Raw genomic sequence first — 57,671 nt, 5'->3', positions numbered from 1 at the left:
TGCCAAAAGGGAATGGGGTTAAAACCCTAGGTTGCCAGGCACGCGGCCTATAACTGAGTTGGCTGCCAGCCTTTGTGGCGCAACAAGTCCAACAACCCACCTTTGCCGAGAAGATGTCCGGCGCCCACCACCACCATGGCCTGCTGCCGACTTCGCAGCAACTGCTCGATCCGTGGCGCCCAGCGTTTATTTCGGTTCCTGACGGAGCGTCTGAAGAGGGAAGGGGCTTCGATGCGGGAACGATTAAGCAGGGTATCCAATTGCGTGGTATCGCCGCAGTTCCAGGCGCGCCGCATCGCTTTCAGGAAAGCCCCTGTTTCTGCCAAGTCCTCAAGGGTTTCATCGAGCAATTGTTCGCCTTCACGGTTCGAAAACCGGGTCACTAGCCGGATTTGGAAATCGACGGATTCGAGTGTTTCAATTTTTTTATGCTGCTGCTGCGCCTTTTTAAAAAGATAATGGTCCACGCCGTTTTCCGAACTGAACCCAAGCCTCTGCATTTCCAGGGCCTCCAAGGAGATAGCGGCGACCGATGGTTTTACGAAATCGAAGATATCAGGAGGCAAACCGAGTTGCCGCACTTGCTGACGAAAGCGCGAATAGAGGCTGGGAGGAAGCTCCTCGCTTAGGATTTGGTCCTGCGGCAAAGCGCCGCGCTTGAGGAGTTCCTTCTGCGACGCCGGGTCTTCCAATCGAGCCATGTCGGTCTCGAACACCACAATGGCCGCATTGCTGAACGCTGTTTCAATCGCAGCAGGCATGGGATAATCCTCTGGTTTCATCACATGAATGGCCCCTAGCAGAAAAACGGTCGCATTGGCGCTATCAAGTTTCCAAAGCAAATGCCGGCAGGGGCTTCTGGTGCTGGAACGCTGGGCCGGCGGCGCAGGGGATGCTGGAGGAGGCGCAGGATTGGATAATTGTTGAGGGCTGGAAAAGCCTGAAATCGGCTCGCGCGCGGGCATGGATTGGGCAGAGGAGGAGAAGGGCGCCCCTTTCAAAGGAGCGGCAGTGGCCGAAATGGAGAGCCACACTCCCGCCAACCCCGCACAAAGAGCCTGTCTTAAAAGTAGAATTGCCGCTATTCGTCCTCGACCTCTTGGTCGTCCGCGTCCTTGAAAGCCCTGAGAATTCGAGCAGGAAGAATGAGAACGAGGAGGATGGAGCCGGCCAACTTCAAAACAGGCACTAAGAAAAAAACAATTGGTTAGCCGCTTCATCCGGAGTGCGTCATGTCTTCTGGCCGCACCCATTGGTCGAATTGCTCGGCCGTCACAAAGCCCAGTTCCAGGGCAGCCTGACGCAGTGAAATATTCTCCCGGTAAGCCTTGAGGGAGATTTGGGCGGCCTTTTCGTAGCCAATGTGCGGGTTGAGGGCCGTCACCAGCATCAGCGAGTTTTCGAGGTGCTCGTGGATGCGCTTTTCGTTGGGCTCGATCCCTTGGGCGCAATGGTCGTTGAACGAGCGTGCCGCCTGGGCGAGGAGTTCAATTGAATCCAGCACGTTCTGCAGGATGACCGGCTTATAGACATTGAGCTGGAAGTTGCCTTGTGAACCGGCGAAAGCCACCGCGTGATCATTGCCAAACACCTGAACCGACACCATCGTCAGGGCCTCACACTGTGTCGGGTTAATCTTGCCGGGCATGATGGACGAGCCCGGCTCGTTTTCCGGCAATTTCAGCTCGCCAAGACCGGCCCGTGGTCCCGAGGCATACCAGCGCACGTCGTTGGCTATTTTCAGCAGAGCGCCGGCTAGCGTTCGCAATGCCCCACTGAGGGTCATCATCGCGTCGTGGGCCGAGAGGGCGGCAAACTTGTTGGGTGCCGAGACGAAGGGTTTGCCCGTTTCCACGGCGATTTTGCGCGCCGCTGCTTCCCCGAAGCGAGGATCGGCATTCAGGCCCGTGCCGACCGCCGTTCCACCGATGGCGAGGGCGCACACTCCCGGCAAAACGCTGTGGAGAGCGCCGAGCGCCTCGTCGAGTTGCGCTACCCAGCCGGAAATCACCTGTCCAAGCGTTAGAGGCGTGGCGTCCTGGAGGTGTGTCCGGCCTATCATCGTTATCTGCGCGAAGGCTTTGGCTTTCGCATCGAGCGTGTCCCGTAGCAATCGAATAGCAGGCGCCAGGACGTTCTCCGTCTGCTCGACTGTGGCGATGTGCATGACGGTCGGGAAGGTGTCATTGGAAGATTGGCTTCGGTTCACATCTTCGTTTGGATGGATCGGCTTCTTTGAACCCAAAATACCACCGGCAAGCTGAATGGCGCGGTTGGCGATGACCTCATTGGCGTTCATGTTGGTTTGAGTGCCCGACCCCGTTTGGAACACAACGAGCGGAAACTCCGCATCCAGCTTCCCTTCGATTACCTCCTGGGCCGCAGTCACAATCAAATCGGCCTTCTCCCGCGTCAATTGGCCCAGGTCAGCATTGGCCAGGGCGGCGCATTTTTTGAGAATGCCCAAGGCACGGATGACAGGCCGGCCCCAGCGGTAACGCTCGACACCAATCTGGAAGTTGTGGCGTGAGCGTTCCGTCTGGGCGCCCCACAGATGCTTTGCGGGAACTTTGACTTCGCCCAAGGAATCCTCTTCGATACGGAAACCGGCTGCGCTGGCAATTGTCATGGTGGCCTGTATTAGGCGCGCACCGCGGAGCGGCGGTGCGGATAGCCGCGGGCTTCGACCTGAATGAAACCCACGGCTACAAGCGAGTGTCGCTCGGCGACAGCCGTTTTGCCAGCCTATTTGCGCGGAATTACGCTCGCCAAGCCGCCCGCGGGATGCTCGTGTCTTCTCACTTTTTGTTTCCGGCCGATGCCGTGGAAAACATCTCGGCCATCCGTTTCTTCATCTCTTGGGGCGAGACGTCCTCAATGTGCGTCAGGAGCATCCATTTGTGCCCGAACGGATCGGTGAGTGATCCGCTGCGGTCACCCCAGAACTTGTCGGCAACAGGTTCTGTGACAGAAGCTCCCGCGCCTACGGCGCGCTCGAACGCCGCGTCCACGTTCTGCACGTACAACGCAAGTCCCACCGGCGATCCTTCGAGGCTCTCAGGCGACACGTTCCCATGCTCCGGGCATTCTTCACCCAGCATGATAATGGAATCTGCGATCTGCAATTCTGCGTGGGCAACTTTGCCGTCGGGCCCCGGCATGCGCACGCGCTCACGCGCGTCGAAGCCGCGTTTGTAGAACTCAATGGCTTGCGCCGCGTTCTTTACCGTCAGGTACGGTGTCACGGCATGAAAGCCATCAGGAATGTATTTTACGTTTGTTTTCATAACACCAGCAGCATGGCGTAGGGTGGCCTGTTCATTCTATTGGGGTGTGCACCCCACTTGAAAAGGGAGTCCGCTGCTTACGGCTTATATCCCGCAGGCAACGTGGCGTCGCGGGCTCTTTGATTATTCATGAGGCTGAGATAAAAGTTCTCGAGCGTCTCTTCTTCGCGGGCGATTTCATAAACGGGGATGCCGCGCTCGACCAGGAGGCGAACCACGCGGTCGGCCCCGATGTCGTGTCCCAGCGCGACCAGCCTGCCATCGCGCACATCGGTGATGAGCCGGCAATCGCGGAGTTCCTTCACAGCCAGCGGGAAATCGCCGACGTTGAGCCGGACCCACCGGGTGGCCTCGCGCGTGGCCGAGAGTGTGCCCTCGAAAACCATCCGGCCCTGGTTCAGGACGGCGATACGCGAGCAGAGGTGCTCGACCTCATTGAGGAAATGCGACGAGAGCAGGATGGTCAGATTGAGTTCGCGATGCAGCCGGAGGATGGTCTGGCGCATTTCATGGATGCCTTCCGGGTCGAGGCCGTCGCTGGGCTCGTCCAGGATAAGGAGTTCGGGCCGGGGCAATAGGGCTTGGGCGAGGGCCAGCCGTGTGCGCATGCCATGGGAGTAGGTCCGCACTTTGCCACGCTCGCGCCCGGTGAGGCCGACCCAGTCGATGACTTCACGGATGCGCGTCCTGGAGGTCGGCGCGGTGTAGGAGCTGAAAATCTCGAGGTTGCGCCAACCGCTCAAGTAATCGTAAAAGGCCGGCGTCTCGAAAATGGCGCCTACCTTGAGCAATGCCTGGCGACGGTGGGCGGTCACGTCGAAGCCGCAAATGGTAATCTGCCCCTTGGTAGGCCAGACCTGGCCGAGCATCATCCCGATGGCGGTGCTTTTGCCGGCCCCATTATGGCCGAGCAGACCGTAAATCTCACCCGCCGGCACCCTTAGGGTGAGGTCCTGGACGGCAAAGCGGTTCCCAAACCTTTTGGTGACATTCTCGAGATGGATCATGGGCTTTGTTGAATCGTGCCGGAGAGTTCGAGCAGGTTTTTGATATGGCCATCCGCATAGAGGAAATTGACCTCCTTTTTCGGGCCGCGCGCGGCATGGAACCGGTCTTTATCGAACATGAGCGGGATTTGGTGCGGATTAAAGCTGATGCCCAGGGCGGAGAGGTGATCGGCGTCTTCGCCATTGAGAAGGCTGTTCCAGGAATAGCTGCTGCCGGTTGTTTCAAAAACTCGTTGCCGGTCGGAAGGGCAATCCAGCACCTTGAGATTGCCCAAGTTATTGCTCAGCACACGGTCCGGGCTTGGGAGATCGTTGGAAGTGGTCAGCGAGTAATCGCGCATGATGGGGAGACGATTATTGTTGTCCTGGACGTAAAGCTGAAGGGCGATGCCGATCTGGTGCAGGTTGCTCAGGCAGGCGGTGGCGCGGCCAGACTCCTTGGCCCGGCTCACAGTCGTAAGTAGCAGGCCGCTTAAAATGGCTATAATGGCAATGACGACCAGCAATTCGATGAGGGTGAAGGAACTACACAGAAGAGTTTTAACAGAAGCAAACGAAGAGGATTGGGATATGGTTTGCAGCAGGGTCCCTTCGAGGGGGTCATTGAAAGTTGCATAGGGGTTTCGATGCAGGCCACTGCGCCAAATACACTGTGCAGGCGGTCTATTCATGCGACCTGGGTTTGCCTCAGCACGGTGGAGAACTGCATTGCCGCTCATTCCCTTCGTTCTCTTCGTTTGCTTCTGTTCAAAATCTTTTGTCATGGACCTCCGCGGAAGGGGCGGCCACTTTCCATCACGCGCTGAAGTTCCTCCAGGACCGGGGCTAGTTCGGCTTTGGTCTGCGGTGAGCTCTGGCTATAAAAGGTTTTCAGGCCAATGGTGCGTATTTTACCCTGGAGTTCCTCACTGAGAATGGGGGGGCCGTTGGTGCCCGGAGCAATGCCCTCAGCGCCGCCGGCTTGGAGTCTGGCCTCGGCCTCTCGAAGCCGGCGCAGGGCGTCATCGACCGCTTTGCGCCGTTTCTCTTCAGGCAACTGCTCGAAGGAGGAGAGCATTTGCTTGAAGCCAGTCGGCATAGTGGCATCAATGAAGCGGCCCTTTTCCTCGTCAGTCATTTGCTTGAGCCAACTCCAGGTGACGCGTTCCAGGCGCGCTTTGCGCCGCTCCTCGACCGACAGGGAGTTCAACATCCGGGCCAGCTTGTCAATGGCCCTGGCACGGGCGTTGGCTGAGAGCTTGCTTAAATCAATGGACTCGGCGTATGCCTTCACTTTATCAGCGGTGACGCGGGAGTTCTTGGCAACGGAATAACCGACGATAGCGAGGACCCAAATTACGACGACGACGAGTGCCGAGAGGAAGACAGGACGCCACCGTTGAGTCTGCATGGGTCGATTGTATAACAGGGATGAAAAGTTACAAGGCGGCGTGGAAAGCGGGCAGCAATTCTCATTTTGGCGCCGCTGCCGCATTGATGTGGCAGCGGCGCTTCAAAACCTCAAAATGCGAATTGCTGGAAAGCGAGACCTCGCGGACCTCGCGGGTTTCAACCAACAAATTTGATGGCGGTTTGGCGGGGCTCGAACTATGCTTGGCGCCAGGCATTCACGATGGGTCCCGCAAAAACCGCGCTGGTGATCGATGATGACCCGGAGTTTCGCAATCTCCTGGCTGAAATTCTGCGCCAAAATCAGTGGCGCGTCCTGCTGGCCGAGGATGGTGAGCAAGGCATTCAATCGGCCAAAGAGCATCTCCCTGATGTGGTCCTGTGCGACCTTCTGATGGCTCATGGCAATGGATTCCAGGTCTGCCGGGCTTTGCGCGCGCTTGAACCCATCCATCGGCCCAAAATCATTGTTGCCTCGGGAAGTGATTTTCCCGCCGATCGGCAGGCCGCCTTCGAAGCCGGCGCGGATGATTACCTCATAAAACCCATCCGAAGCGCAGACCTGTTATCCGTACTCTCTCGAGTCACACCACAGTCCAATCGCCTTGAACCCCCTCCGGTTTCCCATGCTCCCAACGCCGCACCGCGCGCCGCGTCCTGGACGGAGGGGTTGCGCCTCAAATTCTGGGGGGTGCGCGGTTCGATCCCAACGCCGGGTCCGGCGACAGTCGAGTACGGCGGCAATACCTCCTGTGTCGAGGTACGGGCGGCCGCGCAAATCATTATTTTGGATGCGGGCACGGGCCTGCGCCCGCTCGGGGGCCAGTTGCTTGCCGAATTCGGCGATCAGCCTCTTGAACTGACTCTATTGCTCACCCACACGCACTGGGATCATATCCAGGGCCTGCCGTTTTTCCCCCTGGTTTACAGGCCGCAGAATCAACTGCGCATTCTCGGCTATGAAGGCGCCCGCCCCGGCCTGGACGCGGTCCTGACCAGCCAGATGGAGAGCCCGTTTTTTCCCATTGGTTTGAGCGAAGTGCCGGCCAATATCAAAATCGAAGAACTCAAGAACCTTGAATTCCATTTAGGCCAGGTCCGCGTGCAGGCCTTCTTTGCGTATCACCCCGGGATTTGCGTCGGTTACCGGCTATCTTACGGCGGCCGCTCGCTGGCCTTCTTTCCGGATAACGAATTGCGCTATTCTGAGAATCGCCCCGCCGGGCATGTCACGCCCCAGGCCGGAGCCGCTGAGTTTGCCCGAAACGAACACCGCAAGCTCATAGAATTCCTACGCGGCACGGATGTGCTCATTATGGATACTCAGTATGATCGAGAGGAATACCAAGCCCATATCGGCTGGGGACATGGTTGCCTGGACGAGGTCATCGAACTGGCGCTCGATTCCCAAATCAAACACCTGTTCTTGTTCCATCATGACCCTGACCACGACGACGCTAAAATCTCGCAAATGGTCAGCCACGCCCGCCAATTGGTCGGCCAACGCCACGGCCCACTTCAAGTCGAGGCCGCCCGCGAGGGTTTGGTCCTGGAATTGCCGGTCCTGCAAGTTCAAGGCGCTTGAATGCTCCCTTTGAGCTGTTAACAACCGATTCGTCTTCCAAGGCGCGGTGGGGCCGGTTAAAGACGGCGCATGGAACCGTTGATACCCCAGTCTTCATGTCGGTGGGCACTCAAGGCAGCGTCAAAGCCATTGACCCTCGCGAATTGCGCGAGATGGGCGCTCAAATCATCCTGGGCAACACCTATCACCTCTCTATCCGCCCCGGGCTCGACATCCTCCGCAGCGCGGGCGGCCTGCATCGATTCATCAATTGGCCCGGTCCCATTCTGACCGATAGCGGTGGGTTCCAGGTTTTCAGCCTCGCAACCATTCGCAAAATTCAGGCGCATGGCGTCGAGTTTCGCTCTCATCTGGACGGCTCACTTCTGTTCCTCGGCCCCAAAGAAGCCATGGCCATCCAGAGCCAGCTCGGTTCGGACATTGCAATGGCCTTTGATGATTGTCCTCCTCACACCAGCACCCCGCGTGAATTGCGGGCTGCCGTCGAGCGCACCATCCGCTGGGCCAAAGAATGCCGGGAACAGCCGCGCGCCACCGGGCAACTCGTTTTTGCAATCGTTCAGGGTGGCATCGACTCCTCGCTGCGCGAGGAGTGCAGCCGCGAGTTGGTTGCCCTTGATTTTGACGGCTACGCTATCGGTGGGGTGAGTGTCGGCGAGCCTGAGCCGGAGATGATGCGGGCAATTGAAATGACCGAAAAGCTGCTGCCTGCCAACAAAGCCCGATATGCCATGGGCCTGGGCACCCCGGCGCAGTTGGTCGAATTAGTGGCCCGTGGTGTCGATATGTTTGATTGCGTCCTTCCGACGCGCGTGGCGCGCAACGGCACCGCCTTCACGTGCAAGGGCAGCATCAGCATCAAGGCGGGCGCTTGTAAGGCCGATTTCAGGCCCATTGAAGAGGGTTGCGACTGCTTTGCCTGCCGCCATTTCACCCGCGCCTATTTGCGGCATCTGCTGAATGTGGGAGAAATCCTGGGGCTTCGGATGCTCAGCGTTCACAATACGCGCATGTACTTGAAGGTAATGGAGGATGTGCGCACGGCCATTGCTGCAGGAACGTTCGCCCAATTCCGGCGCGACTTCGCCGCCACGTACGTCCCAACACAGCGCGTCCTGCTCGCCCGCGCCGCCGAAGCAGAGCGCTGAGCTTGCCCTGCAGCGGCGACACGCCCCTCGAAGCAAAGAGCTCTTTTGGGCGTGGAAGAAAGGCCCGCGAGCCGGTGCGCTCGGCGGGCCTTTGGTGCGGGAACAGGTTTCTTAATTAATCCACCGCTATCTTCCTCGGCTTCACGCGCTCGGATTTGGGCAGGGTCAGGGTCAGAACCCCCTGGTCCATTCGCGCCGAAATCCTCGCGGTATCAATAGCCGGGTCGAGCTCAAACACGCGCCGGAAACCGCCGTTTTGCGATTCTCGGAAGAGCGGGTTGCCCGGCAACGCTTCTTCGGTGCGATGGCCGGTGATTGTGATTTCATTGCCTTCCAACGTGATCTCAAGGCCACCCTTGTTGACGCCGGGCATCTCCGCTTCGAGCACATACCCATCTTTGTTCTCGAAGATGTTTACCTCCGGCGAAACGTATTCGGTGGACCGCTCCGCATTGACGGGGCGTTGTTCCTTTTGGACAGTCGTCGTTTTCATCTCATCTTCCTTTCTCGATGCTTTAACAATGTTCTCTAAAGGAAGGCATCAGCTCACGTTCACATCAATATGTTTGGGCTTGGCTTCCTCCGCCTTGGGCAAGGTGATGCTCAGGATGCCGTCCTTGTACTGTGCTTTGACTTTATCCACCGCGACAGGCGAAGGCAAAGTAACCGTCCGCTGGAACCGGCCAAAGAACCGTTCCGCGCGATAGACTTCGGCGTCTTTGTGTTCGTCCTCGCTCTTACGTTCGCCCGAGATACTCAGGCTGCCGTCGTGGAGGGATAGATCGATGTCTTCCTTCCTCATCCCGGGCAGCTCGAGCCGGACGTAGAGGTTGTCGTTATCCTCATACATATCCAAAGCGGGTGTCCAGCCGCTCAAGAGTTGCGAGGTGCGGGCCAACTCGGTAAGGGGGGCCTCGAATAAGCGGTCGATTTCATCGCGCAAATCCGTCAGCCGTCCAAACCCATGCCAGGTTGCCAAATCAGGTCTCTGCCATCTTACAAGATTATTCATATTGTTGTATTCCTTTCTAATCAGGTTGAATCAACAAGAGATATTTAGCTTTGGAGATGCCAACGGAACGATTAAAGCCACAAGATGCTTATAATTAATGTATTACTCATAAAAAAGACGGTCGGATAAATGTTGTTTTTGGGACATAATGGCACAAACCCCACAAATCCCGGCGGAGTATTTGAGACATTTAGTCCCAAGAATGGAACTGAAGAGCAGCTAAACTATTTCACCAAACGGGCTGCGTTGGTCTTGAGATAGCTCTGGAGTGTAGCAATACCGGTCATGTGCGTTCGAACGGCCCTTTGCCCTTGTTGCTTGAGCATTTTGTATTGGATGAGCGTTTTACCAAGTTGCACGATGAGGATATAGGCGTTATTGACCTGCCAGAGTTGGCCTTTGGCCAAGGCACGGGAAGGGGCGTTCCGGGCTGGTTTCATTTTTAATCAGACTGTCCAGGAGGGTGGTTTATTCAAAATAACGTTAAGGAAAGGCTATCCGAGCGCTGCGCGGAGGAGGTCAAATTTCTGTTTGCCTGAGTCTGGCGTTACAGGTTGTTTTGCCTTTTGATCGGCATGCTCGAGCAACTCGGGGGGCAGCTCCTTAAGGAATGGGGAAGGGTGGCATGGCGTAAACTGGCCAAATTTCTTACGGCTCGAACAATGACTGATGGTGAGCGTTTGCATTGCGCGGGTGACGGCCACGTAAAACAAGCGGCGTTCTTCATCCAGGGTTCCTTCTACTTTGGAGCGGGAGTGGGGCAGAAGTCCGTCTTCCAGGCCAACAATATAAACGTGCGGGAATTCGAGGCCCTTGCAGCTATGCATGGTGATGAGAGTGACAGCATTTTCGCCGCCGGAGTCCTCATCCTCGCGCTCGTTGTCCAGGGTAATCTCCTCCAGGAAAGTTTCCAGCCGCGCAGCCGCATTGGGCGGCACCAGGCTGGCCTCCCAGCCTGATGGCGTGGTGTTGCTGCCGTCCAACATGCTTATAAGCTCTTTCACATTTCGAATGCGGCCTTCCGCGGACTCAGGGTTCTTCTCGCTGCGGCGCAATTCATTCAAGTAGCCAATGTCCGTCAGGAACCGTTCAGCCCAGGCCGGCAATTGGGCAGCGGAGGATTGGGTATCCGCCAGCACAGTTCGTGTTTGCTCGATCCAGGCCCCAAATGCTTCGATGGCCTCACGGCTTCTGGCCTGGAACGTGGCCGTTACAGCCGGGTTTTTCATCGCGGTAAAAACGGAGCATTTGCGCTCGTGGCTCGCCCCCAGGAGCCGTTCCATGGTGTCATCGCTCAGACCTCGGGCAGGCACGTTGGCGATGCGCAGCAGGCTGATATCGTCGTGCGGGTTGAGCAAGGTCTTGAGGTAGGCCAGAAAATCGCGCACCTCGCGCCGGTCGAAAAAGCTTTGTCCGCCGATCAAATGATAACGAACCGAGGCCAGGCGCAGGGCAGTCTCCAGCGGTCGCGCCTGGGCGTTGGTGCGAAAAAGGATGGCTTGGTGGGGCCACGGCGCCCGTTGCGTCAGGCGGGCGTATTCGATCTGCTCGACAATGCTGCGCGCCTCTTCTTCCTCATGCTGGAACGTGTGCAGAAGGATTTTGGGGCCCTCGCCTTTTTGAGACCATAATTGCTTGCCGCGGCGGCGCACATTGTGCCGGATAAGGGCGTTGGCCGCGTTGAGGATGGTATTGGTGGAGCGATAATTTTGCTCGAGCTTGATCACTTTGACCTCGGGAAAATGCTTTTCCATCTCCAGCAGGTTGGCAATTTCGGCCCCACGCCACCCATAGATGCTCTGGTCGTCATCTCCCACTACACAGAGGTTGCGATGAACTTGAGTCAGGGCCTGGACCAATTGAAACTGCGCGGCATTGGTATCCTGGTACTCATCGACCATCACAAAACGGTACTTGGCACGGCAGGCCTCGAGGGCATCCAGATGCTCGGTAAACAGCCGCAGGGTGAGCAGAATCAAATCGTCAAAATCAACCGCGTTACACGCTCGCAACGCGGATTCGTACCGGGCGCGGATATGCTCCGCCATCGCATGCGCGTTCGGGTCCGAAAAAACCGCTGCGCGCTCTCCGCCGTTTCGAAAGCGGCTCAGCATCGACAGAATCGCGGCCGGGTCGGTCTTTGGCCCTTGTGTGGAGATGCGGGCCAGGATTTTCTTGATAGCCCCCAGTTGTTCGGATTCGTCGTAAATGACGAAATTGTGTTTATAGCCAAGCTTTTCGATATGCTGGCGCAGGATGCGAACGCAGAGTGAATGAAAGGTGCAGATGGTGGGCCGGCCAGCCCCTTGGCCTTCAGGCGCGGCAGCGCGCTTCGCTTGCGGCGTCAGTTTGCGGACCCGCTCCTGCATTTCGCGCGCGGCTTTGTTTGTAAAGGTAACCCCCAGGATGTGCCCCGGCTCAATGCCGCTCTCAATCAAGTGCGCAACGCGGTAAGTAATGACCCGGGTTTTGCCCGTGCCGGCCCCCGCCAGGATCAGCACCGGGCCGCCGATGGCCTCGACAGCCTGGCGCTGCTGCGGGTTCAATGAACTCAAATGCAACACAGCGCCCAGTTTAGAGGCCGGTGGATAAGAGGCCAAGCGCACATTGGAAGGAAGTCATTGGGCTAATCCTGTTCGCGCCTCTGCCCTACTCGATGCCAGGATGACCTTTTGTGCCTTGCCTCGCCATTCAGGCAAAGCCTAGCTCCCGTTGCCATCATTGGTTTTCTCGGCCAATTCATGCCAGCGCTCGTATAAGCGGGTCACCTCAGCCCGGGCGGCTTCCAAATCCCCAATCAGCCCGTGGGCCTCGCGCGACCGCTTGGCGTGGAATTCAGGATCATTCAAGGTGGTTTCTATTTCCTCGACGCGGCTTTCAGCCGAGAGGATCGATGCCTCCATCGTTTCGAGCTCACGCTTTTCCTTGAAGGAGAGTTTCCGTGGGCGAACCGGTTTGGGCGGGTTGGCCGTTTCGGCCTTTCGGGTTTGGGTTTTGGCGAAGCTCGCGTGGACGGCTTCCCGCAGGACATCGCGCTCCTTCTTTTTCTCGAGATAATAGGAGTAATTGCCTCGTTGGACGAACAAACCGCCCTCCTCGAAGGCGACAATTTGGTCACAGATGCGATCCAGGAAATAGCGATCGTGACTGACCACCAGCACGGTGCCGTCGAAATCAGCGAGGGCCTCCTCCAACATCCGCAGGCTGGGCAAATCCAAATCATTGGTCGGTTCGTCCAGGACCAGCACGTTGCCGCCGCGCCGCAAGACTTTAGCCAGCATCAGCCGGGCCCGTTCCCCGCCGGAAAGCCGGGACACCGGCTCGTTCGCGCGTTCATCCGCGAACAAAAATCTCCGCAGATAAGAGCGCGCGCTTAAATGTTGCTCGCCAAACAGCACCGTTTCGCTCCCCTCGGAAATCTCCTCGAGCACTGTTCCTGTGGCGTTGAGTTGCATGCGCGCCTGATCGATATAATTGAAGACTACCCGTTTGCCGATCTCGACGGTGCCCTGGTCAGGGGAACGTTCGCCCAGGCAGATGCGCAGCAAGGTGGTCTTGCCTGCGCCGTTGTGCCCGACGATGCCCGTGCATTGCGCCGGATCGAGCGAGAGCGTCAAACCGCGAAAAAGCCATCGTTCCCGCTCGCCTTGGCCAACCTTGGCGCCCGCATGGCCCAAATGAATGGCGTGATTCCCCAACGCGGGCGGCGGAGGAATGAGCAAGTCCATCTCGCGCTCGTCCGGGGGCGCTTCGAGACCTTGGACTTGGTAATAGGATTCGAGGCGATGGCGCGGTTTGGAACGTTGCGCCCGGACGCCTGCGCGCACCCAATCCAGTTCTTCGCGCAAGAATCGCTGCCGGCGCCGCTCCGATTGTTCGGCAATCTGCTCACGAATGGCCTTCGATTCCAGGTAGGCCGTGTAATTGCCCCGATGCCAAAAGCAGCGGCCCTCGGCCAACTCGATGACCCGCGTGGCTATCCCATCCAGGAAATAGCGGTCGTGCGTCACGAAAATAGCCGCCCCGGGGAACTCGCGCAGGAAATCCTCCAGCCACAGAATGGATTCGGCGTCCAGGTGGTTGGTAGGCTCGTCAAGCAGCAGCAAATCCGGTTGGGGCGCCAGGGCGCGGCAAAGGGCCACGCGCCGTTTTTCGCCGCCCGAGAGCGGTCCCACCAAGCCATCCAGCGGGGGAGCGGCCAGGGCCGAGGCGGTTGTCCGGATGCGGGCGTGCAGCTTCCACCCCTCTGCGCTGTCGATTTGGTTGAGCAAGAGCGCCAGTTCGGCGTCGGTTCCTTCTCCCGATTCATAGCGCCGCAACCACTCCATCAAATCGGCTGCGCCCGCTTCGATATTTTGTCGCACTGTGAGGTTGTCATTCAACTCGAACTCCTGCGGCAGATACCCGATGCGCAAGCCACGCCGCCGCGACACTTCCCCTGAATCGGCATGTTGCTGGCCGGCCAGGATGCGCAACAAAGTGGTTTTGCCGCAACCGTTCCGGCCCAAGAGCCCCACCTTCTCGCCCGGGGCGACCGAGAGGGTGGCCCCCTGAAGCAGACATTGATGGCCATAAGCCAGGGCCAGGTCGTTGGCCGTCAATAAAGCCGGTCGGGTAACATTCATGCGCGCTAAACAATTGCCGGTTTCGAGTCGGCGACGAGACAAGTTGTGCCATAGCCGCTGCACCCAGGCGAGCGGTTCCAATCCATCCCGCGCCTATAGAGACACAGAAGGTGTGAAACTTGCCGCGAGAGGGGAAACTCCCCAGTGCCAATGCGGTCCGCCCGCTTGATTGTGTCCCATGAATAACATTGTCGGTTTGGCATTGCTGGGGGGCGGAGTTGTATTGCTCATCTTCGGCTTCAACGAGTCCCAATCGTTCGGTTCGGAGGTCTCGCGCTTCTTTACCGGCAATCCTACCGATCGCTCGATGTGGTTCTTGATCGGAGGGGCCGTGGCGGTGTGTGCGGGCCTGATTCTCAGCATTCGCGGCACCCGCAAGGGATAAGGCCTAACAGTCGCTTGCCTGGAGGAAGAATAGAACAAATCCGCCGGGTTCGGCTGGACCTTGCCGCTCGCAAAAGCGGGTGCTCTGCCAGGACCAATGACAAGGTCAGTTCCAAACCTTTGTAGGAGACGACGTAAGGAGTTCTGATCAAGATTGCCAGCGTGGCCGCCTTGGGTTCATCCGGAAGTTGCTGATCAGAGATTCCTTACGTCGTCTCCTACACTCAGGAATTAGCGCCGTGCTCTACCCGTAATAATCCAGTGGCGATTGACTTTTCTTTGGAAACCCTCTATTCCGCCGGTGGATTGCTCACATTGGAATATCTTGCTGAGTTGCTGGACAAAAACCGCGACGCCGCGGGGGCCCGGGTAAAAGAGTTCTCGATAGGCGGCCAGATGTTCGCCTTTAACTCAGGCCCGGCGATCATGGGGGTCATTAATCTGTCGGCTGACTCGTGGTACCGAGAGAGCGTGTGCCTGACGACCCAGAGCGCGCTTCGGCGAGCCATGGTGCTGAAGGCCCAAGGGGCAGACATTATGGATGTAGGGGCTGAATCTACCCTGGACCACGCGGCGCGGACCGGAGATGCCGCCCAGTCGGCGATGCTCATTCCAGTGATTAGGTCTATACGTCAGGCCGGGATCACCGTCTCGGCCGAGACCTATCACTCGAACGTCGGCCAAGCTTGCCTTGAAGCTGGGGCTCAGGTCTTAAATCTGACGGGCACCGACCCCGATGAGGAACTCCTGCGCGCGGCAGCGGCCCATGATGCGGCAATCATTCTTTGTTATGTGCAGGGAAGAAATGCGCGTGAGGTCGGCGATTTCGATTTCAGCGGCGATCCCATCGGCCTGATGCGGGATTATTTTGCGCGTCAAATCGAGCGCGCCATCCGGTGCGATGTGGGAAAAATCATTCTGGACCCGGGTCTTGGGTTTTATTACCGCAATTTGCAGGATAGCGCGGTGCGAATTCGCCACCAAATGTCCGTCTTTTTAAACACCTTCCGCCTGCGCGCGCTGGGCTATCCAATCTGTCACGCACTGCCCCATGCCTTCGAGTATTTCGCCGAGGAAGTCCGTTGCGCCGAACCGTTCTTTGCTGCGCTCGCCGCGCTGGGCAAAACCGATATGTTCCGCACTCACGAAGTGTCCCGGACACGCGCCGTGCTGGAAACGCTAAGCGCCTTCCGAGGGCAGTAGGGGCGAATTGCCGCCATTAGTCCTTGTCCTCCTGGTCGTCCTCGTTCTCGAAAGACCTGAAAAATCGAGGACGAGGAGGAGAGGGAGCCGGCCATTTTCAAAACACGTTCTTAGAGGACTGCCGCAATCCAAGGCCCTTCGTGCGGCTTCGGCCTTGTCGCAAGGAAAACCCCCTCCTCCTGTGACTGGGTGGTCCAGTGCTCGAGCACCTTCAGCCCGTGTCGCGCAAGCCATGAGCGCACCAGCTCGGGGGTGTGGCGCCAGGAGAAAAATAGCCGAATCGATTCGCCCGGCTTGAATTCGAAAGCGTGGGCGTCCACCACGATGCGCCGCTGCCGGTGAAAATCAAAGAAGACCGTAATGCGTTTTGCGCCCCCGCTCTCGGTGCTGTCCTCAATTGCGAACCGTAACTGGCCGTCGTTCCGTTCCACACCGAGATCGAGCAGGAACGTCATGAGCCAATCGCGGGTCAGCGCGTTATCGTACTGCGGCAGGACGCGTTGAACACCGGCCAAGTAATCAGCGCCCGGCGCCAGGTTGGCGCTGAGCAGCAGGCCGTCTCCCGCTCGCAACAGGCCCGAGAGCCGCGGCAGGATAACGCCCGGCTCAAAATTCGGGAGCATGCCGAAAAACGTGAACAGGCGAGCCGGTTCGGTGCGTTGGGCAGCGGTCGAAAAGCGCAGGCCAAACGCTTGCTGAAGCGTTGCGGGCAATTCTTCAGCCGTTGCGAGGTCGCAAACCAAGGGCAAACAGTTGTTCTCAGGGATGATTTGGATGGCGCTTTGGTATGCAGTCAAAACCAAGGCGCTGCTCACATCGCAGGGTGTGTAAAAGAGCTCCTTCATGGACTCTGAGACAAGCTGAAGAAGGCGCGAGTCCTTTTGGCCGCCACCGCAGCCCAGGCCAATCACATGCAGGGGTTTTGCTTCAACCCGATTCGCGGTGGCGATGAAGCTCCGGTCATAAATGGCCGCGCAATCCGGGTCGTTTCGCGCGGGAGAGCAGGCCTGGTACAGGGCCAGCCATTTCTGCCCCTGCTTCACGCTGTCGTAATGGAATTTGTGGTTTATTTCCCGGCGCCCCAGCGACTCGATCAAGTCTCGCCGGACATTCTCGGGAAATTGGCTGCGGTCAAAGACCAGTCGCGCAAGGGACGGCATCAGGCATGGCGCTACTGCGGCCAGAGCGAAAGGTTTTGCTGGGCGAGTTTAAGGATGATAAATCCCGGCATCCAATCCAGGAGCAGGAAGATCAAAATAACGCCCAGCACAGGGGCAAGGTCCAACCGGGCAAAGCGCAAGGGCAGTGGCCGCAGAGGGGCGAGCAGGCGAGTTGCGGTTGCGGAGATGAACTCCCACAGGGGATTGCTGCCCAAATAGACATAACTGGCGACCAGGTGAAGGAGCAGAAAGATCGGCAGGAGATACTTCAGGGATAAAAGCAACGCGGCCCATATCAACAATCCTTGTTCGAGTAAATGGGCCCAGGTATGGACGGGAGTGATAACACCCAAACGGACCAGCACAGGCTGGAAGGAAACCCATAAAAAAAGAACCCAGCCTATCGAAAGAGCAAGTTGGATTGGCCATGGCCAACGCCCCAAGCGGCCTAGTTGCAAACGAACCAGTTTCTGGATGGGGTCGGGCTGCAGAGCGCCGCGGTTGACCAAAACCAAGAGCCAAAAATAAAAAACCGTCGCCACCCGAAGAAAGCTCAGGGCAGAATACGCCAGGCTTGGCAGCAACAGGTCGCTGCGAAAAGCCAGAACGACCGGACCCAAATCCAACTTTGGATTCCACCCCGCCGGCGCGCCGATTTCCCGATAAAGCAAGGCGCGCAAGGCCAGGAGCAAAAGTAATCCCGGCAAAAACAACCACCCCTCCAGCCTGCGGCGCTCGGCCCGTCTGAGGGTGCCCACCAGGGTAACGGGCAAAGGGCGGGCCAGTGGGTCCAAATGGTGCGAGCGCCAGCTCAGCCATAGCGAGAGCGCTGCCAGGTTCAAGATGAAATCAATTAAACCCACGGCCTAACGCCGCTTTGCGGCTTACATCATTTTCAGAAGTGTATCTGCCATTTCCGACGGAGTCGGCGCTACGCCGATCCCCGCGGCCCGAAAAGCTGCAATCTTGGCCGCAGCGGTCCCTTTGCCGCCGCTGACGATGGCTCCGGCGTGGCCCATGCGCCGGCCCGGCGGCGCCGTGGCCCCGGCAATAAAGCCGGCGACCGGCTTCTTGCAGTGCCGCTGAACCCATTCCGCCGCCTCTTCCTCAGCCGACCCGCCAATCTCGCCAATCATGATAACACCCTGCGTTTCGGGATCGGCATTGAACATCTGCAGAACATCCAGGTGCGACGTGCCATTGACCGGGTCGCCGCCGATACCGACGCAAGTGGATTGGCCAACCCCGCGGCAAGTCAACTGCCACACCGCTTCGTACGTGAGGGTGCCGCTGCGCGAGACCACACCGATATGGCCCTTTTTGTGAATGTACCCCGGCGCAATCCCTATCCGGCAGCCCCCAATCGAGTCCTTGCCCTCCCCCGGGGTGACGATGCCCGGACAATTTGGCCCGATTAAACGCGTCCGCTTTCCTTCCATTGCCCGCTTAACTTTGACCATGTCTCGGACAGGAATGCCTTCGGTTATGCAGACCACCAGGTCCAGGCCGGCATCGACCCCCTCGAGTATCGCATCCGCCGCAAAGGCCGGCGGCACAAAAACAGCCGAAGCCGTTGCGCCCGTTTGTTTCATGGCCTCGGCGACTGTGTCGAAGATGGGGACTTTGTTTTCAAAGAGCTGGCCGCCTTTGCCGGGAGTGACCCCTGCCACCACCTGCGTTCCATAGGCCAGGCTTAATTGCGTATGGCGCGCGCCGAAACTGCCGGTGATGCCTTGAACCACCAGCCGCGTTTGAGGAGTTACAAGGATTGACATAAGAATTATTTCCCAGCCACAGCTCGCACCACTTTTTGCGCAGCATCAGCCATCGAATCCCCGCTGATGATCGTCAACCCCGACGCGGCGAGGGTTTGTTTGCCGGCGGCGACGTTATTGCCTTCCAGCCGCACCACAAGCGGCAGTTTCAGACCCGTCTCTTTAATAGCGGCGACGATGCCGGTGGCGATGACGTTGCAATCCATAATCCCGCCGAAAATGTTCACCAGAATCCCCTTCACGTTGGGGTCCTGCAGGATAATGCGGAATGCGGCGCTAACTTGCTCGGGACTGGCGCCGCCGCCGACATCGAGGAAATTGGCCGGCTGCCCGCCAAAGTGCTGGATAATGTCCATGGTGGCCATAGCCAGGCCAGCCCCGTTGACCAGGCAGGCTATATTCCCTTCGAGCTTGATGTAATTCAGGCTGAATTTACTCGCCTCAGTTTCCAGCGGAGCCTCCTCAGCCAAATCGCGCATGGCCTGCAGGTCTGGATGGCGATACAGGGCGCTATCGTCCAGGGAGAGCTTGGCATCGACAGCCATGAGGGCGCATTTGCCTTCCGCAGTCAGGATGATACATAGAGGGTTAATCTCGACCAAGGTGGCATCGGATTCCCACCAGGTGTTAAAAACCCCCATGAGCAGCTTTGAAGCCTGATTGATTAAATCCCCAGTTAACCCGAGGGAAGCGGCCACTTTGCGCCCCTGGTAAGGCATCATGCCGACTGCTGGATCGATGGGTTCCTTTATGATTTTTTCAGGCGTTTTGGCAGCCACTTCTTCGATGTCCATTCCCCCTTCTGTGCTGGACATCAGCACGGGGCGGGCGGTGGCGCGGTCCAGCAGGACGGCCAGGTAGAGTTCTTTCTGGATATTGGGGGCCAGGGCCACCAGCAACTTGCTCACCAGCCGGCCCTCGGGACCGGTCTGCTTGGTCACGAGCACGTTGCCAAGCATCGCTTGGGCGTTCTCAAACACCTCTTGCGCCGTTTTACAGATTTTGACTCCTCCCTTGAACCCGCTTTTGAAGGCGCCTTTGCCGCGGCCGCCCGAATGGATTTGGGATTTGACAGCCACAATGCGCGCACCCTGGACAAAGAGTTGTTCGGCAATGCGTTTGGCAGCTTCCGGGGAATCGCACACGTCGCCCGCGGGCAGGGCGACGCCCTGCCGGGCTAATAATTGCTTGGCTTGAAACTCGTGAATGTTCATGGATGGTAGTTAAGGCCTAGAAGTACTCCGGGCCTGCCCTTTCTGGCAGGTGTGCCGATTCGCTCAAAACCAAACCGCGGTAGCGGTCCGGCGGGTTCATTTCCGCTCTTTGAGTGGGATGTAATGGTTCAGGGTGGGCCCGGTATAAATCTGGCGTGGGCGATAAATGCGGGTGGGGGCTTCCATCACTTCGCGATAATTGGCAATCCAGCCGGGCATGCGCCCGATGGCGAACATGACCGTGAACATCTCGACCGGGATGCCGATAGCCCGCATGATGATTCCGCTGTAGAAATCGACGTTCGGATAGAGCTTGCGCTCGACAAAATAAGGGTCGCTCAGGGCGGCTTCTTCGAGGTGCTTGGCGATATCTAGCAGAGGGTCCTGGATGTGCATCTTGGAGAGCACCTCGTCGCAGGCCTTCTTGATGATCTTGGCGCGCGGATCGTAGTTCTTATAGACCCGATGGCCGAATCCCATGAGGCGTTTGCCGCTGTTCTTGTCTTTGGCTGCGGCAATGAATTTCGAGCCGTTATCGCCGGAGTCGTGGATGGCCTGGAGCATTTCCAGCACAGCCTGGTTGGCCCCGCCATGCAGCGGACCCCACAAAGCGCAGACCCCGGCGGCGGCGCTGGCAAAAAGGTTGGCCCGGCTGGAAGCCACCATCCGCACTGTCGCTGTCGAGCAGTTTTGTTCGTGATCGGCGTGGAGCAAAAAGATCAGGTCCAGGGCTTTGGCTGTTTCGGGCTTGATTTCCGCATCCTGGTAAGGCAGCGAGAACATCATGTGCAGGAAGTTCGCCGTGTACTTCAGGTCGGGTTTTGGATATATAATGGGCAATCCTCGCGATTTGTGGTAGGCGAACGCGGCGATAGTCCGGACCTGGGAGAGGAGCCTGGCTGCGGCGACCTCGAAATGGTTTTGCTTTTGTTCTTCAAGCAGTTCGGGATAAAAGCAGCTTGCGGCGTTGATCATCGACGAGAGAATGGCCATGGGATGGGCATGGGTCGGGAAGCCCTCGAAGTGGTGTTTCATGGCTTCGTTGAGCAGCTCGTTGTCGGTGAGCAGGTCGGAAAAGCGGCGCAGTTCGGCGCTGTTGGGCAGCCGGCCCATGATAATCAGATGAGCCACCTCGATGAAGGTGGAGTTCTCAGCAAGTTCTTCGATGGGAATCCCCCGGTAGCGCAGAATCCCGCGCTCGCCATCGATAAAGGTGATCTGGCTCTGGCAGGAGCCAGTGTTGGCATACCCATCATCCAGTGTGATAAACCCGGTATCGTTGCGCAGGGAAGAAATATCGATGCCCCGCTCGTGCTCGCTCCCCTCGATTACCGGCAATTTACAATTCTTTCCATCCAGTGTCAGTTCGGCTCTATTATTTTCCATAAAGTAACCTGTGCAACTCGCGCGCGGCGCAAAAACCTATGCCATCATCACTTGCCGCGCAATCCCAAATCTAATTTGCTTCAGGCCTTTTCTTCAATCAATTCCCTGCGCGCGCCGCTGAGCAACTGCTCGATGAACGTGGTGGAATAAACTCCCCGGCGGAAATTGGGGTCTTGGAGGATTGCCTGCTGGAAGGAGATGGTGGTTTTAATGCCGGTGATCATGTACTCGCTCAACGCGCGGCTCATTTTGTCCATGGCCTCGCGGCGGTCTTTGCCATAGGTAATCAACTTGCCGATGAGCGAATCATAAGCCGAAGGGATGGTGTAGCCGGCGTAGGCGTGACTATCCACGCGCACTCCGCGTCCGCCCGGTTGGTAGTACATCTCGATGCGCCCGGGGCTTGGGCGGAAATCGTCAAAGGGGTCTTCGGCATTAATGCGGCATTCGATGGCGTGTCCCCGGAACTGAACGTCCCCCTGGGAAAGGCGCAGCGGTTCTCCCATCGCCAGCATGATCTGATAGCGGACCAGGTCGATGCCGGTCACTTCCTCAGTGATGGGGTGCTCGACCTGGATGCGCTTGTTCATCTCGAGAAAATAGAAATTCCCGTTGTTATCCACGATGAACTCGACCGTGCCGGCATTGGTATAATTGGCTTCCTGGGCAATTTTAATGGCGGCCTTTCCCATTTTTTTTCGCAAATCTTTGAACTTCCCGTTCAACAGTGGCGAAGGGGATTCCTCGACCACCTTTTGGTTCCGTCGTTGTATTGAGCAGTCACGCTCCCCCAGGTGGATGATGTGCCCCTTATTGTCCCCGAGGATTTGGAACTCGACGTGATGCGGGTTTTCGATGAATTTTTCGATATAAACACCCGAGTTGCCGAAGGCCTTCTCGGCTTCATTGCGGGCGGTGTGGAACCCTTTTACAAGAGAGATATCGTTGTGAGCAACCCGCATGCCCCGGCCTCCACCCCCAGCGACCGCCTTGATCATCACAGGATAGCCGATGCGCTTGGCTACACCCAGAGCCTCTTGCTCATTCTCGACCACCCCTTCTGAGCCAGGAGGGGTGGGGACATCGGCCTTTTTGGCCAAAGCCCTGCTGACGGCCTTATCTTCCAAAGCGTTCATGGCCCGCGAGTTAGGCCCTATAAAGCGAATGTTGCAGCTCTCGCACACATCCGCAAAATGGGCGTTCTCGGCCAGAAAACCGTATCCGGGGTGGATGGCATCGACATCCGCTATCTCGGCGGCGCTGACGATGCGGTCGATGCGCAAATAACTTTCGTTGGCGGGTGCCTTTCCGATGCAAATGGCTTCGTCTGCCAGTTGCACGTGCATCGAGTTGGCATCTGCCTCCGAATAAATCGCTACCGTCCGGATGTTGAGTTCCTTGCAGGCCCGGATAATGCGGACGGCTATTTCCCCGCGATTTGCGACCAGGACTTTTTCGAACATGCTATTTAGGCGACAGCGGTGGGGGTAGGTGGGATGCTGGCGTCCTCAAGAGGGCCTGATTTTGAATAATGGCTGGCCGAACTCGACCGGCTTGGCATTCTCGACCATGGCCTGGGTAATGACGCCTTTGGCCTCGGCTTTTATCTCGTTCATGACCTTCATCGCTTCGATGATACAAACCACTGTATCAGGATTGACTTCAGAGCCTAACTCGATGTAGGGGGCCGCTTCCGGGGAAGGGGCGCGGTAAAACGTGCCGATCATGGGAGACTTGATATCGACCTCATTGCTGACAGGCGTCGAGGCAACGGCGGCAGGCGGCGGAGGGGCAGTAACTGAGGGTGGAATGTAGGCCATGCCGGAGGAATCATCCTGTGCAATGACGGGATTGGTGCCGTTGGCGCCACGCTTGATCTTGACCTTGAAATCCTGCTTTTCCAACTCGAACTCCGATACGGAGTTCTTCCGCATCAGGTCAATAATGGCCTTAATGTCTTTGAGGTCGTCTTTTAGGTCCACGGCACTAGTTTAATTACAGGGTTTTTGCGGTGAAAGGGCGCATTTCCGGGGGGGCCGGTTATTGCCATGAGCATTCTTACACCACATTCGAGTGCTCTGTCTTGCGGTTCTTTCTTTCAAATAAGCAAAAAAGCAGCAGCCGAAATCGACTCTGCTTGACCCATTAATAATATGCGATGGAAAATAGCTGATCTGGTGCAGGCGCGTCAACTATTAAAAAAGACAGCCGTTCGATAAGGGTAAAAACATGGTTAAAACTGGCGTTTCACGGCTTAATCTTGCGTTCGTTAACGTTAATTGCCGCTTCCACGGCTAAAACGTAAGAGGCAGCGCCGAAGCCCAGAATCTGCCCAGCGCAGACAGGGGCGATCAGGGATTTGTGTCGAAATTCCTCGCGGGCGTGGACGTTGGAGAGGTGGATTTCAATAGTCGGCACGCCGGCGGCGGTAATTGCATCGCGCAAAGCCACACTCGTATGGGTGTAGGCGGCTGCATTGAGAACAATCACATCGAATTCACTCTTGGCCTTTTGAATCCAAGTCACCAACTCCCCCTCGCTGTTGCTTTGGCAGAACTCGATTTCAGCCCCGAGAGCCTTAGCCCGTTGGCGGACCTTTTCCTCGATTTCCTCGAGGCTGGTGTGGCCATAGATACCGGGCTCGCGTTGACCGAGGAGGTTGAGGTTGGGGCCGTTGAGGAAGAGGATTCTCATGCTGGGGGAACTAAACGTATTTTGCCAATTCTCTTTGGCTGGCGTCGAAGACTTCCTTGTGCAAGGAATGGCCTTGGGCGTCCATGGTAACCACCGCCGGAAATCCTGCTGCCTCGAACTCCCAGATAGCTTCGGGGAATCCGAACTGTTCGAGGAAATACACATTGGGCACGCGCTTGATGCATTGGGCGAGCACCTGGGCGGCCCCGCCGACTGCATGCAGGTACACACAGCCGTGCTCCTTGCAGGCGGCCAGAGTTCGGTCCCCCATGCCTCCTTTGCCGATAACCCCCCGCAACCCGAACTGGCGGATGATCTCGCCCTGGTAGGGTTCCTCGCGTATCGAAGTGGTCGGCCCGGCGGCGACACATTTCCAGTCGCCCAGCTCGTCTTTGATAATCACAGGGCCGCAATGGTACAGGATGCCCCCCGCCAGCTTCACATCTGGCGGCAGTTTGCCTCCTTCATGCAAATACTTATGGACCGCATCGCGCCCGGTAAACAGCCGCCCGGTGATGGCCACTTGGTCGCCCACCTTGAGAGAGCGAACCGCCTGTTCTGTTAAAGGAGTTGTGAGCTGAAGCATATTGGCTTTTTGCATCAGTAAAGCCATTCCTCGATGGCGCCGCCGGTCCGCAGGCGCACACCTTGCCGGCGATAGGCCCAACACATGTAACTGACGCTAACAAAGTAGGATGCCGGCAGGCGGTTGAGCACGCCGATTTTGGTGCCCAGAAGCGTGGTGCGCCCGCCAAAGCCCATCGGGCCAATGCCGAGCTTGTTGGCCGTTTCGACAATATCCTCTTCGAGCCGGGCCAACTGCTCGTTCCCATTGCGGTCGTCGAGCCTGCGCAATAACTGTATCTTGGAAAACTCGTAACCCGTTGCCCTGTCTCCCCCGATGCACACCCCGAGGATTCCAGGTCCGCATCCTTTGCCTTGAGCCTGGAGGACCGCATCGAGGATCGCTTTGCGGCAGCCGTCCAGGTCGCGGTTGGCCTTGAGCTTCTCGTTGGGCAACGAGTACTGCGCCCCGACGTTTTCGCAGCCGCCGCCCTTGAGCACCAACCGCACCGAAACCTCCCCATTGCGCTGCTGATGAAAGTGAATGGTCGGCGAGCCTGGCCCGACGTTGGTGCCGTCGTTTTTGCCGGTAATGGAATCGACTGAATTCTGCCGCAGAAAGCCCTTTTTCGTGGCCGTCTTGACCGCGTCGCGAGCGGTTTCTTCAAAGGCGAGCTGGTCGAAGCCCAGCGGGCACTCGACAAAGAAAAGGATGCTGCCGGTATCCTGGCAAATGGGTTGGGATTTGCTTTTTGCCAGGGCAACATTTTGATCGATAATCTGCATGGCGCTCTGGGCAATGGTCCCCTTTTGTTCCCGTTCAAGGGACGCCAGGATGGCGCGATGCACATCATCGGGGATTTCAGCCGAGGTGCGCCGGATGAGTTCAAGGATGGAATCGGCCAGCAGCTTCATCGTTGGGGAGGCTAAGAAGAGGCGGGGGCAAAGTCAACTATTGGACCCTCGATGCCTGTTGCAGGTGCAGAAAGTAGAGCCAGGATTCCGAGACAGGTTTCTTATATACCTGCGCGAGGGCGCGGGCGTAGAGTTTCAACTGGGGCTCATACAACTGGAGCTTTCCGGACAATTGGGCGGGCCTGAGGTCATCGGTTTTGAAATCAAGCAGCCAGATTTCATTGGGAAGAATGACCGCCAAATCCACAACACCCTGCACGATGACGAACTCGTTTTGGAGGTCCGATTGCGCAGGCAACCCGAGTAGGGCGGCTATCTCGTCTGCACGAAAACGAACCGTGAAGGGCAGCTCGCGATGGACAAAGGGGGTTTGCGCGCGGATTCTTGCGCCCAAACCGGAACCCCAGAAGGCGGCCAGGGCCTTGAAATCAAGCAAAGCAACCTCCTCGATGGCCAAGTGCCCGGCGCGTTCAAGCCGTTTGGCCTCCGCTTCCAGTTGCGTCTTCGAGCCCGCCCGGTCCAGCGCGATGCCTTCGAGAAACGCATGATGGGCGTTGCCAATCTCAGCGGCGGAAGGCCGTGTAGAGAGGCGAGGTGAGGCATTTTCCCCCGTAACCCTCGATCGAGGCGACCTGAGCTTTGAAGAGGGAGCGCCAAATAAAAAGGTCGCTTCTTCACCGAGCTTTTCGGCGGCTTGCCTTCGCAACAGCGACACCGAACTCTTGGCGGATTGGCTGGTTGCAGCTTCATGGGGATAGCGCCATGCGAGACGCCGCCGCAGCTTTTCCAGGACAGGCGAATCGAGGGCGGCGTCCCGGCGTGTAACCGGACCGGGTGGAGGCACTTCGCGGTTCGGTCGCCGCAATGCCGCGTCCTCGTCGCAAATGAACCAGCGCAACAACTCGGTCTGCCCCTGTTGTGGCGGCTCCATTTGGGGAACGTGTTGGGAAAACCAAAGCCCCAGCCAATCGGCGTAACTCCTGGCTGAGAGCAAGGCGTCGGTGCCTGTTTCCGATTTGGCTTTCCAGAGCCGCTCGAAGCGGGTGCGAGCGATATTGGCGCTGAGCAGCAGAGTGTCGCGCGCGCGGGTGATGGCGACATAGAGCAGGCGCATCTCTTCAGCCAGCAGCTCGCGGAGTTGGCGGCGCCGAGCCAGCCAATGCGGCAGGCTCGGGTAGGACCTGGCAGAATGGGGCGGTTTGATACGCGGACACAAGCCGTATAACTCGTCCAGAATCAGTCCGGCCCTCAGGTCGGAAAGATTGAAAAGCTTGCCCAGGTCAGCCACGACAACTACGGGGAATTCAAGCCCTTTGCTCTGGTGTATGCTCAGCAAAGAAACGGAGTTCTCTTCGTTCAGGGAAGGTGTCTCGGGCTCCGAATCGACCGATTGTTGCGCTTCAATGAACCGCAAGAAACGGAACAAGCCCTGGCGTTGAAAGCGGTCGAACTGCTGGGCCAGCTTTAACAAGCGCATGACATTGGCCTGGCGCTGTTGGCCCCGGGGCTGGGTCCAGAGCCAATCGGAGTAATGGGTTTCGGCCAAAACCGCTTCGAGGCACTGCGAAAGGGACACTTGCCTGGCCAAACGCCGCCATCGGGCGAAGCGTTCGAGGAATGTGGCGGTTTTGCGGCCAGTCTCCAGCGGGTCAATAACCGACGGGGATTCCCGGTCGTTCGCCTCTTTCGTTGCGTTGCCGGAGGCTGGAATGGGACTTTGGGGCTGCCGATTCCACCGCAGAAGGGCGGTCCAGAAATGGGCTTTGGGCGCGGCCAGCCGAATGAGAGCCAATTCATTGAGCGTTAGGCCGACCAGCGGCGAGCGCAAAACACCCAGGGCCGGCACGTCCTGCAACGGGTTATCGAGTAATTGGAGCAAATTCAACAAATCGGAGACCTCGAGGCTCTCATAAAACCCGGCACGGGCGACCTGCAGAGGGACCTCGAGGGCGGAGAATTCTTTGGCAAAGCTTTCCGCTTTCCCTGCAGGGGCCCGCAGAAGGACGGCCATATCGCGCCACTCGACGGAGCGGAATTGCCGGGATTGCTCGTCCCAAATGGGATGACGGCTGGCGCGCAATTCCAGCAGCCGCAATGCTACCTGGCGGGCCTCTTTGGCCGGCTCTTCCAAGTCGCGCGCCTCGGCCAGGCCCTCTGCCGAATCGGGCTCCGGGTCCGAAGGTTCGGCCCCTCCTTTGAGACACAGGTGCAGCTCGACGCAGGGCGCCGGGTTTTCAGAGGCGCTTAGGAGGCGGCGTTCCAACGGAGCGCCGAAGGCCAGGCGCGCCATTTCATCGTAAGACACGCTCCCGAGTTCGGGCCGCATGAGACGCTCAAAAAGCGAATTAACGAAGAGCAAAATCCCTTCGCGGCTGCGAAAATTGTCCACCAACGGGATAACGCGCCCCTCGCCTTTGGCCCACTGCCGGATGTAGCCCTGGAAGACGTGGGGTGCGGCCAGGCGGAACCGATAAATGCTTTGCTTGACATCACCCACCAGAAAGCGATTGGCTTCCGCCGCCTCGCGGCTAAGGGCCTGGATGATCTTATCCTGCGCGGCATTAATGTCCTGGTACTCATCCACGAACACGTAACGGATTTTTTTGCGCCATTGCCGGGCGATCTTCGTCGGCTCGTTTGCCGCGGAATCCCACAGCAGCCCAAGGGCGTATTGCTCGATATCGGCGAAATCCACTGCGCCAAGCTCGCGCTTGGCTTCGGCGAAGGCGCCGGCAAAATCCTGGGCGAGGCGCAACAGGGCCAGCATTTCGTGGCGGACCCATTCCCAATCCTGGGCCAGGGGGTCGCTGCCAGGCGCGGAATTGATGACGGCGGGGCCTTGTCGAGCATTTGGCAAAGCGGCGGGAGTTGCGGCGCTCGCAGGGTTGTGCGGTGTCGCCGGTGGAAGATTGGGCGGGCCTGGCGGGCTCTGCGCGACTGAGCGGAGGAATGCGGTCTCGGCGAAGAATTCCTTGAGGGGCTCATGCCAAAGTCCTTTTTTGCCGTTCGGACATTGAGAGGCAATAGCGGTGACCTGTCCCAGGGCAGCCACCACTTCCGCGCGGCCCGCCCCAGGAGGGAGCCCTAAGAGCACGGCGGCGCACTCGGCGGCCAGTGCGTTGTGGGCCGCCAGGCTGTGCAGGGCCGGCAACCAGGCCGCGCGCCAATCCGCCAGGGCCTGATTCAGCCATTCAACCCACTTCTGTGGCGCGCCGGCCTCGTAAGCCAATACTTGCTGGCGCAGCCAGCCAGCCGGGTCCGGCAAACTTTGGGTGTAGCGATGCAGACGCAGCACCAGGGCGCGAACGAGCCGGTCGGACCCGCTGCCCTGGACCTGTATCAGACTCTGCACGGCTTGGGCTTGGCTGTCCTGGCCGGCGTAGTGGGTTTGGAGCAGCTCTTCGAGGGTTTCCTCAGCCAGCAAGCGCGCTTCCTCTTCGGCCAGCACGCTTAACTGGGGATCAAGGGCGAGCTGATAGAAATGCTGGCGAATTAATTCGAGGCAAAAACTATGGAGCGTCCCGATACGGGCTGTTTCGAACAGGGCAATCTGTTCCTGCCAATGCGCGTCTTGGGGATTCTTTGCCGATTCCTGCAGCAGCCGCTCCCGGATGCGCCCGCGCATTTCCGTCGCCGCCGCCTCGGTGAAGGTGACCAGAAGGACCTCTTCGAGGGAGGCCCGCGGCTGCGCCTCGACCAAAAGAAACAGGCATCTCTCGACCAGGGTGCGGGTCTTGCCCGTGCCCGCCCCAGCGACCAGGAGCACATTGCCCGGGGCCTCGATCGCCTCCTTTTGGGCGGCAGTTAAATTCATTTCGAGCGGGCAACTTGTGGCACAGGCCGTGCAGGCGCAACTGGAAAAACGCAGGTAACGCGCTGCGTTAGCCGAAACGATTCAATTTGAACAGGAAACTTCATGAACTTGCGTTCTCCACTATGCATGAAAATGTGCATTTGTTGATTCGCAACCCGTTGCGTGCATTTTCACGAGAGACAACAGAGAAAACAGAGGCGTGCATAGGAAGCCAAACTGAATCGAATTTTCAACGGTTTCCTCCCTTCGCGCTCCCCTCCAACGGACGGGAGGACCGCACCGCGTAGCGGTGCCGCGCCGGTAGCCGTGGGCCTCGGCCCACGGAATCCAGCCCATCACATGCCGCCTCGCGTAGCGACGCTTGAAAGCCCCGCCCTCAACAAGGAGAGGGAGTGGCGGACGCGCGTGGGTGACGGGCCGGCTGGCGGGTGCGTGATGGTGGCGGGAAACGTCATACTCATTTATTCTGTCGTGTGGGGCGTCCAGCCAGAAGGAGAAGGGCAACGTCACTCTTGACGAATGCCATCAGAGAGTGCAGGAGTGACTTGCAATGAAACCCGCAAGTCCAAGTAGTATGCTGTGTGCTTTCGTCTGTGTGAGCGGGGTGGCAGCGGCCCTCGCTGCGGGGGGGCCGGTCGATGAGTGGCCTTTCTATGGGCATGATGCAGGGGGCATGCGTTTTTCGCCTCTTGCGGAAATCAATCGCCAGAATGTTTCCCGGCTCGAGGTTGCCTGGGTGTTCCACACGGGCGATATCTCCAACGGCAGCGGCGGGCACAACCGTAGCGGGTTTGAGACAACGCCGATTCTGGTCGATGGCATCCTGTACCTGACCACCCCATTTAATCGGGTGATCGCGCTGGACCCGGAAACCGGGACGCAACTTTGGGCGTATGACCCCAAAATACGGCTCAATTGGAATTATGGGGATGGACTGGTCAATCGGGGAGTGGCGACCTGGGCCGAGCCCAGGCCAGGTGGAGGCGGAGCGGGAAAAGGGGGACAGGGCGCACGACGCCGGCTCTTTGAGGCCACCCTGGATGGGCGGCTCATCGCCCTAGATGCGGCCACTGGCCAGCCTTGCCGCGAGTTCGGCCATGGCGGCCAGGTGAACCTGCGACACGTCGCTCGGTTCGCGCCGGGGGCCTACCATATGACCTCACCGCCCAGCGTCATTGACGGTCTGGTCATAGTCGGTTCGGCCATAGACGACAACACGCGAGCAGACATGCCGGATGGGGTGGTTCGGGCCTTTGATGCGCACACGGGTGCCCTGCGGTGGAGTTGGGAACCGCTCGAGGCCAACCGGTCCGATTCCATGACCAGGCCCTGGCGCAGCGGCGCCGCCAATGCCTGGTCCGTTATGGCGGTCGATCCTGAGCGCCACCTGGTCTTTGTGCCCACCGGCAGCGCCAGCCCGGATTATTACGGCGGGCTGCGGCCCGGCGACGACAAATGGGCGGACTCGATCGTTGCTCTGCGCTCGCAGAGCGGAGAATTGGCCTGGGGTTTTCAGCTCGTGCACCATGACCTGTGGGATTATGACACCGCCTCGCCCCCGCTCCTGGCAACCATCCCTCATGGCGGTAAAGAGGTGCCAGTGGTTATTCAGGGTAACAAGACCGGCCTTGTTTATGCGCTCAATCGTGACACCGGCGCGCCGGTCTTTTCGGTTGAAGAACGTCCTGTGCCCCAAAGCGACGTTCCCGGCGAAGAAACCTCCTCCACGCAACCTTTCCCGGTAGCGCCGCCGCCTCTGGCGCCGCACACCATTTCGGCGGACGATGCCTGGGGAGTTACCCCAGCCGAGCGCGTGGCCTGCCGCCAACGTCTGCGGGCCTTGCGCTTCGAAGGCATCTTCACTCCGCCCAGTCTGCGAGGGTCGCTGGTCATTCCAGGAAACGTGGGCGGTTTGAACTGGAGCGGCTACGCGTTTGACCCGGGCAGGAAGCTGCTGGTGGCCAATGTCAACAACCTTCCGGCACAGGTAAGGCTGGTTGCGCGCGCGGAGTTTGAGGACGCGCATCACCGCAGCGAGGGCGGCGAATATGCGCCACAAGCCGGAACGCCATACGGGGTTTTCCGCAATTTCCTCCAGGCCCCATCGGACCTGCCCTGCTCGCCTCCGCCTTGGGGGCTGCTCACGGCGGTGGATATGAGCGAGGGCAAAATCCGGTGGCAGGTCCCGCTGGGGTCGATGCACGATTTTGGCGGAAAAAAAACCAACGTTCCGCCGGGCTCGATTAGTCTGGGTGGCCCAATTGCGACAGCGGGCGGGTTGATTTTCATCGCTGGAACAGTGGAACCGTACATCCGCGCCTTTGACATCGAAACGGGCGAAGAACTTTGGAAAGCAACGTTACCGGCGAGCGGGGCCGCGACACCGATGACCTACCGGGCCAAGGTTGGCGGCAGGCAATTCGTGGTCATTGCTGCAGGGGGTCACTCCAAAATACGCGAGGAGGCGCAGAGCGATGCGGTGGTCGCTTTCGCACTGCCGCGTTGACCTCAGTTTGGCCGCGCTCGAACAGGGCCTGGGCGTGCCTGCGGGCGGCTTCGGTTTCGCCCCCCAACATGCGGGTCAGTTCAGCGATGCGGCTGGATTTATCTAGCAAGGCAATCTCTGAAATGGTACGACCGGCCTTAACTTCTTTTGACGCCAGGAAATGAGCGGAAGCGGAGGCGGCCACCTGAGGGAGGTGGGTGATGCAGAGGACCTGGCGTTTCCGGGCGATAGCGCGCATCTTTTCAGCGAGCGCGCCGGCGGTTTCTCCGCCGACATTGGCATCGATTTCATCGAAAACCAGGACTGGAACCTGGTCTTGCGCGGCTAAAACAGTTTTGAGGGCCAACATAACGCGAGCCAATTCGCCGGAGGAGGCGATGGCGCGCAATGGGCGAGGGGGTTCACCGGGGTTGGGAGCGAATTGGAATTCGATGGTGTCGCAGCCATGAGCGCTCATGGGATTGGGCTTGGGGGTATTGGCCAGGCTGCCCTGGCTGAGCGAGGGGAGGTCGCTTGAGGTCAGAGTGATATCGAAGCGGCTTTGCTTGAAGCCCAACTCGGCGAGTTGGCGGCTGACGGCACGGCTCAATTGAGGAAGGACTTTGAGACGCCTTGCCGAGAGGCTCTGGCCGGCCTGGCGGACGGCGGTTTCGAGTTTCTGAAGCTCGATATTCAACCGGGCAAGCTCTTGATCGCGTTGCTGGAGGGCCTCGAGTTTGCGCCGAGCCTCTTCGCCGAAGGCAATGACCTGCGGGAGGCTGGAGCCGTACTTGCGTTTGAGCGTCTGGAGCAAGTTGAGCCGTTCTTCGAGTTGGGCGAGGCGCTCGGGGTCCACGTCGACTTTATCGAGATATACCGCGAGCTGGGATTGTAACTCGTGAAGGGAGGCGATGGCCTGCCGGTGCAATTCGAGCACGGGAGCGGCGGAGGGGTCCAAGCGATTGAGTTCTTGCAAGGTCCGGCCCACAGCCCCGGCCTGGGTCAGCAGCGAGTTTTCGTTTTCGTTGAGGAGGTCGAGGGCGGCCTGGCCAAGTTGGATGAGGCGGGCGGCGTTGCTGGCGCGTTGAAAATGCTGTTCAACCTGAGCATCCTCATCGGGGATCAGTGTGGCCGCGGTGATTTCATTGACTTGAAACGCGAGGAGGTCGAGCTGCTGGGCGTAGGTGTGTTCATCGACAATGAGCGCGGTCTTTTCAGCCTCGATTTCGGCTCGGCGGCGCACCAGGCCGGCGAAGGCCTCGCGGTGGGCTTCCAGGCCGCCGAACGCATCGAGAATGGCCAACTGGCGAGCTGGGTAGAGGAGCGATTGGTGCTCATGCGGGCCATGGATATCGACCAGCCGTTCGCCGATAGAGGCAAGCAGGTTCAGTGTGGCTGGAGAACCATTTATAAACTGGCGGTTGGCCCCTGTGTTGGTGAATGCGCGCTTGAGAACAAGCTGGTGGTCTTCGCAGGGCTCGATCCCATTTTCATCCAGGAGCGGGGCCAGTTCTGCTGTAAGCGAGGCGATGTCGAACACAGCCTCGACCGAACAGCTCTCGGCGCCGCTGCGGATCAGTGTGCGATCGGCCCGCTGGCCCAAAACGAGATTCAACGCCCCAATTAGGATGGATTTGCCCGCGCCGGTCTCGCCGGTGATGACGTTATAGCCATGTTGCAGTTCGAGAGTCAGGTCGGTGACCAGGGCAAGGTTTTTGATGCGCAAGGTGGTCAGCATGTTTTATCGAATGTGCCGGGTGGGCGCGCATCCAGTCGAGCCTAAATCTTGTGGGGACTTTTCTTTGATTCGAGGAGGAAAGCGCCCCATTGGATGGGTGTCTGGATGCGCCTAAGCTCTCCCCGAACAAAACCGGGCGATAAACGAACAAACATGTACACACTAAATATGAAAATGCAGATGCTCTTAGCTGTCGTCTTGATTGGTTGTGCTGCGGTCCCATCGGCCAAAGCGCAAAATTATCAACTCTTTTGGCGCGGCACTTACTTTACTACGAACTCAAACGGATCGGTCACTGTCGGCTCGTTCACTGAACAATCTTTTGTCAATAAGATTGCGCGTGATAATGGCATTGATCCTTCCAAGCTCGTTTTTGTTTACCGGCCAGCGGCGCGCGATACAGCCGTGGTTTGGGCTTCCAACGGCGCTTTTGTTTCCGACGTGATACAGATGGTCGCGGGAGACTCAACCTCCGGCTATACGGAAATCGGCAATCCCAGCTTCGGCATCGTCGTACGGCAGGCATTTCTTTACGATGAATACCACTCGGGCCCGATTGGCTCGATCGTTGGCGGCGAGCACTCGCAATTCGATTCCAATGGCAACCTGGTTAATGACCATTTCTCGGGGATTTTCCAGTTTGCTTATCCCGAACTAGGGGCAGTGTATTACGGCTCGTTTTCAACCGGCAATCGCATTGGGCCCTGAACTCAACGGCCTGACGGGGTTATCCAACTTGATCATCTCGGCTGAAAGGGCCATTTTGCGGCCATGCCTTCTTTGGCAGGGCTGCGCCTGTTTTTCGATGAAGCTGCTAAGCTGCGCCGGCATTCCCAGGGCGGCCCTTCGGCTTGGGCGTTGCTGAGGTTTTTTCCGGCCTGGCAACGCGCGCAGCGGCCTCAGGCCAGTCCCTTGGCGGACCGGCAACCGTGGATCACTTTCCCGGCCATCGCTTTTCTTCGACGCCGGTTGACTCCACAGATGGTTGTATTCGAATACGGCTCCGGCGGTTCGACTCTCTTTTTTGCCCAGCGCGCCGGCGAAATAGTCTCAACCGAGCACGATCCGGCCTGGGCGGCAAAAGTGCGGGAAACGCTGGCCCAACGAGGCGTCCGCAATATCCGGCTTGAGCTTGTAGAACCAGAACCCGCCCTTGCAGGGCTGGTCGATGACCCTGCGGACCCGGCTTTGTGCCTGTCCAGCGCCGAGTGTTACCGGGGCAAAAGCTTTCGGAACTATGTTTCGAGAATCGATTCATGGCCGGACAGTTACTTTGATTTCATTCTTGTCGATGGCCGGGCCCGGCCTTCCTGCATCACGCGAGCGGCCCCCAAGCTGCGACGGGGCGGCTGGCTACTGCTGGATAATACGGAGCGGGAGCATTATCATCGGGCAGCCGCTGCGCTTCGCCCCCCGGCCTGGAGAAAGAGAGACTTCTCAGGGCCGGGGCCGTATCTGAATTTTTTTTGGCGGACGTGGGCCTGGCACAGGCTCTGAAAATATGAACTGGCTCAAACGCCTGATCTCCTCGAATCGCCCCGCTGAACCGGAGCGGTCGTTCGCTCTGGATGAATTGGATTTGAAGCTAAAGCCGTTCCTCAATTTCAGAAATGGATTTTTTATAGAAGCGGGGGCTAATGACGGCGTGACGTACAGTAACACCCTCTTTTTCGAGCGTTACCTGGGCTGGCGCGGGCTACTCATCGAGCCAATCCCCGAGCTGGCCGCGCAATGCCGCCGCCACCGGCCGCGTTGCCTGGTGGAGAATTGCGCTCTCGTTCCATTCCACTATGACCAAGCCCAGGTTCCGATGCATTTTTGCAACATGATGTCCCTCGTCAAGGGCGCCATGAAATCCGAGACTGGCGATTTGGAACATGTCCGGCGCGGCTGCCAGGTCCAGCAGATCACCTCCTACGAGCTGACGGCCCACGCCCGGACGCTTACCTCCGTGCTCGACCAGCACGGGGTCAAACGCATCGATTTTCTATCCCTCGATGTCGAAGGGTTCGAACTTCAAGCCTTGCAAGGATTGGATTTTGGCCGCTACAAACCGGCGCAGATGCTCATCGAGGCGCGCTTTCGCGACGAGATCGATTCGTTCCTCCAACCGTGGTACGAGCCGGTGGCTGTATTATCGCACCATGATGTGCTCTATCGGAGTAAACGGGGATGATTGCCTTTCTGCGAGCAGCCCGACAGAAGCTGGGATTTCAGCCGCGCGCCGCAACCGATGTGAGGCGCCGCGAGCTTGCCGGGCTTGCGCGTGGCGCAGACCCGCTTCGGGTGATTCTCGGGGCCGGTCCCAGGAAACAGGAGGGCTGGATAGACACCGACATTGACATTCTGGACGCGACTCAAGAATGGCAGTGGAAGGAGATTTTTGGCAGACGCAAAATCGACAGCCTGCTGGCCGAACACGTTTGGGAGCACCTTTCGCTCGAGCAGGCGGGCGTCGCCAACCGGAATTGTTTCAGGTTTCTGAAACCCGGAGGCAGGCTGCGGCTTGCGGTGCCGGACGGATTGCACCCGGCGCCCGCCTATCGGGAGCATGTCCGGCCCGGTGGAACCGGCCCGGGCGCTGATGATCATAAAGTGCTGTACGATTACAGACTCCTGCCGGCCATGCTGCGCGCCGCCGGTTTTGAAGTGGTGCTTTTGGAATATTGGGATGAGAAACCGGTCTTTCACTTTACCGAATGGTCTCCTGCAGATGGCCATGTCTCCCGCTCGAAGCGGTACGACCCGCGCAACAGCGATGGCTCGCTGAGTTACACTTCCCTTATCGTGGATGCCTTCAGACCGCTCCCGCCAAAAGCTTATTAAACTAACCATGCCCGCTGTCACTGCTCCCGTTGTTTTGCTCGCCTTTAACCGGCCAGCCCTGACGCAAAAGGTCCTCGATGCGCTCCGGCTTGCTCAACCCTCGCGCCTGCTCCTGGTGGCCGACGGGCCAAGGGCAGGCCACCCGGCGGATGCCCAGGCCTGTGCGAGGGTTCGGGCCTTGCTCGATAAGGGCGTGGACTGGCCCGCTGAGGTCTCCCGCAACTACGCCCCACAGAATCTGGGTTTGCGCCGGCGCGTCTCCTCCGGCTTGACCTGGGCGTTCCAGCAAGTCGATGAGGCCATCATCCTCGAAGACGATTGCATCCCGGACTCCAGCTTTTTTCTCTTTTGCACGGAATTGCTCGAGCATTTCAAAGCAGACAGTCGCGTGGGGGTCATAACGGGAAATAATTTTCAGCCCCCAGGGCGCGCGTCCAAACACAGCTATTATTTTTCGCGATTTAACCATTGCTGGGGCTGGGCGACCTGGCGCCGGGCTTGGCGGCTGTTTGACGGAGACATGGCGGCCTGGCCGGAATTAAAGGCGAGCGGCTGGCTCGATGGTCTTTTCCCGGAGGCGGGCCATGCTCGATATTGGAGCGATGCATTTGACCGCGCTTATGAGCGGCGGATCGACTCCTGGGCCTTCTGCTGGACTTTCTCTTGCTGGTCACAGAACCTGTTGACAGCCATTCCCAAATCGAACCTCGTCAGCAATATCGGTTTCGGGCCCGGCTCGACTCACACCACCGATCCAGCCAGCCCGCTTGCTAACCTGCCCGCCCGCGCGATGGATTTTCCCCTTTCGCACCCGGCTACCATGGTCCGCGATCATCTGGCAGATGATTACAGCCAGCGCACCGTTTTCGGTTCCATATCACCCGGCTCGGTCTCCAGTGAGGCGGCTTCCCTGGAAAACCCCGGAAAGCGTCGGAAATTCTTTTCCTGGGGCTAAAAACCTGGTTCAGTTGTGGTGGGTTCGGTGGCAGGGCTTGCCAAGGCCGCCAAGGCCTCTGGCCGTTGCCGGGCGGGGGGGGCGGCGCGACGCTGTTGCCCTCTTTACGGCCCGCAGCTCTAAAGGCCCGAAAAATGGGTTGCAAATCGCCTCAAAAGAACCGAACGTCATCGAGCAAATATGGCTCACGTTGTTACGAATAAATGTCAGGGCTGCAAGTTCACCGACTGCGCGGAAGTGTGTCCGGTGGCCTGCTTTTACGAAATGGACAATCAATTGGTCATTCACCCGGAGGATTGCATCGACTGCACGGCTTGCGTGGCCGCTTGCCCCGTCGAGGCCATTTACGCCGAGGCAGACCTGCCGCAGGAATTTCAAGCCAATATTGAATTCAACGCCACTGAATCCCACCGCCTAAAAGATTCCGGGGCGCAGGCAATCGTCCAGAAAAAAGACCCCTTGCCCACGGCCACTGCAAGAAAGGCCGAGCTAGGCTATTGAAAGGTTCCGTCGCGAAGTCGAATTCGAGGACGCAACAACCTAATCCGGAGCCGGCGCTGACAGTTGGTTCCGGTGGGTCGGGGACGTGTCCTGAATAAATCCTGAGTAGAATGAAGCACTTGGCTGAGCGGCTCAGAGGGCTCATCCGGCCTTCTAGAGTTCGTCCGGACTCCCAGGCTCAGCAGCCGAGTGGCGCGGTGGCCGTAACGACCAGCCAGCCGGTTCAACCCACCGGTGGTCGTTGGAGCGAAGTGCAAGGCCTGCTGGATTCAGATAAAGGAGCGGAGGCATTGAAACTGGTTCAACAGCTCCTAGCCGAGGCGCCTCGCATTCCCGGTTCCCGCTTTCTGCTGGGGGTTTGCCTGGACCGGGTTGGGCGCCATGAAGAGGCCCTGGCGGCCTATCAGGACGAATTAACAAACAATCCAACCCACGCCCAAGCTGGTCAACGGGTCAAGCTCCTGTCCGAGGCCCTGGCGCGGCCCGCATCCGGGAAAACTCATTGGCAACAACGGTCCTGGCAAACCAGCCTGCCGCGCGAGACGCTGTTGAGCATCCAGCATTCGCTGCATAATTATACCTATCGCGGCCTTCCGATGCTCAAGAACCCGTTCGATTGCGCTTTGTATCCCTTGCTGCTCTGGAAACTTCAGCCGCGCACGATTTTTGAGATTGGCTCGAAAGATGGCGGGAGCGCTTTGTGGTTTGGGGACTTGCTCGAAAGCTTCCATATCGACGGCCATGTGTACTCGTTGGATATTGTAAAGCCGAAGGGCGTATCTCATGGCCGTGTCACATTTCTGGAAGCCAATGGCCGCGCCCTGGGCCAGACGCTGGACTCCAAGTTCCTCCAAGGTTTGCCCCGACCCTGGCTGGTCATCGAGGATGCCGATCATTCCTATCCCACTTCGAGCGCGGTGCTTGGGTTCTTTCACCCCTGGCTGCAGCCGCACGAATACATCGTTATTGAGGACGGCATTATTTCCGACCTCGTCGAGGGGGCTACTGGCAAATCTGGCCCGCACCTGGCACTTAAGGAATTCCTCAACCGCCATAATGCCGAGTATGAAATCGATGCCGATTATTGTGACTTTTTCGGCTTTAATGTCACCTGGTGCACGAATGGCTTTCTCAAAAAACTCGACGCTGCAGTCAGCCCGAAGCACTCCTTGCTTAACCAGAGCAATAACCAAGAAGTTCAGAGCGGGAGCCCTTTAGTCCCAAGACATGTCTCTCAAGACCATATCGGGGCTCGAAAGCAGGCGCTGTTGAATCTGGGTTGCGGCGCCCGTTTCCATCCGGGCTGGGTCAACATGGACCTGGCTCCAACCGATCCCACTGTTCTGCGCCTGGACGTTCAAAACCCGCTGCCGTTCAAGGATGGCGAGTTCCAGGCGGTGTATCACTCGCATTTGCTGGAGCACCTGCCGCACCAGCAGGCGCTGCCCTTTCTGCAAGAATGCCGGCGCGTTCTCGCCTCCGGCGGGGTGATCCGAATCGCAGTCCCCGACCTAGAAACTATAGCCCGGCTTTATTTAAAGTATCTTGAAGCCGCTGCGGCTGGCGAGCCGCAGGCCGCCTCGCGGTATGAATGGATGACGCTGGAACTGCTCGACCAGATGGTGCGTGAACGGAGCGGAGGTGAGATGCTCGAATATTGGAAGCAGAACCCGATGCCTGCCGAAGAGTTTGTTCTCCAACGCATGGGGCAAGAGGCGCGCAACGTCCTTCAGCGTCTCCGCGCTCCAGGCGCCGTTCCGCTGCCAGACCCGCCCAAGGGAGCAGCGGATGCCCTAACTACCGGTAAATTCCGGCAGGGTGGTGAGGCGCATAAATGGATGTACGATCGCTTTTCGCTGGGTAACCTTTTGCGCAAGGCCGGCTTTGCAGACATCCAGGTGTGCGCGGCCAATCAGTCGCGCATAGCGGAATTGAATTCTTTTCTGCTCGATGTGACCGAACAAGGCTCGACCCGCAAACCCGATTCGTTGTTTATGGAGGCGATTAAACCTCCAGAAAAATGAAACCCCACGTTCCTGGTCCGCGCGCTAGCGTCTTGGACTGCGCCAGCCCTCTGGCGCTTTGGTTCCATGTTTTGGAAGCCGTTCATTTCGGTGCTGTGTCCGATGAAGCACAGCTTCCTGGCGTTGGTTTGCCTGATTTTAACAGAATCTCGATACGATGCGTTCGGTCATTCTAAGCACCTATGACATCCAGGGAGGGGCTGCCCGGGCCGCCTGGCGCTTGCACAAAGGCTTGCTGCATCTCGGCCACGAATCCGCGATGCTGACGAAGCATCGAAAGTCAGCCGAACCGGCGGTGTGTCAAGCCAACATTGAAGATAGCCCGGGGCATCGCGCGTATCTGGCGCAGTTGGACCAGGCGCGCAGGACCTTAATCGAGACAAACCGCACGGACATTTCCAACACTTACTTTTCTCTCCCCTACCCTGGCTACGATCTATCGGTCCACCCGCTAGTGCAAGAAGCCGACGTGCTGAACCTGCACTGGGTCTCCGAATTGCTCTCGCCGGAGACCATCGCGCGGCTGCATCAATTGGGCAAACCCACGGTCTGGACCCTCCACGACCAGCGCGCCTTCACAGGCGGCTGCCATTACTCGGCCGGTTGCGCCGCGTTTGAATCTTCCTGCGCCATTTGCCCTCAGCTTCGAGATAACAGCGCCCAACTCACGCAAAATGTCCTGGCCACTGCGCGCCGTTTGCTCCCTCGCAATCTGACCCTGGTTGCCCCAAGCCGGTGGATGGCCGAATGCGCCCGGCGCAGTTTCCTCTTTGGCCAGGCCCGGATCGAGCACATTCCCTACGGCATTGAAACCGATGTTTTTCTGCCCGAAGACAAAGCCAGGGCGCGGGAGGCCCTGGGCCTGGAGCCGCATGGGTTTTATTTTCTTTTTGGGGCCGACTCGTGTTTCGACAAACGCAAGGGATTCGAGCCCCTGCTCGCCAGCATCGCCCTGTGCCTGCAAAACCCCGCTTTCAAGGAAAAGGCTGCCGCAGGCCGTGTCCGGTTTATCTCCTTTGGCTATGCCTCCGAACAGTATCTCCAGACCGGACTGCCCATCAGGCCTTTGGGGCACTTTGATTCCGACCACAAACTGCGCTCTCTCTATTCGGCTGCGGACGTTTTTCTCCTGCCTTCGCTGGAAGACAATTTGCCCAACACAATCATTGAGGCGATGAGTTGCGGGACGGCGGTTATCGCCACGGATGCAGGCGGCATTCCCGAGTTAATCAGCCACGAGCGCACTGGGTTGCTTGTGCCGGTCAACCAGCCGCAACGCTATGCAGCGGCAATGCTTTTTGCATGCGAGCATCCCGAGCAGGTCAAAAACTGGCAACACAACGCATTGCGCCATGCCCAAGAGCATTTCCCTCTGGAGGTGCAGGCGCGCAAATATGTTCAGCTCTTCGAGGAATTGCTCTCGGGTTGGCCGCGCTCGCAGGGGCAGATGGCCCCTCCTGCATCCAGGATTTTGCCGGCTTTGGAGGATAGCGCGCGTCTGGTAAGTGAGGGGCTAATAAAGCCAAACGACCTCAACAACGGAATGGAACAACCAGAGCTGCACAAGGTTATTCCCGACCAGGCGCTGCTGCGGGGCAAACTGCTCTCCCCCTCGCACACCGAACTCGATCATGGCCCCTGGCCTTATGCCTGCCCGGACAACCGCCCGCTGCCGGCCACCTTGCCGGGCGGCAAAGCCTGGCCTCGCATCACTGTCGTCACCCCTTCATTCAACCAGGGCCGGTTTCTCGAAGAAACGCTGCTCTCCGTGCTGAACCAACACTATCCAAACCTGGAATATATCGTCATGGATGGGGGTTCGCCTGATGAATCCATTTCAATCCTTCAAAAGTACGGCGCGCGGTTGAGTTTCTGGGCCAGCGAAAAGGACCGCGGCCAATGCCATGCTATCAACAAAGGATTCGCCCGGGCGACAGGTGAGATTTTGACCTGGCTTAACAGCGACGACATGCTGGCCCCTGGCGCATTGGCGGCGGTCGCGTTGGGATTCCATCTTTCGGGCGCTGATATGGTGACGGGTATCTGCCAACTCCACCAGGACGGGACGGTGTTGAACCAGCATCTGACCAGTTGCGAGGATGGCCCGTTATCGGTGGAAGAATTACTGGATCAGGAACACTGCTGGGACGCCGGCCAGTTTTTTTACCAACCGGAGGTCTTCTTCACCCGCAACCTGTGGGAAAAAGCGGGAGGACACCTCGATGAATCGCTCTATTTCAGTCTTGATTACGAACTATGGCTGCGCTTTGCAAGTGCCGGGGCGCGTTTGAAGGTGCTTGGGGCGCCGCTGGCGCTCTACCGCGTTCACCAAGACCAGAAGACCTATCACACCGACCAGTACCGGCCTGAGTTGCGCAAGGTGCGGGAAGAATTTATGGCGGGCAAAGATTACAAATCAAAGGCAGCGTCGGCGTGCAAGGAAAAGCTCCGCGTGGTGCTGGTCAATGACCTGGGGTTTCGCTATGGCGCAGGGATAGCGCACAAGCGCCTGGCCCAGGCATTGATCAAAGCCGGCCACCAGGTGGCGCCGGTAGCCATTCGAGCGGACCCTTTGGAGCCGGATGCACCCTCTCACCATCTCGGGCCTAAACTGCTCCAAACCATTCGAGCGCAAAAGCCTGACGTGGTCCTCGTGGGCAATCTACACGCCGCTCGGTTGGACCCCGAGGTTCTGGCCAGGATTTCCGCCGAATGGCCGACGGTTTTCGTCCTCCATGACGGTTGGTTGCTGACAGGCCGGTGTGCCTACCCGGGCGCTTGCACGAAATACCTTATCGGCTGCGATCAGTCCTGTCCCACGCCCAATGAATACCCATCGCTTGCGCCTGAGCGAATCCATGATGCCTGGAAGGCCAAACGCGAGTTGATAAGCAATTCGGACGGGTTGGTTTTGGCCGCCAACAGCCGCTGGCTCCTTGGGATGGCTGACTCGGTATTCGCCCGAATCAGCGAGCTGGATGGTCCGGCAAAGAGCGTGAGGCGCTTGATTCGATACGGAGTGCCTTTCGATGTATTCAAGCCGCGCGACCAAAGGATGTGCCGCGAATTGCTAGGGCTGCCACAAGACAAGTTTGTTCTTCTCTTTTGTTGCACGAATGTGGCTGACGCGCGCAAAGGGGCCGCCCACCTGATCGAGGCTCTCCAACGACTGGCAATCCCGGACTTGCTGCCGGTCTGCATCGGGGTTGGTGGAAAGCAGTTGCAGGAGCGACTCCCAGAGATTTTGGCGCTGGGCTATGCCCATCAACCCCTTCAACAGGCTCTGCTCTATTCGGCAGCGGACCTGTTCGTGGCCCCCAGCCTCGAAGAGGCCTTTGGCCAGGTCTTCATCGAAGCAGCCGCTTGCGGCACCCCAAGCGTGGCCTATCCAGTGGGCGGGGTTCCCGAAGCTTTGGCCGACGGAGTCTCCGGGTGTCTCGCCGCCTCGGTCGCGCCTGAAGAGCTGGCCCGCACCATTTCCTCCTTGCACGCCCAACCGCAATTGCGTCGAGACCTGGCTGTCTGGGGCGAGCTTTACGTAAAAACCCATTTCTCGCTGGCTTCCTCCTATCACACCCTTTGGTTTGCCTTGCGCGATGCCTTGGCCGCCCGCGGCGCGCGGTTGGCGCCCAACATCACCTTTCAATCCCAAACCGATACGCCCATGCCAGAGGTGGATTACCTGCTCGATTCGGAGCACCTTTCAAAACAGGACACAGAAGCGCTTTCCATCGGAATGCAAGGGCGGTGCGGCTTGGGCGAGACCGAGAGCGCATTGGAAAAGCGCATTGAAGAGTATTACTCGAAGCGTCTCCAGGAGTACAGGCAAAAATCAGTGCCATGGGTCCTTCATCCCGGCGCCTGGCTCTCACGGATGAACCGTAATGAACTCAGGAAAAAAAGGCGCGGCCGCTAAGCCGCGGATTCTCACACTTCATGAGCCCTTCCGCGCCACCCCTAACTCCCCACTGGCCGCGAATTTCAATCGTTACCCCCTCGTTCAACCAGGGAACATTTCTCGAACAAACCATCCGCTCGGTCCTGGATCAGAATTACCCGGATTTGCAGTATGTGGTGGTGGACGGCGGCTCGACCGATGGCAGCGTCGAAATCATTCGGAAATATGCAGACCGCCTTCACTGGTGGGTTAGCGAACCTGATGCCGGCCAATATGATGCCATCAACAAAGGCTTTGGCCATACTACGGGTGACATTATGGCCTGGTTGAATGCAGATGATAAGTACCTGCCTTGGAGTTTTGGTGTCGTGGCCGATGTCATGGGTTCTCTCCCGCAAATCGAGTGGCTCACGTCGTTGTTTCACCTCTTTTGGAATGGCGACGGGCGGCCCATGCGCTGCGAATATCACCCGGGCTTTTCGAGCCGGCTCATTCTCAAAGGAGGCACGCTGCCCGGCTGCGGATGGGCCGCTTGGTCCTTTATTCAGCAGGAATCGACTTTTTGGCGCCGCTCGCTCTGGGAACGCGCTGGTGGACGGTTGGATAAAAACTGCAATCTGGCAGCCGATTACGACCTGTGGGTGCGTTTCGCCATAGAGGCGGAGCTTTTTTCCACTCCCATTCCGCTAGCTGGTTTCCGCCAGCATCCGGCGCAGAAAACCGCCCAAAAGATGGAGGAGTACCTGCGTCAGGCCCGCCACTGCCTCGAACGCCATGGCGGCAAACCCCCTTCGAGCCTCAAGGGCCTTTGGCTTAAGAATGCCGGCAAGGTCCTTCGGTACCTTCAGCGCCGGCATGCCTTTGCTACCGGCCAACAAGGTGTTGCTAATCGGGTTGTGTATCGCGCCGACCTCGGGAAATGGGAACTGCGAAAGTACTAACAACCACTAATCCGATGCTCAAACCAACGGCTTTCCTCAGGCCGCCAGAGCCTCGGTTAATTCGACTGCAGATTCCTTTACGTGAACCGCTTTAATGAACTCCGCCAGCCGTCCGGCTTGTTTTTCCCAGGTAAATTCAGACACGATCCGCTGCTGAATGGCCTCCCCGCGCCGATGCAATTCAGCCCTCGGCATGGAGACGATTTCAGCTAGCCGCTCTTGGAGACTCTCATTGAACTGGCGCGGGTCGAAATAAAAGGCCTCGGAGCCCAGCACTCCTTCCACCCCGGAAAGGCTAGAAGTCAGGATGGCGCGCCCGCTGAGCGCATAATCGAAAAGCTTGGAAGCAAAATTATTTTCATTGCCGTGGCTTGCAGGGCGGGGGTTCACCAGCACATCGCAACGGTGGCCAAACTCGATACACTCAGAGGGCGTGAGCAAGCCCAGAAACTTGAGCCGCGCATCCTGGCGGGCCAGGCTGGTCAATTCGGCGCTGGATTTGCCATAACCGCACAGTTCCAGCGTCGCGGGCAAATCCTGCGAAAGGAATGCCGAGATAAGCGGCTTGATGCCGGAGTGCGCGCCCAATGCCCCGAAATAGCCAAAACGTATAGGGCCGTTGTCCCCGTTAGACAGGCCGCGTTGGCACGGACGAAGGGCGCGCGAGGGCGTGCAAGCACCCGGCATCCAGAGGAACGGAATTTGCCTTCGACGGAAATAGTGTTCGGTGTCCCGGCTCAGGCCAACGCAGGCGTCGAAGTGCGGGATCATTTCCGAATCGGGAATGCACATCGGTTTGAGCCCGCGCCGGAGGCGCTTGAGCCGCGGCAGATGCTGGCCCAGATTCGCGCTGTCGAGCAACAGGAGCACCAGTTTGGGACAATCCGGCTGACGCCGCAACCACAGCAGAAACTGGTTATAAATAGGCGAGAGGTTGTACACCAGAATCGTCTCTGGCTGCCACCCGGCGGCGCGCCATCGGAGGTATTCCGCCTTCAGCCGGGCCAAAGAACGGAAGCGATGGAAAAGCTCGGGCGGCTTTTCGAGCAGGAGGACCTCGTGCGCAATGCCCGAATCCGGCTGCGCATCCTGCACAACAGGTGGAATGATCGGCAACACCCCTGCTGAGCGAATCTGAAAATGCCGGCGCAACTCGGAAATCATTTGCGTTTCCAAGGCGTGTCCGGCGGGGTTGCGTTCCGGGTAGAGACCCTGGACCCCCGGCGGAAAAGCAAAGCCCAGGTACAACAATCGAGACCCTGCATTCTCACCTGCTCTCATTGCGGTGAGCAAAGCTAATCACAAAGGCAGGGGAGCGCCAATGGGGTGGCAACCCCAGGGCGGGCTTTTGTTGCTTTACGACAAAAAGTTTGGAACTCACCTTGGAACTGACCTCATTGGCCCTGAGACTATCGCAAGAGATTATGTTCGGCTATCGAGACAGCCAGGAATACGTTCTGAACCCGACTTTTTCGAGATTCCCCTATGCTGCTCCAGCCCAGCGTCGCATAAAAAACATCCCTCGCCATCATGTAGCTTCGTTCGAGTCTGACGCGATTGGCTTCGCGCTCGGGTTTAATCTTGGAAGCGCACCCGCCCAGGCCGTTGAAAGCGATATTGCACAGAGTGGCCAGGTACGCAGCCCGGTACAGCATCTCCAACTCGGCAGCGCTCAGGACCGGACCCAGATTCAAGCTGATGGCAGCCCTGGCAAAATGCCGCTCGAAGGTCCTGTGCGGCGATTGGGCAAGCCGCTCAAGGAATTGCTGGCCGTCATCATTCATCGCAGAAAAACTCTAGAACCTAATCATCAGAAGCTTCTAACCCTCCCTTGCCAATTTCTTAGCCAATTTTTCCCAGGTCCGGCCTTTCTTTTTACAGGTTCGGGGTTATGTTGAACGCACCGGATGAGAGTCCCAGGTAGAAGAATTAAAATGGAGCATTTGTACATAAGAATTTGGAATCGATTTCTAAACACGGCAGACCACATCAGGAAGGGCAGGTGGAAAGAATTCACCCGTCAGGCCTTGATGGCTGTTTTGGTCGCTGGAGCCGGATTGACAGCCATGGCGTCAGAGTCATCAAAGGTTGAACAAGCGGGGGCACCCGCGGCGGCGGAAGAAGCTGGGCCGACCCTGCATCTGGACTACGGACGGGGAGCCGCCTGCGAGAATCCGTTGGGCAAGTTTATGTATTTTGTGCCACTGATCTCACCTCAACCAGTGTCGGTTGCCACGAATCCGTCCAACACTCAACAGGCGCGCGTCATTTCGGCCACACGCCGAATCAATGGCAATTCCCTGCAGGTGACCTGCGATTTTGAGTTCGTGGGCGCGGGTGTTTATCGGCATATTATTGATCATACTCAGGAAATCCTCCGCCATGAATCGGAGCTCAAGGCCGGTGGCGCGCTCGAACAGCAGCTCGGCTCGATAAATGTCGAGGGCTCTGGCAAGGGGACAATTGAAATCGAGGGAACAATTGCCAATCGGGTCCCGGTAATCACCGAGGTCCGGTTGCGCTTCAATGCCCACGGGCATCCCAGCCCGGTCACCATCGATCTCCACGATATCAAGTTTCAGGATGGGGTTTTTCGCAACCAAAACGACATGATCGCCCGTGTGAACACGCTCACCTTCCGCAGGAACCCGGGCGCGGCTAAAATGGAAATAACCGTCGCCTCGGTGAGTCGGAAGGATGCCTGCAACAGCCGCATGCAGAAGCTTCTCGGGTCCATTAAAGGCGCGGCGGCCAATCTCTTTATAAAACCGGTGGCGGTGGAACAGGCCGGATTTAACGCCATGCTGAATTTCGGCCAGGCCCTCGCTTTGGAGTCCCCGACCTTCACCTTTCCTCGCGCAACAAATCTCAAAGGCGATTTTGCGGCTCGATCTTAAACGCAAAGAATCGTGAGCTTCCTCGGCCCGTGCGCGCCCAAAACAAGGATGCGCTCGATGTCACTGGTGCGGCTGGGCCCGGTGATGAACGAGATGAAGCTGGGATAATTCCCGGCATATTTTTTCTTGATCAAAGCAAAGGCTTCAGGCAGGTCGCCCAGCAACTGCACCCGCCGGGCGAACACGACATGGTGGGGAGGCAATACAGATAAGGCCCTGCCGCCCGCGCTGCGGCTGGTCACCAATACGCTGCCTGTCTGGGCAACCAAAGCGTCGCATTCGCTCAGTCCAACACTGCAGGTTTCCAACTCCGCGATCTCGTAAGCCGCGTCTGTCCTGCAGACCGGCAAGCCAAGGGCATTGCAGGCAAAATCCGTCAACTCACCCTGATGAGCCGCGACTTTCTTCCAAGCTTCGCCATCGCGAAGCGCCAGGAGCAGACCTCTTAATTGGTCCAGTCCACTGACCAGATGAAAGCCAGCCTTTAACAGGGCGGCATTCTGCTCGAAGCGTGCCAGGCGCTCCTGGGGTGTAGCTCCCACCAGCGGCAACCACTGACGGGCATCTTCCGGCGCGGCGGGCGCCAGGGGCCCCTTCACAGCGGCATGGGCGTTGTGACCGGGAAGCGGGGCTGGCGTCGTGAGGGCCTCACGGATTCGCCCCAGGATGTTCTCGCGCTCGTTCAATTTGGTTCCTGTCGATTCTGGATTTGGCCGGCGGCTCTTTTGGCCCAGTATTCTTTAAAAGTCCGCGGCGCGAGCGGCGGCAGCTCGCGGGTGCGAGTCCATGCGCGAGCGGGGTCGAGCCGAGTCCCTTTAATCAACGGGTGCGCGTGCTGGAGGAAGCGGCCGGCTGTCTTGAGGCCTCGATAAAGCGCGGGCCGATTCATGACCATGGCGAAAAGTTTGAAAGCCATCTTCTCGAAAAGAGAGGGTTTCTGCCTGACGGCATTACGCCGGTTTTGGAGCAGGTGATGGTGCAAATCGATTTTAACCGGGCAAATCTCCGTGCAGGCGCCGCACAGCGAGCTGGCATACGACAGATGCTTCCAATCCTGAAGGCCGCGCAGGTGCGGGGTAATCACCGAACCGATCGGGCCTGAATAGGTGGTGCCGTAGGTGTGACCGCCCACGTTGCGGAATATGGGGCAGACATTGAGGCAGCCGCCGCACCGGATGCAATGCAGGGAATCCCGCTGCTCGGCATCGGCCAGGAGCTGGGTGCGGCGATTATCCAGTAGCACGACATGGAACTCTTCCGGGCCGTCCGGCTCCCCGGGTTGGCGCGGCCCGCCATAGAATGAATTGTAGCAGGTCAGGGCCTGGCCGGTGCCGATGGTCGCCAACATCGGCAGGAAGAGCGCCAGGTCCTCCAACCGGGGCAGAATCTTTTCTATCCCGAGCAGAGTCACCATCACTTTGGGCAATGCCGCAGTCAGCCTCGCATTGCCTTCATTTTCGGTAATTGAAATCATCCCGGTCTCGGCGATGGCGAAATTGGCTCCTGTCAATCCGATGTCGGCGGAGAGGTACTTCTGTCGCAAGACGCGCCGCGCGATAAGGGTAAGGTCCTCGGGATTCTGAGTCGGTGCGCTGCCCAGCTCTTGCGTAAAGAGCTGGCTGATGTCCCCTCGTGTGAGGTGCATGGCCGGAAAGACGATGTGATAAGGCGTTTCCTTTCGGAGCTGAACGATGAACTCACCCAGGTCAGACTCGACGACCTCAAAGCCTTCTTCCTCGAGCGCCTTGTTGAGATGAATCTCCTCGGAGGTCATCGCCTTGGATTTGATAATCGAGCGCGCCTTTTTCTGGCGGATGATTTCCAGGATGATGTCCCGCGCCTGCTCGCCGGTGCTGGCCCAATGGACGCGGGCGCCGCGCGATTCAAGATTGCGGGAAAACTCGATGAGATATTTGTCCAGGTGATTGATTGCCTCCCACTTTGTCTCCGCCGCAGCCTGGCGGGCTGCCGCCCAATCCTGAAATGCCGCTTTGGTTTTATCGCGGGCGGTTTCGTAGTTGAGCAGGGCCGACTGGATGAGGTCACGGTGGCGTAGGTCGGCGGTGAGCCGGCGGGCCTGGGTTTTGAACTGACGGACCAGTGCCTTCATGATTGAGCCAGAATCTCCGCCAGGTGAATCGTCTTCATCCGGCTGCCCTGGCGGTCCAGCAATCCCTGGATATGCATCAGGCAACTGGAATCACTCGACACAATATAGTCCGCCCCCGTCGCGTGGGCCTGAGCGCATTTCACCTCGCCCATTGCCGTCGAGATCATGGGGAATTTTGTGGCAAAGGTGCCTCCAAACCCGCAACAGACCTTCTCCGCCATCTCGACGAGTTCTAGCCCGCGCACGTGCGCCAGAAGCTGGCGCGCCTGGGTGCTGATCCTCAGCTCACGCAACCCGTGGCAGCCATCATGAAAAGTCACCTTCGCCGGGAACCGCGCTCCCAGGTCGCTCACCCCCAGACGCGATACAAGGAATTCAGAGAACTCATAGCACTTCTCGGCCAAAGCCCGCGAGGCGCGTTCGTACTGGGTTTTGACAAAAAGCTCCGGGTAAAACACGCGCAGCATCGCCCCACAGGAACCAGAGCCAATCACTACGGCCTCGGCGTTTTCCAGGCGCTCCAGCACCCTGCTGGCCACCGCGCGCGCTTCTTCCCAATAGCCCGAGTTATAGGCGGGTTGCCCGCAGCAGGCCAATTCTTCAGGGCACTCCACTGTATGTCCCAACGCTTCCAGGATATGGACCATGCTGATGCCGACCTTGGGGAACATCAAATCGACAAAACAAGGAACGAATAAAGTGACTTTCATGCGGGCGCTGCGTTTGGGCGAGCGGTTTGGGCGCGTTGTGTCGTTCGACTGATTGGATGTCCTTGGTTTTTGGGTTCGTTGGTGGCTGCTCGCGAAGCGCAAATGACAGTGTTTCCTGTTTCGGTTCTGCGGCAGCCGCTGCCACCGCCTCGGAAAGGGCCTGGCAAAATTCTGCGGAATTGCGCGGATCGCGCCATGGCTGGGCGCCGCGTTGCAGTAGCGCCGCATTGCCCTTGCCGGTGTTGGCTCCTTCGCGGACAAACAGCGGAACCAGGCGAAATCGCTCCAACTGCTCGATGGCGCCCGCCCAAGTTCCACCCTTTTTTAAAATCCGAGGTGATTACCAGGGCGGAGGCCAGCGCCAGCGGAAACACTGGTCCACTGCCCTGAGTTGTTAACAGATACGCGGCGACTGTCATCGTCCATCTGGAATCCACCATATCATCAACGAGCAGCACAGGGCCAGTAGAGATCGTTCCCAGAATCTTCAGTGAGCCATCGACGTTGCGTGCCTGCTGGCTGCTATTGGCCATGGTTTTCTGTGCAGGCCGGTCATCGGTTCTTTGCAACACCTCTTGGAATGGAAGGTTCAGAGAGGCGGCGAGGCGGCGGGCGAAATTGGGCACGAGGTTTGGGTGGCGGCGCGAGGGGATGCAGCGCGGAAGAGCGCGCATGATGCGTTCGATAAACCGATAATGCGGGCGAAAATCATGACCCCAATCCGAAATGCAATGAACCTCATCAACTACCAACAAGGCAATGCTCCCGGCAATGGGAGCCAAAACGCGGCTGCCAAAATATTCGTTTGCCAATCGCTCGGGAGAGATGAGTAGAATGTCCACCTCGTTCTGAGCCAAAGCCGTCTCGACCGCTATCCATTCGTCCCGGTTCTCGGAATGAATCGTCAGAGCTCTAACTCCCATGCCTGTTGCGGCCGCAATCTGGTTGCGCATCAGAGCCAGGAGAGGCGAAATTAAAATCGTCGTGCCAAGGCGCTGCTCGCGCAGCAGTTTCGTGGCAATGAAATAAACAAAGCTCTTTCCCCAACCGGTCTTCTGTACCACAAGCAATCGACCCTGTGCATCCGCAACATGACGGATCGCATCCTCCTGCCCATTGCGCAACACGCTAGCCTCGTTCTGCGTCCCGAGCCGAAGCAGTTCAAGAGCGCGTATTGGGTTGTACGACATGGCGAATAGGGTTAGACCTGTTTCGGACCCTCTCATTGGCGCGACATGTGCCGGCTAAATTGAGTGACATTAACAGGATGAACTTGTAAGAACAAGGGTTTACTTCCGTATGCGCAAAAGACTCAATCGGGCCACACCGGGCCGATACTTGCGGAGGACCCTTTATCCGCGGCGTTTGGACCGCTATATTCGGTGATGCAGCCTAAGGCCCATTTGCGGTTGTTGGGGTGGTATAGCTGGCTCGCCAAATGGTTTCGGCCGAGCGAGGCGTCGGCTACTTTACTGTGGGCGGGGCTGGCCGGGTGTATTGGAGGATTGGGAGCGATTGCTTTCCGCGCGACCATCCAGGGCATCCTTTGGGGCTGGACCCGCCACACCGGCAGTTTCGAACAAGTGGCGGGCCAATTGGCCTGGTGGCAGCGGTTCTTGATTCCGGCCGGAGGCGGTCTGCTGGCCGGCTTGACATTGCATTTTGGGCAGCGCCTGGGGCGAGGTCATCGCTCGACCGATTACATGGAAGCGATCGCGCTGCGCCGGGGAACCATCAGCGTCCGCCAAGGGCTGACCAAACTGGTTTCATCGCTGATGACGATTGGGTCGGGCGGGTCGATTGGCCGCGAAGGCGCCATGGTTCAGCTCTCCGCCACGCTGGCTTCCTGGCTGGGCCTGCGGGGCCGTCTCTCGACGCCGCGGTTGCGGTTGGTGGTGGCCTGTGGGGCAGCCGGAGGCATCGCTGCGGTTTACAACGTCACCATCGCCGCGGCATTGTTCGTGGCAGAAATCGTTCTGGGCTCGATTGCGATGGAGAGTTTGGGGCCGCTTCTGGTGGCGGCGGTGGCCAGTTCGCTCATCAGTCGGTATGTGGGTGGGGCGCAGGCCTATTTTACTACCCCGCCTTTCCAGTTAGGGTCGCCTTGGGAATTGATTCCCTGTTTCGCGATGGCGGTGGTGCTGGGGATTGCCGCGCCCGGTTACGTTCGGTTGCTGCGAAAGAGCGAAGATTGGCTCACGGCGCTGGTGCCGCAGGTTTATTGGCGCATGGCCTTGGGGGGCCTGATGGTCGGGGCCTTGGCCATTGTTTTCCCGGAGGTCTGGGGCAATGGGCGGACGATGGTGAACCTGGCGCTGCAAAGCCCCTGGCCCTGGACCATCCTGGCGGCAATCCTGGCCTGCAAAGTGCTCGCCACGGCCATTACTACTGGCTCCGGCGCAGTGGGCGGTGTTTTTACGCCCACGATGTTCACTGGGGCGATGCTGGGCTGCTTGCTGGGCCACGCCATTGCAGCCTGGTGGCCGGGCCGCACGGCCGGGGCGCAGGCCTACGCGCTGGTAGGCATGGGCGGTTTTCTGGCCGCTACTACTCGCGCCCCGCTCATGTCGATGTTGATGCTCCTGGAAATGACCCTCGATTACGGCGTCGTGCTCCCGCTGATGCTGGTTTGTGTGGTCGCTTATTATACCGCCCGCTGGCTCCAGAGCGATTCCATCTATTCCGAATCGTTGCGGCGCAAGCAGATGCAAACCACCCCGGCGGACATCTCGGCCCTGCGGGTGCGTGATCTGATTAAACCGCCCCAGGTTAAAGTCTTAGAGAACGCGGCCTTTGGCGAGGTCGTGCGGTTATTCGCCAATCATCCGTACCGGCACATGCCTGTTGTCACGCTCCAGAACGAGTTGCGAGGAATCATCGACTTGAGCGAGGTCGAGACCCTGTTGCAAAAGCGCCAGCACAGCGAATGGATTACAGCGGCCGACCTGATGCGCACCCGCATCCAGATGGTGACTCCAGGGGACACCCTGCACGAGGCTCTGGAGCAATTCCGCCATTTTCGCGGTGAGCGCCTTCCGGTGATCAATAACCTGCATGAACGGATGCTGCTTGGGTATGTATCCAAAACCGACCTGCTGCTGACGATGGCTCATGGCTTAAGCGGGGGCCAGCATTGAGGCTCACTTTTTGCTGTTGGCGCACCAGGGCGGCTACTGCCCGCAGGGAGTCATTCTTATCGCTCCGTTCAGTGTGTACGACAACCAGCAACTTGTTCCGGTGAGAATGCCCATCTATAACGCAGGCCGTTGGCCTGCAAACCATCACTTCCCAGGGCGTTGCCCGGGCATTGCCCTGGGCATTGCCCTGGACTGGTATGAGCGACGCCGTTGGCGTCGGCGGCTCTGGCACACGCGCGGACCAACCGATCTGCGCCAGATCGAGGTCCTCACTTCTTCTGCTTCTCGCGTATGATCTCGAAATTGTGTTCGAAGAACTTCCCGTTTCGTTCATAAGTGAACCGAAAACGGGCGGCCCCTTTTTTCCAAACCCAGTCGTAAGCCGTATAGACGGTGTAATAAGAGATGGGCGGCGGTCCCCAAAAACCTTCGGCATAGTAGGGACCCCAAAGCGGGTCGTACCAGCCCAGGCCCCAACCCGGCCCCCAACCCCACCCGGGGCCCCAGGCATACCAAGCCGGATAAGGGGAGCTGGCCGGCATGGGGGGCATCAGCATACCGGTAAAGCTATGCGGGCCAATCATCCGCCCGCGGATGGGATGCGACTCGCCTCGAGTATCCACCACATAACTGCGGTTGCCCACTAATGTCATGCGATCGCCGGTCGGATTAAAAATGCGTATGGCAAGGCGATTGTGGAACCGGCGAAGGTGATATTCCAGCGGGTCATAATGCACCAGGACGGGCTGCTTCGAAATCACCGCCGGGACATTGGGTGGCTGAATGACGCGATAATTGTAGGTAGCGCAGCCGCTGACGCAAAGAGCGACAAGCGCAAGAAGATGCAGTTTCATACTGTTTCCTTTGAACCCCTGCCCGCTCGAGAAATGTCATCTCATCTTATCATGCTACAGGGGCGATATCAAATGGGGTATTAGCCCTTATCCCTTATCGTAATGCCTCAGTGACTACGGGGCTGCCGGCTGAAGCCGGCGTTCCGGACGCGCGGAACGCCGCCTTTAGGCGGCAGCGCCCGCCGTCACTAACCGGTTACCCCTTATCGCTTTTTTCTTAATTCTTCACCCCATTGGTTGCCCTCTTAATTGTGGTTTTACTCTCACGGTTTTAATGCTAAATGATACAGGACAAGTCGGCTTTGCTGGAGAGTGGGCGAGTGGCGGAATGGCAGACGCGCGTGGCTTAGGACCACGTGGGGTAACCCTTGCAGGTTCAAGTCCTGTCTCGCCCACCAGTCAAAAAAGAGAAGCGGATTCAACCAGACTTAAAGAAATCAAGAACTCAAGAACGCCAGAATCGGTTTGACCCTCTTCGGGCTCGTCTGTACATTGCGCTTCCTTCTGGAATCCCGACACGTTTGGGATTAGCTGGCGGACCGCGCCGGGAGGCCAGGGCGGTCCCAAAGCGCTTTGCGTTCCAGAGTAGCTCAATGGTAGAGCAGCCGGCTGTTAACCGGCGGGTTGCAGGTTCGAGCCCTGCCTCTGGAGCCATTTGTTCCCCAAATTCGAACTTCTTGGAGTTACAGATCCAGGCCGCGGTCCGGATATCAAATGGCTTCGGCGAAACAGAATCGCCGGATGAGCTGTGCGGTTCCTCTTCCCGCTCGTTTGCAAGCGACAATGTTTGAAGTGGCAGGAAAGCTCGAGTCATGCCCGAAGGTCAATTCGAGTCCGAACTCTTAGTTCAGCTTCGTTGGGGGAGCGCTTGCGGTGGAATAATCTATGTGCCAGTCCGAATCGAAAGGATCTCCTCGTTCCCAGGACCAAGCATTTTTCTTGAGGGCGTTGGATTAAATCATACCAAAAACCCATTTGCAGCTTTTTGGTCTTGCTGAACGAAATGCAACAGGCAAATCACAATGCATCGGCGGCTCTCATTTTTTACAAGCTGCTCTATGTAAATCAATTAAGTCATTCTGCCCACAGCCTCCAAATGGATGGCACAACGTTTGCATAAGGCTGCGCCAATGGGATGCGCCGATTTCCGCCGGCTCATCCCAAAACAAACGAATAAAACCCAGCACTATTACCCCGAGCATGAAAAAAATCGAAGCGATTATCAAACCATTCAAATTGGAGGAGGTGAAGGATGCCCTTGGTGAGATCGGCATTGAAGGAATGACCGTAACCGAGGTGAAAGGCTTTGGCCGCCAAAAAGGCCATACCGAAATCTATCGCGGCAGTGAATACACAGTCGATTTCCTGCCGAAGATAAAAGTGGAACTGGTCCTTGCGGACGAGAAACTGGAGGAAGCCGTGGCTGCAATCGTGAAAGCGGCGAAGACCGGCAAGATTGGAGATGGGAAGGTCTTCGTCTCTTCGATTGAGGAGGCTGTTCGCATTCGGACTGAGGAGAAGGGAGTCGCTGCCGTCTAAAGAACTACCAAATAAAAATAGAGAACCCAATGAGAAAGCTAATCCTTTTGACAGGTCTGCTTACAGCGCAATTTTTATGTGACGTGCCCGCTTTCGCGCAAGACGCCGCGCCCAAGCGCGCCGAGCCGACTCTCGAACAACGGGTATCGGACTTGGAGGCCTATATCAACAACGGGGCGCGGTTGGCGGATGTCACCAACAATGTCTCCTCGAAGCTGGGGGATTACAACGTAAAGTCCAACACCTTCACGCCAAAACCCGGCCCAGGCGCAAACGCTTGGCAAATGACCTCCGCTGCGCTGGTCTTATTCATGACGCTGCCCGGCCTGGCATTGTTTTACGGGGGATTGGTCCGGCACAAGAATGTCCTCTCCGTCATGGCGCAATGTTTGTTCATTGCCGGACTGGTCACGATTCTGTGGTTTGTCTGCGGCTACAGCCTTGTTTTTCATAAGGGCACCTCTTTTCTCGGCGGCCTCGGATACGCCTTCTTGAAGGGCGTCGATTCGAGCCCCAACCCGGATTATTCGTTTTGGGTCTCGCAGAACGTCTTTTCGATGTACCAGCTTATGTTCGCAATCATCACTCCGGCGCTGATCATTGGCGCTATTGCCGAACGGGTGAAGTTCTCCGCGATTTGCCTCTTCATGACCCTGTGGATGTTCATCGTTTATTTTCCTCAGGCCCACATGGTCTGGGGCGCGGATGGCTTGATGAACGGCGTGTTCAATCCCTATGCGAAAATCAAAGCCATCGATTTCGCCGGGGGCACGGTTGTCCACATGACCTCCGGCTGGTCGGCGCTCATCCTCTGCCTGATTGTGGGCAAGCGCCTGGGCTTTGGCAGAGAGCCCATGCCGCCCCATAGCATGGTCCTGTGCATGGTGGGCACCGGCATGCTCTGGATGGGCTGGTATGGCTTCAATGCCGGCAGTGCCGTGGGCGCCGATGTCATCGCCGCCAACGCTTTCACAACCACTACCCTCGCAACCGCCGTCGCCTCCTTCGTTTGGCCCATGTTCGAGTGGCTCGTCCGCGGCAAGCCCAGTGTCCTGGGTTTCTGCTCCGGCGCCGTTGCCGGCCTGGTCGTTATCACTCCCGCCTGCGGTTTCGTCACCCCTAACGGAGCGGTGATTATCGGCATCGCAGCGGGACTGATCCCCTGGTTCTTCTGCTACAAAGTCAAAAACTGGTTTGGTTATGACGATGCGCTCGATACGTTCGGCGTTCACGCCATCGGCGGCACGCTGGGCGCCTTGCTCACAGGAATTTTGGCCAGAAACGCCGCCAACCCAAACCTGGCCGCCAACCTGAAGGATTACGTGACCGATTCCCCGGCGCAACGGCTGGTTATCGAGCAACTCAAGGCCATCGGCGTCACCCTCTTCCTCGCTATAGTCGGCACCACCATCATCGCTTCCATTGTCAAAGCTGTGCTCGGCTTGCGGCCTTCCGCCGAAGTCGAGGTAGCCGGATTGGACCTTAATGAACATGGCGAAGAGGCCTACCACAGTGAAGGACAATTATGATATTTCGCCTGCGCCAAACCGCCTTGCAGCCGGCTGCTGCGTCCGGTGCGGCGCCGGGCGACCTAACCGAAACGAACCGAAACTGAATCCAAAACAGAAACCATATAATGAGCACACCTAAGAGCGTACTTGAATTAGCCAAGAAAACCGGCGCCAAGATGATCGACATTAAGTTCGTCGATACTTTTGGCACCTGGCAGCATTTCAGTTGTCCCATCCGAGAGCTGACCGAGGAGATTTTCAGCGAGGGTTTGGGCTTTGACGGCTCGAGCATCCGGGGCTGGAAAAGCATCGAGGCCTCCGACATGCTCGCCATGCCCGACCCCGACACCGCCTTTATCGACCCGTTCATGGTCGAGCCCACC

General features: G+C 58.3%; 47 protein-coding genes, 2 tRNA genes and 2 pseudogenes. 22 read left to right on the top strand and 29 right to left on the bottom strand.

Annotated elements, in window-relative coordinates; genetic code table 11:
* Positions 1–47 precede the first annotated feature (47 nt).
* The 6 genes from VG146_23330 to VG146_23305 form a co-directional block, all read right to left on the bottom strand.
* On the bottom strand, positions 48–965 hold the full coding sequence (locus VG146_23330) for a TraB/GumN family protein (protein ID HEV2395292.1): 918 nt from the start codon (positions 963–965) through the stop codon (positions 48–50).
* A 251-nt stretch (positions 966–1,216) separates the two neighbouring features.
* Complete coding sequence (gene fumC / locus VG146_23325) at positions 1,217–2,629, bottom strand: class II fumarate hydratase (GenBank protein ID HEV2395291.1); 1,413 nt, start codon at positions 2,627–2,629, stop codon at positions 1,217–1,219.
* A gap of 169 nt (positions 2,630–2,798) precedes the next feature.
* The gene (locus VG146_23320) at positions 2,799–3,287 is read right to left on the bottom strand and encodes a VOC family protein (GenBank protein HEV2395290.1); all 489 of its coding nucleotides are present in this window, start codon (positions 3,285–3,287) and stop codon (positions 2,799–2,801) included.
* A 77-nt stretch (positions 3,288–3,364) separates the two neighbouring features.
* On the bottom strand, positions 3,365–4,294 hold the full coding sequence (locus VG146_23315; GenBank protein HEV2395289.1) for an ABC transporter ATP-binding protein: 930 nt from the start codon (positions 4,292–4,294) through the stop codon (positions 3,365–3,367).
* Positions 4,291–4,965 carry a type II secretion system protein gene (locus VG146_23310; protein HEV2395288.1) on the bottom strand — a complete coding sequence of 225 codons (675 nt, stop codon included), beginning with the start codon at positions 4,963–4,965 and terminating at the stop codon, positions 4,291–4,293. Before VG146_23310 ends, VG146_23315 begins: the two co-directional genes overlap by 4 nt.
* 89 nt (positions 4,966–5,054) lie before the next feature.
* A complete protein-coding gene (locus VG146_23305) occupies positions 5,055–5,684 on the bottom strand; it encodes a hypothetical protein (GenBank protein ID HEV2395287.1) in 630 nt (209 codons plus the stop codon).
* Between the two features lie 174 nt (positions 5,685–5,858).
* Here VG146_23305 and VG146_23300 point away from each other — a divergent pair, with 174 nt between their 5' ends.
* Positions 5,859–7,268 carry a response regulator gene (locus VG146_23300; GenBank protein ID HEV2395286.1) on the top strand — a complete coding sequence of 470 codons (1,410 nt, stop codon included), beginning with the start codon at positions 5,859–5,861 and terminating at the stop codon, positions 7,266–7,268.
* On the top strand, positions 7,265–8,416 hold the full coding sequence (tgt, locus tag VG146_23295) for a tRNA guanosine(34) transglycosylase Tgt (protein ID HEV2395285.1): 1,152 nt from the start codon (positions 7,265–7,267) through the stop codon (positions 8,414–8,416). The genes VG146_23300 and tgt overlap by 4 nt, the downstream gene beginning before the upstream one ends.
* Positions 8,417–8,531: 115 nt before the next feature.
* Here tgt and VG146_23290 read toward each other — a convergent pair whose 3' ends face one another.
* The 5 genes from VG146_23290 to VG146_23270 form a co-directional block, all read right to left on the bottom strand.
* Positions 8,532–8,909, bottom strand: a complete 378-nt coding sequence (locus tag VG146_23290) for an Hsp20/alpha crystallin family protein (protein HEV2395284.1) — start codon at positions 8,907–8,909, stop codon at positions 8,532–8,534.
* Between the two features lie 48 nt (positions 8,910–8,957).
* Positions 8,958–9,428 (bottom strand): Hsp20/alpha crystallin family protein, encoded by a 471-nt coding sequence (locus VG146_23285; GenBank protein ID HEV2395283.1) that lies wholly within the window; start codon positions 9,426–9,428, stop codon positions 8,958–8,960.
* Positions 9,429–9,652: 224 nt separating this feature from the next.
* Entirely contained in the window at positions 9,653–9,868 is a 216-nt protein-coding gene (locus VG146_23280; GenBank protein ID HEV2395282.1) for a hypothetical protein, read from the bottom strand.
* 54 nt (positions 9,869–9,922) lie between these two features.
* Entirely contained in the window at positions 9,923–11,992 is a 2,070-nt protein-coding gene (locus tag VG146_23275; protein HEV2395281.1) for a UvrD-helicase domain-containing protein, read from the bottom strand.
* Between the two features lie 138 nt (positions 11,993–12,130).
* Positions 12,131–14,053 (bottom strand): ABC-F family ATP-binding cassette domain-containing protein, encoded by a 1,923-nt coding sequence (locus VG146_23270; protein HEV2395280.1) that lies wholly within the window; start codon positions 14,051–14,053, stop codon positions 12,131–12,133.
* Between the two features lie 178 nt (positions 14,054–14,231).
* On the opposite strand from VG146_23270, the gene VG146_23265 reads away from it, so the two are divergent.
* Together VG146_23265 and VG146_23260 are read left to right on the top strand one after the other, a co-directional pair.
* Positions 14,232–14,438: a DUF3185 family protein gene (locus VG146_23265; GenBank protein ID HEV2395279.1), complete on the top strand. Its 207-nt coding sequence runs from the start codon at positions 14,232–14,234 to the stop codon at positions 14,436–14,438.
* Between the two features lie 260 nt (positions 14,439–14,698).
* Positions 14,699–15,640, top strand: coding sequence for a dihydropteroate synthase (locus VG146_23260; GenBank protein HEV2395278.1), 942 nt, complete (start codon positions 14,699–14,701; stop codon positions 15,638–15,640).
* Positions 15,641–15,750: 110 nt separating this feature from the next.
* Here the strand turns inward: VG146_23260 and VG146_23255 are convergent, their stop codons facing one another.
* From VG146_23255 to VG146_23210, 10 genes and pseudogenes are all read right to left on the bottom strand, one after another.
* A complete protein-coding gene (locus VG146_23255) occupies positions 15,751–16,800 on the bottom strand; it encodes an L-histidine N(alpha)-methyltransferase (GenBank protein HEV2395277.1) in 1,050 nt (349 codons plus the stop codon).
* Between the two features lie 11 nt (positions 16,801–16,811).
* Positions 16,812–17,642: a hypothetical protein gene (locus tag VG146_23250; GenBank protein ID HEV2395276.1), complete on the bottom strand. Its 831-nt coding sequence runs from the start codon at positions 17,640–17,642 to the stop codon at positions 16,812–16,814.
* 42 nt (positions 17,643–17,684) lie between these two features.
* Complete coding sequence (gene sucD, locus VG146_23245) at positions 17,685–18,575, bottom strand: succinate--CoA ligase subunit alpha (GenBank protein ID HEV2395275.1); 891 nt, start codon at positions 18,573–18,575, stop codon at positions 17,685–17,687.
* 5 nt (positions 18,576–18,580) lie between these two features.
* A complete protein-coding gene (gene sucC / locus VG146_23240; protein HEV2395274.1) occupies positions 18,581–19,789 on the bottom strand; it encodes an ADP-forming succinate--CoA ligase subunit beta in 1,209 nt (402 codons plus the stop codon).
* Between the two features lie 96 nt (positions 19,790–19,885).
* Positions 19,886–21,175, bottom strand: coding sequence for a citrate synthase (locus tag VG146_23235; protein HEV2395273.1), 1,290 nt, complete (start codon positions 21,173–21,175; stop codon positions 19,886–19,888).
* Positions 21,176–21,255: 80 nt separating this feature from the next.
* Positions 21,256–22,638, bottom strand: coding sequence for an acetyl-CoA carboxylase biotin carboxylase subunit (gene accC, locus VG146_23230; GenBank protein ID HEV2395272.1), 1,383 nt, complete (start codon positions 22,636–22,638; stop codon positions 21,256–21,258).
* 45 nt (positions 22,639–22,683) lie between these two features.
* The gene (gene accB / locus VG146_23225) at positions 22,684–23,157 is read right to left on the bottom strand and encodes an acetyl-CoA carboxylase biotin carboxyl carrier protein (protein HEV2395271.1); all 474 of its coding nucleotides are present in this window, start codon (positions 23,155–23,157) and stop codon (positions 22,684–22,686) included.
* Between the two features lie 265 nt (positions 23,158–23,422).
* Entirely contained in the window at positions 23,423–23,869 is a 447-nt protein-coding gene (aroQ, locus tag VG146_23220) for a type II 3-dehydroquinate dehydratase (GenBank protein ID HEV2395270.1), read from the bottom strand.
* 10 nt (positions 23,870–23,879) lie between these two features.
* A pseudogene (locus VG146_23215) lies at positions 23,880–25,348 on the bottom strand (FumA C-terminus/TtdB family hydratase beta subunit).
* Between the two features lie 37 nt (positions 25,349–25,385).
* A complete protein-coding gene (locus tag VG146_23210) occupies positions 25,386–29,162 on the bottom strand; it encodes a UvrD-helicase domain-containing protein (protein HEV2395269.1) in 3,777 nt (1,258 codons plus the stop codon).
* A 574-nt stretch (positions 29,163–29,736) separates the two neighbouring features.
* Here VG146_23210 and VG146_23205 point away from each other — a divergent pair.
* Entirely contained in the window at positions 29,737–31,668 is a 1,932-nt protein-coding gene (locus tag VG146_23205; protein HEV2395268.1) for a pyrroloquinoline quinone-dependent dehydrogenase, read from the top strand.
* Here the strand turns inward: VG146_23205 and recN are convergent.
* Positions 31,589–33,385 (bottom strand): DNA repair protein RecN, encoded by a 1,797-nt coding sequence (gene recN, locus VG146_23200; GenBank protein ID HEV2395267.1) that lies wholly within the window; start codon positions 33,383–33,385, stop codon positions 31,589–31,591. The genes VG146_23205 and recN overlap by 80 nt on opposite strands.
* A 174-nt stretch (positions 33,386–33,559) precedes the next feature.
* Between recN and VG146_23195 the strand changes: the two genes are divergently transcribed.
* From VG146_23195 to VG146_23155, 9 genes are all read left to right on the top strand, one after another.
* The gene (locus VG146_23195; GenBank protein ID HEV2395266.1) at positions 33,560–34,093 is read left to right on the top strand and encodes a hypothetical protein; all 534 of its coding nucleotides are present in this window, start codon (positions 33,560–33,562) and stop codon (positions 34,091–34,093) included.
* Between the two features lie 63 nt (positions 34,094–34,156).
* Positions 34,157–34,882 (top strand): hypothetical protein, encoded by a 726-nt coding sequence (locus VG146_23190; GenBank protein HEV2395265.1) that lies wholly within the window; start codon positions 34,157–34,159, stop codon positions 34,880–34,882.
* Positions 34,883–34,886: 4 nt separating this feature from the next.
* Positions 34,887–35,561, top strand: a complete 675-nt coding sequence (locus tag VG146_23185; protein ID HEV2395264.1) for an FkbM family methyltransferase — start codon at positions 34,887–34,889, stop codon at positions 35,559–35,561.
* Complete coding sequence (locus VG146_23180) at positions 35,558–36,211, top strand: hypothetical protein (protein HEV2395263.1); 654 nt, start codon at positions 35,558–35,560, stop codon at positions 36,209–36,211. Before VG146_23185 ends, VG146_23180 begins: the two co-directional genes overlap by 4 nt.
* A gap of 7 nt (positions 36,212–36,218) precedes the next feature.
* Complete coding sequence (locus VG146_23175) at positions 36,219–37,166, top strand: glycosyltransferase family 2 protein (GenBank protein ID HEV2395262.1); 948 nt, start codon at positions 36,219–36,221, stop codon at positions 37,164–37,166.
* Between the two features lie 180 nt (positions 37,167–37,346).
* Positions 37,347–37,667, top strand: coding sequence for a ferredoxin family protein (locus tag VG146_23170; protein ID HEV2395261.1), 321 nt, complete (start codon positions 37,347–37,349; stop codon positions 37,665–37,667).
* Positions 37,668–37,777: 110 nt separating this feature from the next.
* A complete protein-coding gene (locus VG146_23165; protein ID HEV2395260.1) occupies positions 37,778–39,691 on the top strand; it encodes a CmcI family methyltransferase in 1,914 nt (637 codons plus the stop codon).
* Between the two features lie 157 nt (positions 39,692–39,848).
* Complete coding sequence (locus VG146_23160; GenBank protein ID HEV2395259.1) at positions 39,849–43,607, top strand: glycosyltransferase; 3,759 nt, start codon at positions 39,849–39,851, stop codon at positions 43,605–43,607.
* A 20-nt stretch (positions 43,608–43,627) separates the two neighbouring features.
* Positions 43,628–44,530: a glycosyltransferase family 2 protein gene (locus tag VG146_23155; protein HEV2395258.1), complete on the top strand. Its 903-nt coding sequence runs from the start codon at positions 43,628–43,630 to the stop codon at positions 44,528–44,530.
* Between the two features lie 36 nt (positions 44,531–44,566).
* On the opposite strand, the gene VG146_23150 is transcribed toward VG146_23155, so the two are convergent.
* Positions 44,567–45,811 carry a glycosyltransferase gene (locus tag VG146_23150; GenBank protein ID HEV2395257.1) on the bottom strand — a complete coding sequence of 415 codons (1,245 nt, stop codon included), beginning with the start codon at positions 45,809–45,811 and terminating at the stop codon, positions 44,567–44,569.
* Positions 45,812–45,939: 128 nt separating this feature from the next.
* Positions 45,940–46,314, bottom strand: a complete 375-nt coding sequence (locus VG146_23145; GenBank protein ID HEV2395256.1) for a hypothetical protein — start codon at positions 46,312–46,314, stop codon at positions 45,940–45,942.
* Between the two features lie 414 nt (positions 46,315–46,728).
* Here VG146_23145 and VG146_23140 point away from each other — a divergent pair, with 414 nt between their 5' ends.
* On the top strand, positions 46,729–47,427 hold the full coding sequence (locus VG146_23140) for a hypothetical protein (protein ID HEV2395255.1): 699 nt from the start codon (positions 46,729–46,731) through the stop codon (positions 47,425–47,427).
* On the opposite strand, the gene VG146_23135 is transcribed toward VG146_23140, so the two are convergent.
* The 4 genes and pseudogenes from VG146_23135 to VG146_23120 all read right to left on the bottom strand — a co-directional run bounded on the left by VG146_23135 (position 47,424) and on the right by VG146_23120 (position 51,437).
* Positions 47,424–48,113, bottom strand: coding sequence for an LUD domain-containing protein (locus VG146_23135; GenBank protein ID HEV2395254.1), 690 nt, complete (start codon positions 48,111–48,113; stop codon positions 47,424–47,426). The two genes, VG146_23140 and VG146_23135, sit on opposite strands and share 4 nt — an antisense overlap.
* Complete coding sequence (locus VG146_23130; GenBank protein HEV2395253.1) at positions 48,110–49,537, bottom strand: LutB/LldF family L-lactate oxidation iron-sulfur protein; 1,428 nt, start codon at positions 49,535–49,537, stop codon at positions 48,110–48,112. The genes VG146_23135 and VG146_23130 overlap by 4 nt, the downstream gene beginning before the upstream one ends.
* The gene (locus VG146_23125; protein ID HEV2395252.1) at positions 49,534–50,247 is read right to left on the bottom strand and encodes a (Fe-S)-binding protein; all 714 of its coding nucleotides are present in this window, start codon (positions 50,245–50,247) and stop codon (positions 49,534–49,536) included. Before VG146_23125 ends, VG146_23130 begins: the two co-directional genes overlap by 4 nt.
* Before the next feature lie 659 nt (positions 50,248–50,906).
* Positions 50,907–51,437 (bottom strand): annotated as a pseudogene (locus VG146_23120) (DEAD/DEAH box helicase).
* A gap of 195 nt (positions 51,438–51,632) precedes the next feature.
* Between VG146_23120 and VG146_23115 the strand changes: the two are divergent.
* Complete coding sequence (locus VG146_23115; protein ID HEV2395251.1) at positions 51,633–53,384, top strand: ClcB-like voltage-gated chloride channel protein; 1,752 nt, start codon at positions 51,633–51,635, stop codon at positions 53,382–53,384.
* Between the two features lie 10 nt (positions 53,385–53,394).
* Positions 53,395–53,679, top strand: coding sequence for a hypothetical protein (locus VG146_23110; protein ID HEV2395250.1), 285 nt, complete (start codon positions 53,395–53,397; stop codon positions 53,677–53,679).
* Here the strand turns inward: VG146_23110 and VG146_23105 are convergent.
* Positions 53,654–54,238 (bottom strand): hypothetical protein, encoded by a 585-nt coding sequence (locus VG146_23105; protein ID HEV2395249.1) that lies wholly within the window; start codon positions 54,236–54,238, stop codon positions 53,654–53,656. The two genes, VG146_23110 and VG146_23105, sit on opposite strands and share 26 nt — an antisense overlap.
* 314 nt (positions 54,239–54,552) lie before the next feature.
* Here VG146_23105 and VG146_23100 point away from each other — a divergent pair.
* The 5 genes from VG146_23100 to VG146_23080 form a co-directional block, all read left to right on the top strand.
* Positions 54,553–54,636: transfer RNA gene (locus tag VG146_23100), tRNA-Leu, on the top strand.
* A gap of 181 nt (positions 54,637–54,817) precedes the next feature.
* Positions 54,818–54,892: transfer RNA gene (locus VG146_23095), tRNA-Asn, on the top strand.
* A gap of 546 nt (positions 54,893–55,438) precedes the next feature.
* Positions 55,439–55,777, top strand: a complete 339-nt coding sequence (locus VG146_23090; protein HEV2395248.1) for a P-II family nitrogen regulator — start codon at positions 55,439–55,441, stop codon at positions 55,775–55,777.
* 29 nt (positions 55,778–55,806) lie between these two features.
* Positions 55,807–57,306, top strand: coding sequence for an ammonium transporter (locus tag VG146_23085; protein HEV2395247.1), 1,500 nt, complete (start codon positions 55,807–55,809; stop codon positions 57,304–57,306).
* Positions 57,307–57,413: 107 nt separating this feature from the next.
* A partial coding sequence (locus VG146_23080; GenBank protein HEV2395246.1) for a glutamine synthetase occupies positions 57,414–57,671 on the top strand: 258 nt, incomplete at its 3' end.

The organism is Verrucomicrobiia bacterium, from assembly GCA_035946615.1.
Taxonomy (GTDB): Bacteria; Verrucomicrobiota; Verrucomicrobiia; order Limisphaerales; family UBA8199; genus DASYZB01.
Note: the sequence above shows the minus strand (reverse complement) of the source record. Positions and strands in the feature narration are given on the sequence as shown.

Excerpts from the sequence above, each read along its gene's own strand:
- VG146_23210 (HEV2395269.1), bottom strand. The coding sequence starts at position 29,162 with ATGAATTTAACTGCCGCCCAAAAGGAGGCGATCGAGGCCCCGGGCAAT.
- VG146_23090 (HEV2395248.1), top strand. The coding sequence starts at position 55,439 with ATGAAAAAAATCGAAGCGATTATCAAACCATTCAAATTGGAGGAGGTG.
- VG146_23185 (HEV2395264.1), top strand. The coding sequence starts at position 34,887 with ATGAACTGGCTCAAACGCCTGATCTCCTCGAATCGCCCCGCTGAACCG.
- VG146_23235 (HEV2395273.1), bottom strand. The coding sequence starts at position 21,175 with ATGGAAAATAATAGAGCCGAACTGACACTGGATGGAAAGAATTGTAAA.
- VG146_23115 (HEV2395251.1), top strand. The coding sequence starts at position 51,633 with ATGCAGCCTAAGGCCCATTTGCGGTTGTTGGGGTGGTATAGCTGGCTC.
- VG146_23320 (HEV2395290.1), bottom strand. The coding sequence starts at position 3,287 with ATGAAAACAAACGTAAAATACATTCCTGATGGCTTTCATGCCGTGACA.
- VG146_23300 (HEV2395286.1), top strand. The coding sequence starts at position 5,859 with ATGGCGGTTTGGCGGGGCTCGAACTATGCTTGGCGCCAGGCATTCACG.
- VG146_23160 (HEV2395259.1), top strand. The coding sequence starts at position 39,849 with ATGCGTTCGGTCATTCTAAGCACCTATGACATCCAGGGAGGGGCTGCC.
- VG146_23150 (HEV2395257.1), bottom strand. The coding sequence starts at position 45,811 with ATGAGAGCAGGTGAGAATGCAGGGTCTCGATTGTTGTACCTGGGCTTT.
- recN (HEV2395267.1), bottom strand. The coding sequence starts at position 33,385 with ATGCTGACCACCTTGCGCATCAAAAACCTTGCCCTGGTCACCGACCTG.
- VG146_23125 (HEV2395252.1), bottom strand. The coding sequence starts at position 50,247 with ATGAAAGTCACTTTATTCGTTCCTTGTTTTGTCGATTTGATGTTCCCC.
- VG146_23290 (HEV2395284.1), bottom strand. The coding sequence starts at position 8,909 with ATGAAAACGACGACTGTCCAAAAGGAACAACGCCCCGTCAATGCGGAG.
- sucD (HEV2395275.1), bottom strand. The coding sequence starts at position 18,575 with ATGTCAATCCTTGTAACTCCTCAAACGCGGCTGGTGGTTCAAGGCATC.
- VG146_23315 (HEV2395289.1), bottom strand. The coding sequence starts at position 4,294 with ATGATCCATCTCGAGAATGTCACCAAAAGGTTTGGGAACCGCTTTGCC.
- VG146_23085 (HEV2395247.1), top strand. The coding sequence starts at position 55,807 with ATGAGAAAGCTAATCCTTTTGACAGGTCTGCTTACAGCGCAATTTTTA.
- VG146_23280 (HEV2395282.1), bottom strand. The coding sequence starts at position 9,868 with ATGAAACCAGCCCGGAACGCCCCTTCCCGTGCCTTGGCCAAAGGCCAA.
- VG146_23195 (HEV2395266.1), top strand. The coding sequence starts at position 33,560 with ATGCAGATGCTCTTAGCTGTCGTCTTGATTGGTTGTGCTGCGGTCCCA.
- VG146_23285 (HEV2395283.1), bottom strand. The coding sequence starts at position 9,428 with ATGAATAATCTTGTAAGATGGCAGAGACCTGATTTGGCAACCTGGCAT.
- VG146_23170 (HEV2395261.1), top strand. The coding sequence starts at position 37,347 with ATGGCTCACGTTGTTACGAATAAATGTCAGGGCTGCAAGTTCACCGAC.
- VG146_23305 (HEV2395287.1), bottom strand. The coding sequence starts at position 5,684 with ATGCAGACTCAACGGTGGCGTCCTGTCTTCCTCTCGGCACTCGTCGTC.
- accC (HEV2395272.1), bottom strand. The coding sequence starts at position 22,638 with ATGTTCGAAAAAGTCCTGGTCGCAAATCGCGGGGAAATAGCCGTCCGC.
- VG146_23330 (HEV2395292.1), bottom strand. The coding sequence starts at position 965 with ATGCCCGCGCGCGAGCCGATTTCAGGCTTTTCCAGCCCTCAACAATTA.
- VG146_23255 (HEV2395277.1), bottom strand. The coding sequence starts at position 16,800 with ATGCCGTCCCTTGCGCGACTGGTCTTTGACCGCAGCCAATTTCCCGAG.
- VG146_23190 (HEV2395265.1), top strand. The coding sequence starts at position 34,157 with ATGCCTTCTTTGGCAGGGCTGCGCCTGTTTTTCGATGAAGCTGCTAAG.
- VG146_23175 (HEV2395262.1), top strand. The coding sequence starts at position 36,219 with ATGCCCGCTGTCACTGCTCCCGTTGTTTTGCTCGCCTTTAACCGGCCA.
- VG146_23270 (HEV2395280.1), bottom strand. The coding sequence starts at position 14,053 with ATGAATGTTACCCGACCGGCTTTATTGACGGCCAACGACCTGGCCCTG.
- VG146_23105 (HEV2395249.1), bottom strand. The coding sequence starts at position 54,238 with ATGAAACTGCATCTTCTTGCGCTTGTCGCTCTTTGCGTCAGCGGCTGC.
- fumC (HEV2395291.1), bottom strand. The coding sequence starts at position 2,629 with ATGACAATTGCCAGCGCAGCCGGTTTCCGTATCGAAGAGGATTCCTTG.
- VG146_23155 (HEV2395258.1), top strand. The coding sequence starts at position 43,628 with ATGAGCCCTTCCGCGCCACCCCTAACTCCCCACTGGCCGCGAATTTCA.
- VG146_23180 (HEV2395263.1), top strand. The coding sequence starts at position 35,558 with ATGATTGCCTTTCTGCGAGCAGCCCGACAGAAGCTGGGATTTCAGCCG.
- VG146_23165 (HEV2395260.1), top strand. The coding sequence starts at position 37,778 with ATGAAGCACTTGGCTGAGCGGCTCAGAGGGCTCATCCGGCCTTCTAGA.
- VG146_23145 (HEV2395256.1), bottom strand. The coding sequence starts at position 46,314 with ATGAATGATGACGGCCAGCAATTCCTTGAGCGGCTTGCCCAATCGCCG.
- VG146_23265 (HEV2395279.1), top strand. The coding sequence starts at position 14,232 with ATGAATAACATTGTCGGTTTGGCATTGCTGGGGGGCGGAGTTGTATTG.
- VG146_23205 (HEV2395268.1), top strand. The coding sequence starts at position 29,737 with ATGCTGTGTGCTTTCGTCTGTGTGAGCGGGGTGGCAGCGGCCCTCGCT.
- VG146_23310 (HEV2395288.1), bottom strand. The coding sequence starts at position 4,965 with ATGAATAGACCGCCTGCACAGTGTATTTGGCGCAGTGGCCTGCATCGA.
- aroQ (HEV2395270.1), bottom strand. The coding sequence starts at position 23,869 with ATGAGAATCCTCTTCCTCAACGGCCCCAACCTCAACCTCCTCGGTCAA.
- sucC (HEV2395274.1), bottom strand. The coding sequence starts at position 19,789 with ATGAACATTCACGAGTTTCAAGCCAAGCAATTATTAGCCCGGCAGGGC.
- VG146_23130 (HEV2395253.1), bottom strand. The coding sequence starts at position 49,537 with ATGAAGGCACTGGTCCGTCAGTTCAAAACCCAGGCCCGCCGGCTCACC.